This window comes from Streptomyces pratensis (assembly GCF_037137275.1).
Taxonomy (GTDB): domain Bacteria; phylum Actinomycetota; class Actinomycetes; order Streptomycetales; family Streptomycetaceae; genus Streptomyces; species Streptomyces pratensis_B.
In genome coordinates, this window is the sequence record NZ_JBBBEN010000102.1 from 55,628 (window position 1) to 113,298 (window position 57,671).

Below are 57,671 nucleotides of genomic sequence, written 5' to 3' on the forward strand. Positions count from 1 at the left end.
CACCACCGGCGTATCCGCTTACGGTCGTCCCGCTGCGAGTCGCCGGTCCCACGGCGTCCGTCCACCAGGGAGATCGGGGGTACACGTGCGGATCGGAACGTTCACCGAACGTGGCTGTCCGTATGCGTCAGGTGAGTCCGGGCTCCGGTGTGATCGGCTGAAGCACCGGCTGCCGCGAGAGGCGTTCCCCCTCTCCGCGCCCAGCCGTTCCACCCGCCAGGAGGGGCGCGGCGGGCCGGCCCGGCCGGTGACCGGCGAAGCATTGGCCTGCGGGCGACACGATCGCGACCGCACCCCCCGCACGGACTGCCTGACCGGGCGGAGCGCCGCCGCCCCCGATGCACTGGCCAAACGCTTCTTCGGGGCGTTCCCGCTGGTCACAGAAGGCCGCGCGCAGCCGCGCGCGCACCACCCCGCGGCATGCCGCGACGGCCGCCGGGCACCGGTCGCGCACCCTCCGGTGCGCCGGCGGACCGGCGCGGCGGGTCCTCCCGGCCGCCCCCTCCTCTTCGCCGCCCCGCCGGAGGCCACGCCCCACGGCGGCAGTGGCGACAGCCGCCTGCCGCGTCACGATCACGGAGACCGCCCGATGTGCTGTCCGGACGACCCGGCCGCCGCCGCTGCGGCCGCTGCACGACGCCCCGGAGCGATCCCGTCGCGCCGCCTCGCGGCGCGCAGGCCCCCGGCCGCCCCCGTCCGCAGAGGACCCACCGACCCGGCGGGACCCCCGACGCACCGTCACCGCGCCCTGTGCGAGCGGGCGGCGGGCCCGGCGAGGGCGATCACCCCCGCCCCGGGGCGCCGCGGCCTCACCGCCCGCTACCGCCACCGGGGCGTCCTCCCGCCGGTCGAGGAACTGGGCACCCGTATACCGCCCCGCCCCGCCGGGTCCGCGCCGAGCGGTCCCGCGCCCGCAGGACCGGACGCCGGGGGACCGGCCGGGTGGACGCTGCGCGCCCTGCTCCCCGGCGCGGCCTGCCTGGCGACCGCCGGAGCGCTCCGGGCCACCGAGGGCGTGCTCGGCGGCGGGGCGCGGGCGGCGGTCATCGCCGTCGGCGGGCTCCTGGCCTGCCTGGCGCTCCGGCTGTCCCTGGGCCGCGGGCCCCTGCGCGCCCCGGAGGGAACGGGCCGGGCCGGGATGTACGGCTGCTGGCTCCTGGGCTACGCGGTGTACGGGGAGGAGCTCCTCGCGCAGGTCATGAGCGGCGGCCCTGACGGCCCGTGGGGCGGCTCCCCCGCCCCGCTGCTCGGGCTCGCCGCCGCCGTCGCCCCGGCGGCCTGGTGCGTCCACCTCTTCACCGTCCGCGCCCACCGGGAATCGGGCGGCCGACGCGGAAGGGAGGGCTCCGGGACGGGGGCGCGCCCCCTGCTCCTCGCGGTCGTCGCCCTCTTCCTCGTCGCGCTGCTGCCCCTGACGCACCTGGCCCGCCTCGGCCTCGGCGGCGGGGTCCCCGTCGCCGCCGTCGGCCTCGGGCTCCTGCTCTTCGTCGCCCGGCTGCTCGCCGCGCAGGGGCTGCCCGGCCCGGGCACGGTCGCGCTCGCCGCCGCCTGCGCCGTCGAGGCGGCCGCCCCCGCCCTCGTCCTGGCGGCCCGGCTGCCCCACCTCGACCCGCTCGCCCGGCCGGTGAACGCCCTCGTCTCCGCGGGAGGGGCCGGGGCCGTGCCCGCCCTGGCCTGCGGCGCGGCCGCTCTCGGGCTGCTCCTCCACGCCGCCCTCGCCCTGTCCAGGGCCTGAGCCCCCCTCCCACGGGCCCGGGCGGCCCCGCCGCCCCGGGCGCGCCACCGCGTCACTCACGGACCGCACGCCCGCCCCACCGCAGCACCCGAACCCCACGAACCGTACGACCGCATCACCGGCCCGCCCCGCGGAGCCGACGCCGCGGGCCCGCCCAGCACGAACCGATCGCACGACCAAGGAGATACCCGCCATGACCCCCCAGTCCCCCGCACCGGCAGTCCGCCGTCGGCACCGAGGCGGTGCGCGATGAGGGTGCTGCTGCTCGGAGCCAACGGATTCCTCGGCCGCTTCGTGGCCGACCGCCTTCTGGCCGACCCCGCCGTGCATCTCACGGCCCTCGGACGCGGCGACGACGCCGACGTCCGGTTCGACCTGGCCGGCGGCAGCCCCGGAGCGCTCACCCGCTTCCTGGACGCCGTCCACCCCGGAGTCGTCGTCAACTGCGCCGGCGCCACCCGCGGCGGCGCGCGGGACCTCACCCGCCACAACACCGTCGCCGTCGCCACCGTCTGCGAGGCCCTGCGCCGCAGCGGCTGCGGGGCCCGGCTCGTCCAGGTCGGCTGCGCCTCGGAGTACGGGCCCTCGCAGCCCGGCTCGTCCACCGCGGAGGACGCCGTCCCGCGCCCCGGCGGCCCGTACGGCGTCAGCAAGCTCGCCGCCACCGAGCTGGTGCTGGGCTCCGGCCTCGACGCCGTCGTCCTGCGGGTCTTCTCCCCGGTCGGCCCCGGCACCCCGGCGGGCTCCCCGCTGGGCCGGCTGGCCGAGGCGATGCGCCGGACGATGCAGTCGGGGGACGGCGAGCTGAGGCTCAGCGGCCTCGGCGTGCAGCGGGACTTCGTCGACGTACGCGACGTCGCCCGCGCCGTGCACGCCGCTTCGCTCTCCGCCGCTCAGGGCGTCGTCAACATCGGCACCGGACGGGCCGTCCGGCTGCGCGACGCCGCCGCCGTGCTGGCCAGGGTCGCCGGGTACGGGGGCGCGCTCCACGAGCTGGACACGCCCCCCGCACGCCTGCCCATCGGGGCTCCCCGCACCTCGGCCGAGTCGGTGATGGAGCACCTCTCGGCGACCCCGTCCCCGTATCCGGACGGTTGCGGCGCCTGGCAGCAGGCGGACGTCCGCACCGCCCGGGACCGGCTCGGCTGGCGCCCCCGCATCCACCTGGAGGAGTCCCTGGCGGACATCTGGATGGAGGCGGCATGCCGTATCTGACCGCTCCCGACGCCGTCCGGCGGGCCGCGTGCGGCGAACAGCTCGGCTTCGGGGTCCCGGGCTACGGCCACCCGCTGCTCGCCCCCGCGGAGTGGGCCGGGCTGACGCGCCCCGGCACCCCGCTCCACTGGGCGGTCCTGAACATCGCCCAGGGCCCCGGCTCCCGGCCCGACCCGCACTGCCTGGAGGCGGCCGGGAGGCTGCGCAACGCCCGGGAGCGCGCCCTGCACGGTCAGGCCCCGCGGGACACGGTGCGGGCGTCCGGCGGCAGGCTGCTGGGCCACCTCGACCTGGCCTTCGGAGAGCGGCCCCTCGACCAGCTGACCGCTGACGCGCGGGCCTTTCTCGACTGGTACCGGGTCAGCGGCTTCTACCTCGCCCGGTGCCCCGCGGAGCGCGCCGAGCTGCCCGCGGTCCGCCGGCTCACAGGCGCCCTGCGCGCCCTGCTGGCGGAGAGCGACAGCGCCGACGGCGGGGGCCGCCTGGTGCTGGGCCACGGCGTCCAGCCCTATCCGGGATACGCGGAGGCCGCCGACCAACTGGTCCTCTTCCAGGGACCGTGGACCGACTACCGCTGGTCCCAGGTGGCCGAGTGGACGGCCGACTACCCGCCGGAGCGGTTCGCCCACTTCGTCCACGGCGTCCCGCGCACCCATCTCGACGAGGCGATGCGGATCGCCCGCTGGCAGGGCGCCGGGACGATCTTCTTCACGGACCGGGACGACCGAAGCGGACAAAGCGATCCCTTTGCGACGCTGCCCAGCTACTGGGACGAAATCGTCTCGCGGATCGGACCGGGTATCTCGGAATGAGAAGGGGCGTGGCAGTGTTACGGCAAGAACAACCGTACGTAGTCGACCGTACGACGTCGATGTACGTAGAATCCGACCACCTGCATTGTTGAGGTTCCTGTGTCGCTGCCACCCCTGGTCGAGCCAGCTGCTGAGCTCACCGTCGACGAGGTCCGCAGGTACTCCCGCCACCTGATCATCCCGGATGTCGGGATGGACGGACAGAAGCGTCTGAAGAACGCCAAGGTGCTCTGTGTGGGCGCCGGCGGCCTCGGCTCCCCGGCCCTGATGTATCTGGCCGCGGCCGGCGTCGGCACCCTGGGCATCGTGGAGTTCGACGAGGTCGACGAGTCGAACCTGCAGCGCCAGATCATCCACAGCCAGGCCGACATCGGCCGGTCCAAGGCGGAGTCCGCCAAGGACTCGGTGCTGGGGATCAACCCGTACGTCGACGTGGTCCTTCACGAAGAGCGGCTCGAGGCCGAGAACGTGATGGAGATCTTCGCGCAGTACGACCTGATCGTGGACGGCACGGACAACTTCGCCACCCGCTATCTCGTCAACGACGCCGCGGTGCTGCTGAACAAGCCCTACGTGTGGGGTTCGATCTACCGCTTCGACGGCCAGGCCTCGGTCTTCTGGTCCGAGCACGGCCCCTGCTACCGCTGCCTCTACCCGGAGCCCCCGCCGCCGGGCATGGTCCCCTCCTGCGCCGAGGGCGGCGTGCTGGGCGTGCTCTGCGCGTCCATCGGCTCCATCCAGGTCAACGAGGCCATCAAGCTGCTCGCCGGCATCGGCGACCCGCTGGTCGGCCGCCTGATGATCTACGACGCCCTGGAGATGCAGTACCGCCAGGTGAAGGTCCGCAAGGACCCCGACTGCGCGGTCTGCGGCGAGAACCCCACCGTCACCGAACTCATCGACTACGAGGCCTTCTGCGGCGTCGTCTCCGAGGAGGCCCAGGAGGCGGCGGCCGGAGCCACGATCACCCCGCGGCAGCTCAAGGAGTGGATCGACGGCGACGAGAAGATCGAGATCATCGACGTCCGCGAGCCGAACGAGTACGAGATCGTCTCGATCCCCGGCGCCAAGCTGATCCCGAAGAACGAGTTCCTCATGGGCACCGCCCTCCAGGACCTCCCGCAGGACAAGCGCATCGTCCTGCACTGCAAGACGGGCGTCCGCAGCGCAGAGGTCCTCGCGGTCCTCAAGTCCGCGGGCTTCGCCGACGCGGTGCACGTGGGCGGCGGCGTGATCGGCTGGGTCCACCAGATAGAGCCCGAGAAGCCGGTCTACTAGCACGCGCGTTCCGTACGGAGAAGAGGCCGGCCCGCGTCACGCGGACCGGCCCCTTCCGCGTGCCCGGACGCCGCGCCCGTCCCGGCCCGTCACGAGCAGGTCGTACCGTCCGCCGGGACCCTCCCGTCCAGGAAGTAGTCGTCCACCGCCGACGTCACGCAGTCGTTGCCGCCGTAGGCGCCGTGCCCCTCGCCCTCGTTGGTGAGCAGGACGCCGACGCCCTCGCCGAGCTCGTCGGCCATCCGCCGCGCCCCCTCGTACGGCGTGGCCGGGTCGCCGGTCGTCCCGACGACGAGGACGGGCCCGGCCCCCGGAGCGCTCGTCTGCGGGGTGTCGTGCTCGCCGTCGACCGGCCACCGGGCGCACCAGCCCGCCGTGTCCCAGGCGAGGAACGGGCCGAACACCGGCGACAGCCGGCGGAACTCCGGCAGCAGGGCTCGGGCCTCCTCGACGGTGGGGCGGGACGTGGAGTCGGCGCAGGAGATGGCCCGCTGGGAGTGGCTCTGGGTGTCGTAACGGCCCTTGTCGTCACGGCCGTTGTAGTCGTCGGCGAGCTGGAGCAGACCGTTGCCGGTGCCGTCGTTCTCCGCCTCGTCCAGCGCCGACGCCAGGGCGGGCCAGCCGGACTCCGAGTACAGCGGGGTGACGATGCCGGTGATGGCCAGGGATTCGCTCAGCTCGCGGCCGGTGTCGGTCGGCAGCGGGTTCCTGTCGATGCGGGCCAGCAGGCGGGCGATGCGTTCGGTGCCCGCCCCCGGGTCCTGGCCGCGGTCCTTGAGGTAGTTCTCCAGAGCCCGCTGGAAACCCGTCGCCTGGTTCCGGGCGTGCCCTGTGCTGTCGGCCGTCGGGTCGACGGCCGCGTCCAGCACGGCGCGCCCCACGTTCCGGGGGAAGAGGTGCGCGTACGTCCCGCCCAGCTCCGTACCGTAGGACATGCCGAAGTAGGACAGCTTGTCGTCGCCCAGCACGTGCCGGATCAGGTCGAGGTCGCGGGCGGCGTTGGACGTGCCCACATGCGGCAGGATCGCGCCCGAGCGGCGCTGGCAGCCGGCGCCGAAGTCCGCGGCGTCCTCGATGAACGCGGCCTCCTCCGCCGCCGTGTCCGGCGTCAGGTCGACGCTCCGGTGGGCCTGCTCCTGCCTCTCGTCGGTGCGGCAGCTCACCCCGGAGCTGGCCGCGACCCCGCGCGGGTCGAACCCCACCAGGTCGTAACGGGAGTTGAGCTTCTCGTACGCCCCGGCCGCGCGCGGCAGCGTCGCGACGCCGGAACCGCCCGGACCGCCGAAGTTGAACAGCAGCGAGCCGAGTCGCCGCTGTTCGGTGGTCCGGGCCTTCTTGCGGATCAGCGCGATGGACAGCGTCGTCCCGGACGGCCGCGCGTAGTCGAGCGGTACGTCGACGCTCGCGCAGCGCCAGTCGGGGCCGGGGGCGCTGCCGCCGCGCGGGGCCTTGCAGTGCTTCCAGTCGGGGCGCTGGGAGGTGAGGGCGGAGGGCAGCGCGGGCGGTCGAGCCGCGCCCGGCGAGCCCGCGGGCGCGGGGGAGGCGGCGCCGGAGCGGCCTTCCGCGTGCCCGTCCGCCTCCGGTTCGGTCGTCAGCAGGCCGCAGCCGGCGAGCAGGCCCGCCGCCAGCAGTGCCGAACCCCCTCGGACGGCGGCCCGGCGGGCCCATCGGTACGCACGCATGTTCCGGCTCCCCTCCCCGCGGCCCGAAGCCGGCGGTGACACGCCGGGCGGCTGTGATGTGCCGCCATGCTAGGGGGGTGTCCAGCGGATCAGGGCCGGCAACGCCGCGAGGCGCCGTGCCAGGCGTCGCGGGCCCGGCTCCGATCCGCCGCAGACCCCCCAAGGGGCGGTGCGGCGCCGGTCAGCCGCAGACCGTGCCGGACTCGGGTACGTCGCCGTCCAGCAGATAGCCGTCGACCACCCGCTGCACGCAGGCGTCCTTGCTGTTGTACGCCCCGTGCCCCTCTCCGTTGTACGTCAGCTCCACCCCGACGCCCGTGCCCAGCTCCCGCGCCATCGCCCGCGCCCCCGCGTAGGGGGTGGCCGGGTCGCCGGTGTTGCCGATGACCAGGATGGGGGCGGAGCCGGGGGCGCTGACGTCAGGGGTCTCCCAGGCTCCGGCGACCGGCCACCCGGTGCAGCCCATCAGGCCCCAGCCCAGATAGTCGCCGAAGAGCGGTGAGGCCTTCCGGAACGCGGGCAGTGCGGCCTTGGTCTGCTCCAGGGTGAACCGCTGCTTGCTGTCGGCGCAGTTGATGGCGAGGTTGGCGGCGCCGGAGTTGTCGTACTGCCCGTCCTCCGAACGGCCGTTGAGCGAGTCCGCCAGCGCGAGGAGCAGCCCGCCGTTCCCGCCCTCCGCTTCGTCCAGTCCCTGTTCGAGCAGCGGCCAGGTCTCCTGGGAGTAGAGCGCGGAGGCGATGCCGGTGGTGGCCTGCGTCTGGGTCAGCTGCCGGCCGCCGAGCCCCTCGATCGGCTTCTTCTCCAGCGAGGCCAGCAGGTCGGCGATGCCCTGCTCGACCTCCTGCGGGGTGGCGCCGGACAGCGCGCAGTCGTCGCGCTCCGCGCAGTCCTCCGCGAAGTTGTCCAGAGCGAGCTGGAACCCCCGGGCCTGGCCGAGCGAGGACTGCTCGGCGTCCTTGGTGGGGTCGACCACCGCGTCGAAGACCGCCCGGCCGACCTTGTCCGGGAAGAGGTGGGCGTAGACGCCGCCCAGTTCGGTGCCGTAGGAGATGCCGAAGTAGTGGAGCCGGTCGTCGCCCAGCACCGTGCGCATCAGGTCCATGTCGCGGGCGGCGTTCGTCGTGCCCACGAAGGGGAGCTCCGGGCCGGAGTTCTCCTCGCAGCCCGCGATGAGGTCCTTCTGCTCCCGCATGAACTGCTTCTCCTCCGCCGCGTCGTCCGGGGTGGAGTCCTGCTGGTAGTAGGCGTCCAGCTCGGCGTCGTCCGCGCACTCCACGCCCTCGCTGCGGCCGACCCCGCGCGGGTCGAAGCTCACCAGGTCGTAGCGGGTGCGGAGCGAGTCGTACTCGGTGCCGAAGGCGGGCAGCGTCGCGACGCCGGAGGCGCCGGGGCCGCCGAAGTTGAACACCAGCGAGCCGATGCGCCGCTTCTGGTCCTTGGCCTCCGCGCGGACCAGTGCCAGCTCGATCGTCGGGCCGTCGGGCTCCGCGTAGTCGAGTGGCACGTCCATGAAGGAGCACTCCCACACCGTGCCGCCGGGCAGCGGGGACGGCGACGGCCCGCCGCCCTGGGCCGTGTTCGGGGCCGGGCACGGGGACCAGTCGAGCTGCTGCGACGTCAGCTCCGACGCGGTGGAGGTCGGCGAGGCGGTCGAGGCTCCCGTGGGCGTCGAGGGCCCGTCCCCGCTCTCGTCCGAACAGGCGGCCAGCGGCAGCAGCACGGCGACGGCGACGGCGGCGGTACGCGGGGCGGGGGAAGTCCTCATGCCCCCATCGTGCGGCGGGGCGGCGGGGAGCGCGCGGGGCGCGGTCCATGCGGGTGGTGGAAGCCGCCGGGCCCGGCAGGCCCTCCTGGCTACAGCTCGCCCTTGCGGGTCAGCTGGTTGAAGCAGATCCAGCCGGGCAGCACCGGAAGCCACAGCGTCATCACGCGGTACAGGACCACCGCGGGCGCCGCGACCTCCTTCGGCAGTCCGACCGCGATCAGGCCCAGCGTCAGGGCGCCCTCGACCGCGCCGACCCCGCCCGGCGTCGGGGCCGCAGAGCCGAGCGCGTTTCCGGCGAGGAAGACCACCGCGATGCTCGCGTAGCTCAGCTGCGGGACGTCCGGGCCGCTGAAGGCCCGGATCGAGGCGTCGAGGCAGAGCACGAACAGGCCGGTCAGCAGCAGCATGCCGCCGATGCCGGTGAGCAGCTTCTGCGGCCGCTGCACCACGTCCAGCATGCGCGGCACGACCCCGGCGAACAGCGAGCGCACCCGTGTCACCACGAACTTCCGCAGGAAGGGGACCGCCGTCACCACCAGCACCAGCACCGCGACCGTGAGGAGTCCGGCGATGACCGTACGGGAGGGAGTCAGCGAGTCCGGGGTCCGCTCCGTGCCGGTGAGGTAGCCGAACAGCGCCAGCAGCAGAATGTGGCAGCCGAGCCCGAACAGCTGCGACGCCCCGACGCTCGCCACCGCGAGCCCGGGGCGCACCCCGGCGCGCTGGAGGAAGCGGGTGTTCAGCGCCACACCTCCGACGGCGGCGGGCGCGACGATCTTCACGAACGAGCCGGCCACCTGCGCCTTGACGGTCTTGCGGAACGGCACCCGCTCCGGCACGAAGCCCAGCAGGCTCATCGCCGCCGCCACGTAGCTGAGCGCGGAGAACCCCAGGGCGGCCGCCACCCATCCCCACTCCGCCTGCTCCACGACCGTTCCGAAGTCGGCCTGGGTGACCTGGGAGATCAGGTAGTACGCGGCGATGGCCCCGGCGATGAAGCTGAAGAGCGTGCGGGGCTTGATGCGTTCCAGGCGGACCGGCTCGACCGGCGCCTGGGGGCGGATCAGCAGCACCTGGCGGCGGATCTGGGCGAGGAGGTCCGCCTCGCGGACCTCCTCCATCGCGTCGTCGATGGCCCGTTTCTCGGCCTGCTTCTCGATGCGCTGTGACTTCCGCTCGGCCTTGGCGCCCGCCTTGCCGCCCGCCTTGACCTCGGCCTTCGCCTCCTCCTTCGGGCCCTTCGCGCCGGCGGCGGGCGCGCTCGCCCCGGCGGGCTCCGCGGCGTCGAGGGACTTCGACCGCTTGGCGGCCCGTGAGGCCTCCACGGCCGACTCCCGCTCACGCTGCGAGCGCTCGCGGGCGATGCGGCGCAGCGCCGCCCGGGTGGAGCGGCTCAGCGCGATCGGCTGGAGCAGCGGCAGACTGTCCGCCACCGCGTCCGGGCCGAGCACGGCCAGCGCCCCGGCGACCGACCGCTCGGCCCCCACCCGCAGCCCCAGAGTGGTCAGCAACTGCGCCACGTCCATCCGCAGGACCAGGTCCCCGGCCGCGATCTCGCCGCCGCGCAGGTCCGTCACGAAGGCCTGGCCGGTACGGTCCACCAGCAGAGCGTCGCCCGTGAGCCTGCGGTGGGCGATCCGCCGCGACTGGAGGGCCCGCACCTGGCGCCAGGCGCCGCGCACCAGCTCGTCGGTGATCTCCCCGTCCTCCAGCGAGTCCAGCGACCGGCCGCCGATGTGCTCGTAGACGAGCATCACCGCGTCGGGCCCCAGCTCGGAGGTGGCGATCAGCTTGGGCGCGTTCGCCCCGGCGGCGATCGCCGCGTACGCGAGCAGCGCCTCCTGCTCCAGAGCCTGCCGCAGCGACTGGATCGAACGCCGCTGGGTGATCCCGCGCAGCGTGAGCCGCCGCCAGGCCCGGTAGAAGAACCCCTGGGCCTGCTGCTCGCGGTCCACGACGGTCACGTCCAGCGGCGGCCCGTCCTCCAGCGTGACCAGATACCGCCGGCCCCGGTCGCTCTGGTCGGCGTTGTCCGGGACGTCCTCCGTGCGCATCGCCGCGACCGGGCGGAAGCCCACGTGCCGCAGCCCCGCCATCAGGTGCTGCCCGGTGGGGCGGACGTTCGGCGAGCCGACCGCGTACAGCGTTCCGTACGCCACCGTCCAGCCGATCAGCACGGTGAGGACGATCGAGAACGGGGTGGTGTATCCGCCGACGAGCATCGCGAACGCGTCGAGCAGCAGCACCACCCACAGCACGACGCGCCAGCGCGGCCGCCGCGCCATCCCCACCGCCGTCATGTAGGCGATGACCGGTGCGAGGTAGCCGTGCACGGGGTCGGTCAGACCGCCCGCCGTCTGCGGCTGGGTGAGAGCGTCCTGGACGGTGCCGGGAGCGCCCCGGGAGACCCAGAGGTCGGTGGCGAGGGTCACTCCGTGGGCGAGTACGGCGGCGAGCACGCCGTCCGCGATGCGCAGCCCGTCCCGTTTGATCAGGCGCTCGATGGCGAAGGCCACCGGCACCAGCAGCACGGCGATGCTGGACACCAGGCCGGCGAGCTTGATCAGCAGGTCGGGCGCCTGCTCCGTGCCCTTGGAGATGTCGTCCTCGAGCCCGGTGGTGGTGCCCTGCGCGAACGCGGAGACCGTGAGCAGCACGACGATCGCGAGCACCCCGATGAGCAGCCGCAACAGGTCGGACGGGCGGTGCACCCGGGCCGGGAGCAGCGGCTCGTCGCCGGAGACCCGGTCGGTCGGAGCGGCGTCGGCGGAAGCCAGGGTCGAGCCGGTCGGACGACCGTACGCGGAGGCGGTGGGGCCGTCGGCGCGGGGCGCCCCGGACGCCTCCTGCGCACTCGACGGCCGTTCCCCGGCCACGCTCGACGGGTGGTCCTCGGCATCAGAGGCGTCCGCCGCCTTCGGTGGCTGCACGCCCTGCTCCTTCGTCGCCTCTGGTTCGTCTTCGTGTTCTCGTATCACCGGTCACCGCCCGCATGATGGTGGCACGGCCCGTCGACAGAGGGGGGCATCAGGGTGCTCGGCGCGGGCGCGGACAGCGCAACATACGCTCCTTTGCTTCCGCGCGCACCCACGGTGCGCGGACAGGAACGGCCCCGCCCGCCCTGTCGGCGGCATACGGCAGGATGGGGCGGATGAGCGACGACGAGACGGGCGGAGAGGGACCGGGCGGCGCCCCGGCCGCGGTGGAGCTGCCCCAGTACGCGGAGCGAGTCCTGGACGTGACCGATCTCATTCCACCCGGCCGGGTGATGACGTACGGCGACGTCGCGGAGTGGCTGGGCGACGGGGGACCGCGCCAGGTCGGCCGCGTCATGGCGCTCTACGGCTCCGCCGTGCCGTGGTGGCGTGTCGTCCGGGCGGACGGAACGCTGCTCCCGGGCCACGAACGCCGTGCGCTGGAGCACTACCGCGCGGAGGGCACGCCGCTGCGCGAGGCGTCCCACCGGACGGAGGGCCGCATACCGCGGCTCGACATGCGCCTCGCCCGCTGGGACGGCGCCACGGTCCCGGGAAGAGGTACGGGCGGCTCCGGTGGTCCGGGAGGTTTCGGCGGCCCCGCAGGCCCGGGCGAGGAAGCTCACATCTGACGGCTCCCGCGGACCTGCCCCCCTCCGCTCCCTTTCCGCGCCCCGAACGCCCGAGGACCGGTTCAGGGCCGGGCGCGGGGCGCCCGGACGCCGTCCGCCACGTGACGAGAGACGCAGCCCGGCCGCCGCCTCCCGCCCCGCCGCTGGCGTAGCGTCGTCATCGCGCGGCACGCGCCGCCCCTTTCCTCGACCCTGCTCCCCATCACCTGTACACCCACCAGGACCGGCGATCCACGTGAGTTCCTCCTCCACCCGGCACAGTCCGCACCGTGAGTCACGGCCGCGGACCGCGGGCGCGTACCGCCTGGTGCGCACCCCGCCGGGGTCGGTGGACCCCCCTTGTCCGGACGCAGCGCAGCGCGCGGTGGTTGACCACCCGGGCGGCCCGCTGCTGGTCCTCGCCGGCCCCGGCACGGGCAAGACCACCACCCTCGTCGAGTCCGTCGCCGCGCGGGTGGACCGGGGCGCCGACCCGTCCCGCGTCCTGGTCCTCACCTTCAGCCGGAGGGCCGCGGTCGAGCTGCGCGACCGGATGGCCGCCCGCCTCGGCGCGGCCCGCGGCCCGCAGGCCACCACCTTCCACTCCTACTGCTACGCCCTGGTCCGCGCCCACCAGGACGCCGACCTGTTCGCCGATCCGCTGCGCCTGCTGTCCGGGCCCGAGCAGGACGTCACCGTCCGCGAGCTGCTCGCGGGCCAGCTCGACCTGGAGAAGGAGGGCCTGGCCCACGTCCGCTGGCCGGACGAGCTGCGGGCCTGCCTCACCACGCGCGGCTTCGCCGACGAGGTGCGCGCCGTCCTGGCCCGCAGCCGCGAGCTGGGCCTCGGACCGGACGCGCTGGCCGCCTTCGCCCGCCGCACCGGCCGCCCGGACTGGACGGCGGCGGCCCAGTTCCTCGCCGAGTACCTCGACGTGCTCGACGCCCAGGGAGTCCTGGACTACGCCGAGCTGGTGCACCGCGCCGTCCTGCTCGCCGAACGCCCCGAGGTCTCCGCGCAGCTGGCCGGAAGCTACGACGCCGTGTACGTCGACGAGTACCAGGACACCGACCCGGCCCAGGTACGCCTCCTCCACGCGCTCGCCGGCAACCGCGGAGGCCCCGCCGGCCGGGGGCGGGGCCAGCGGGCGGCCGGCGCCGGGGCCGGGAGGCCGGCCGCGGGCGGCGCGGGCCGGACGCTGATCGCGTTCGGCGACCCGGACCAGTCGATCTACACCTTCCGGGGCGCCGACGTGAACGGCATCCTCGACTTCCCGCACACGTTCCTCCGGGCGGACGGAACCCCCGCGCCCGTGACCGCCCTCACCACCTCGCGGCGCTCCGGCTCCGGACTGCTCGCGGCGACCCGGCTGCTCACCCGCCGGATGCCGCTGCCCCGGCTGCCCGCCGACACGGTCCGCGCCCACCGTGAGCTGCACGCCGTCCGGGAGGGCGGACGCGTCGAGACGTACACCTGTCCCACCGCCTCCGTCGAACTGGAGCACATCGCCGACCTGCTGCGCCGCGCCCACCTGGAGGACGGGGTGCCGTGGCAGGAGATGGCCGTGCTGGTACGGGCCGGAGGCCGCTCGCTGCCCGCCGTCCGCCGGGCCCTCACCTCGGCGGGCGTGCCCCTGGAGGTCGACGGCGACGACCTCCCGCTGCGCCACGAACCGGCGGTCGCCCCGCTGCTGACCGCGCTGCGGGCGGTCGCCGTCGCCGCGCTGAACGGAGCTCCGGCTCCGGCACCGGCTCCGGCACCGGCACCGGCATCGGCCCTGGCGTCGGGTCCGGCGCCGTCGCCGGACCCGGAGCACCGGGGCGCGTCGGACGAGACGGGCGGCGGGCCCGGGCCCGCCCCCGAGACGACCCCCTGGCTCGACACCGAGACGGCCCTCACACTCCTCTCCTCGCCCCTCGGCGCCATGGACGCCGCCGACCTGCGCCGCCTCGGCCGGGCCCTGCGCGACGACGAACGGGCCGCCGGGGTCCGGATACCCGCGCCCTCCGGCGAACTCCTGGCGCGCGCGCTGGCCGAGCCCGAGCGCCTCGTCACGCACGACCCGGCGTACGCCCGCGGAGCACAGCGCCTCGGCGGGCTCCTGCGCTCCGCGCGCGAACTCCTCGCCGGCGGCGGCACCGCGGAGGAGGCCCTCTGGATTCTCTGGAACGGCACCCCGTGGCCGGGCAGGCTGGAGCGGGCAGCGCTGCGCGGCGGGGCGGGCGGGCGCAACGCCGACCGCGACCTCGACGCCGTGTGCGCCCTGTTCGACACCGCCGCACGCGCCGAGGAACGCACCGGCGGGCGCGGGGCCCTCAACTTCCTGGAAGAGGTCGACGCCCAGGACATCGCCGCCGACACCCTGTCCCGGCGGACCGCCCGCCCCGACGCCGTACGCCTGATGACCGCCCACCGCTCCAAGGGCCTCCAGTGGCGGCTCGTCGTCGTCGCCGGCGTCCAGGAAGGGCTCTGGCCCGACCTGCGCCGCCGCGGGTCCCTCCTGGAGGCGGACCGGATCGGCCGCGACGGACTCGCCGAGCCCCTCACCCCCGGGGCCCTGCTCGCAGAGGAGCGCCGCCTCTTCTACGTCGCCGCCACCCGCGCCCGTGAGCGCCTGGTCGTCACCGCCGTGAAGGCCCCCGCCGACGACGGCGACCAGCCCTCCCGCTTCCTCACCGAGCTGGGCGTAGAGCCCCGCGACGTCACCGCCCGCCCGCGCCGCCCCCTCGCCGTCGCCGCGCTCGTCGCGGAGCTGCGCGCCACCACCGTCGACCCGGCCGCCTCCGACGCCCTGCGGGACGCGGCCGCCCACCGCCTCGCCCGGCTCGCCGCGCTCACCGACGACGAGGGGCAGCCGCTGGTGCCCGCGGCCCATCCGCACCGCTGGTGGGGTCTGGAGGAGCCGACCCGCTCCACCGTGCCCCTGCGGGACCGCGACCAGCCGGTCACCCTCTCCGGCAGCGCCCTGGACCAGCTCGCCAACACGTGCGCCCTCCAGTGGTTCCTGGGCCGCGAGGTGAAGGCCGACGCCCCGGCCACCGCCGCCCAGGGGTTCGGCAACGTCGTCCACGTACTCGCCGACGAAGTCGCCTCCGGCCGGACCCCCGCCGACCTGGACGTCCTCATGGAGCGCCTCGACTCCGTGTGGAACGGCCTCGCCTTCGACGCCCCCTGGAAGTCCGAACAGGAGAAGGACCACGCCCGCGCCGCCCTGGAACGCTTCCTGCGCTGGCACGTCCTGGACCGCTCGGGCCGCACGCCCACCGCCAGCGAGCACGACTTCGACGTGACGCTGGAGGCGGGCGCGTACACCGTCCGCGTCAAGGGCTCCATGGACCGGGTCGAACAGGACGTTCAGGGCCGGGCGTACGTCGTCGACTTCAAGACCGGCAAGGGCGCGCCGACCAAGGACGAGGTCGCCGCCCACCCCCAGCTCGCTGTCTACCAGCTCGCCGTGCGCGAGGGCGCCCTCGACGGCCTCTTCGACGGCCGAAGGCCCGAGCCCGGCGGCGCGGAACTCGTCCAGCTCCGCCGGCCCGCCCCCAAGAAGGAGGGCGGCGAGGCCCTCCCCAAGGTCCAGGCCCAGGAGCCACTGGCGGGGGAGTGGGTCTCCGATCTCCTCGCCACCGCCGCCGGTAAGGTCCTGGACGAGCGTTTCACCCCCTCCACCGGCGCCCACTGCGCCCACTGCGCCTTCCGTGCCTCGTGCAGCGCCCAGCCCGAGGGGCGCCAGGTGGTGGAGTGACAGCGGCCCCCGTTGGGGGCGTGCCGGGTTGTCAGTGCGTCCGGTTACCGTTGTCCGGGTGTCCTCACGCATCACCGATCCCGAGCAGCTCAAGGAGCTCCTCGGGATTCCGTTCACTCCGGAGCAGACGGCCTGCATCACCGCGCCGCCCGCCCCGCAGGTGATCGTGGCCGGAGCCGGGTCGGGGAAGACCACGGTGATGGCCGCCCGCGTGGTCTGGCTGGTCGGCACCGGCCAGGTCGCGCCCGAGCAGGTCCTCGGTCTCACCTTCACCAACAAGGCGGCGGGCGAACTGGCCGAACGCGTCCGCAGGGCCCTGATCGCCGCCGGGGTCACCGACCCCGACGTCATCGACCCGGACGACCCGCCGGGCGAACCCACCATCTCCACGTATCACGCGTTCGCCGGCCGCCTCCTCACCGAGCACGGCCTTCGCATCGGCCTGGAGCCGACCAGCCGCCTTCTCGCCGACGCCACCCGCTACCAGCTCGCCGCCACAGTGCTGCGCGAGGCCCCGGGACCGTATCCGGCGCTCACCCGGTCCTTCCCCACTCTGGTCAGCGACCTCCTGGCACTCGACGGGGAGCTGTCCGAACACCTCGTGCGCCCCGGGCGGCTGGAGACGTACGACACCGAGCTGCTGCACGCCCTGGAGACCGCCAGGCTCAGCAACGCCGACCTGCGCAAGATCCCCGAGACCGCGGAGGCCCGCCGCGCACTCCTCGGCCTCACCGAGCGCTACCGGGCCGCCAAGCGGCACCGGGACCTCCTGGACTTCGGCGACCAGATCGCCCTCTCCGCCGAGCTGGCCCTCACCCGCCCCGAGGTCGGGGAGATCCTGCGCGACACGTTCCGGGTCGTCCTGCTCGACGAGTACCAGGACACGTCGGTGGCCCAGCGGCTGCTGCTCTCCGCCCTGTTCGGCAGCGGCGGCGGCACGCAGTCGGAGCCCACCGGCCACGCGGTGACCGCCGTCGGCGATCCCTGCCAGGCGATCTACGGCTGGCGCGGCGCGTCCGTCGCCAACCTCGACGACTTCCCCGAGCACTTCCCGCACGCCGACGGCGCCCCCGCCACCCGTTACAGCCTCAGCGAGAACCGCCGCAGCGGAGGCCGCCTGCTCCAGCTCGCCAACTCTCTCGCCGAGCCGCTGCGCGCGATGCACGAAGGCGTCGAGGCGCTGCGCCCCGCTCCGGGCGCGGAACACGACGGCCTGGTCCGCTGCGCGTTGCTGCGGACACACGCGGAGGAGACCGACTGGCTGGCCGACTCCCTCGCCCACCTCGTCCGCACGGGCACTCCGCCCGGCGAGATCGCCGTCCTGTGCCGCACCGCGGGCGACTTCCCGCAGATCCAGGCCGCCCTGGTCGCGCGGGACGTCCCGGTCGAGGTCGTCGGCCTCGCCGGGCTGCTGCACCTGCCAGAGGTGGCCGACCTGGTCGCCGTCTGCGAGGTCCTCCAGGACCCGGGGGCCAACGCCTCCCTGGTCCGGCTGCTCACCGGACCGCGCTGGCGCATCGGCCCCCGCGACCTCGCCCTCCTGGGCCGCCGCGCCCGCCTCCTCGTGCACCGGCCCGCCCACGGGGACGACGCCGACCCGGACCAGCGGCTCGCGGAGGCCGTCGAGGGCACCGACCCGGCCGAGGTGATATCGCTCGCCGACGCCCTGGACACCTTCCTGGTCGCGGGGGACGCGGCGGACGACGGGCTGCCCTTCTCCGCCGAGGCCCGCGTCCGCTTCGCCCGGCTCGCGCGGGAACTGCGCGACCTGCGCCGGTCGCTCGCCGACCCCCTGATGGACGTCCTGCACCGGGTGCTGGCCGCCACCGGTCTGGACGTCGAGCTGTCGGCCTCCCCGCAGGCGCTGGCCGCGCGCCGCCGCGAGACCCTCGCCAACTTCCTGGACACCGCGGCCCGCTTCGCCTCCCTGGACGGCGAGGCCACCCTCCTCGCCTTCCTCGGCTTCCTGCGCACCGCCGCGCAGTACGAGAAGGGCCTGGACAACGCGCTGCCCGGCGGCGAGAACACCGTCAAGGTCCTCACCGCGCACAAGTCCAAGGGGCTGGAGTGGGACGTCGTCGCCGTGCCCGGACTGGTCACCGGCCAGTTCCCCAGCGGCCAGCCCCGGGACGCCTGGACCGCCCAGGCCAAGGTGCTCCCGCACGCGCTGCGCGGAGACGCGGCCACCCTCCCGGCCCTCGACGCGTTCGACGCCCGGGGCCTCAAGGCGTTCAAGGAGGAGATGAAGGAGCATCAGCACACGGAGGAGCTGCGCCTGGGCTATGTCACCTTCACCCGCCCCCGCAGCCTGCTCCTGGGCTCAGGCCACTGGTGGGGCCCGTCGCAGAAGAAGACGCGGGGTCCGTCCGCCTTCCTCGACGCGCTGTACGAGCACTGCGCCGCGGGCCACGGCGAGATCGAGGCCTGGGCGGAGGAGCCCGCAGCCGACGAGGAGAACCCGGCCCTCGCCGAACGGGACACCGACCTGGCCTGGCCGCTCCCGCTCGACGCCGAGGCACTCGCCCGCCGCCGCGCCGCCAGGGACACGGTGCTGGCCCACCTGGAGCGCCTGGCCGCCTCCGGAGGCGAGGAGGGGGACGAGGGGCCCGCGTACGGGCACGAGGGGCCGACGCACGCGCACCCGCACGAGGAACCGCCGTACGAGCCGGGGCCCGAGCCGCAGGAGCCGCCGATCGACCGGGACGGGGACGGCGACTGGGACGCGCTCCCCACCGCACGCCCCCCGGGCGCACCGGCCACGGCGCCACCCCCGTCCCCCCGCATCCCGGCTGCCCGCCACCCCCAGGAGGCCGACCCTCCGGGAGGGCTCACCCCCGAGGAGACCCGCACCCTGGCCTCCTGGGACCGGGACCTGGACGCGCTGGCCGGCGAGCTGCGCCGGGCCCGCGCCACCGTGCGGGACGTCGTCGTGCCCGCCTCGCTCTCCGCCACCCAGCTGCTCCGCCTGGCGGAGGACCCCGACGCGTTCGCCCAGGAGCTGGCCCGGCCCATGCCCCGGCCCCCTCAGCCCGCCGCCCGCCGGGGCACCCGTTTCCACGCCTGGGTGGAGTCCCGGTACGAGGAGCTGCCGCTCCCCATGCTCGGCCCCGACGAACTGCCCGGGGGCGACGAGAGCGACGTGGAGATCGCCGACGAACGCGACCTCGCAGAGCTGAAGGAGGCCTTCGAGCGCACGGCGTACGCCCGGCGCACGCCCTACCGCGTGGAGGCCCCGTTCCAGATCACCCTCGCGGGCCGGGTGATCCGCGGACGGATCGACGCGGTGTACCGCACCGGCGACCGCTACGAGATCGTCGACTGGAAGACCACCCGCCATCGCACCGCCGACCCCCTCCAGCTCGCCGTCTACCGGCTGGCCTGGGCCGAGCTGCACGGCCTGCCCCTCGAAGCGGTCACCGCCGCCTTCCTCTACGTACGCACAGGCGAGACCGTGCACCCGGAGGGGCTGCCCGGACGGGCCGAGCTGGAGCGGATACTGCTGGACGAGCCGGCTCCGCGGGGCGGATAGGCTCAAGAGCATGAGCGACACCCCGGACAGCGCCGTCCGTACGTACACCGAACAGCACCGCGCGGCCTTCCTCGACGACCTCGCCGCATGGCTGCGCATCCCCTCCGTGTCCGCACAACCGGAGCACGACGAGGACGTACGGCGCAGTGCCGCGTGGCTGAGCGCCAAGCTCGCGGAGACCGGCTTCCCGGTCACCGAGATCTGGGAGACCCCCGGGGCTCCGGCGGTCTTCGCCGAGTGGCCCAGTGAGGACCCCGACGCACCGACCGTGCTGGTCTACGGTCACCACGACGTGCAGCCGGCCGCCCGGGAGGACGGGTGGGTCACCGACCCGTTCGAGCCGGTGATCCGGGACGGCCGCATGTACGGACGTGGCGCGGCCGACGACAAGGGCCAGGTGTTCTTCCACACCCTCGGCGTACGCGCCCACCTCGCCGCCACCGGTCGTGCCGCCCCGGCCGTCCACCTCAAACTGCTGATCGAGGGCGAGGAGGAGTCGGGCTCGCCGAACTTCCGCGCCTTGGCCGAGGCGCACGCGGCCCGCCTGGCCGCCGACGCCGTGATCGTCTCCGACACCGGCATGTGGGACGAGGACACCCCGACCGTCTGCACCGGCATGCGCGGCCTCGCCGAGTGCGAGATCGAGCTGTACGGTCCCGCTCAGGACATCCACTCCGGGTCGTTCGGCGGCGCGGTCCCCAACCCGGCCACCGAGATCGCCCGCCTGGTCGCCGCCCTTCACGACGAGGACGGCCGGGTCGCGATCCCCGGTTTCCACGACGGGGTGGCCGAGCTCACCGACGCCGAGCGGGCCCTCTTCGCGGAGCTGCCGTTCGACGAGGAGACCTGGCTGCGGACGGCGAAGTCCCGGGCGGCCTCGGGCGAGGCCGGTTACTCCACGCTGGAGCGCGTCTGGGCCCGCCCCACCGCCGAGGTCAACGGCATCGGCGGCGGCTACCAGGGCGCGGGCAGCAAGACGGTCATCCCCTCCTCCGCCCTGGTGAAGATCAGCTTCCGGCTGGTCGACGGCCAGGACCCCGACCACGTACAGGAGGCGGTCCGCACCTGGGTCGAGGCCCGCGTCCCGGCGGGCGTCCGGCACCGCATCGCCTTCCAGCCCGCGACCCGGCCGTGCCTTACCCCGCTGGACCACCCGGCCCTCCAGGCCGTGGCCCGTGCGATGGGCCGGGCCTTCGGCAAGAAGATCCTCTTCACCCGCGAAGGAGGCTCGGGCCCGGCCGCCGACCTCAGGGACGTTCTCGGCGCACCCGTCCTCTTCCTCGGCATCTCCGTACCCTCCGACGGCTGGCACGCCCCCAACGAGAAGGTCGAACTCGACCTGCTGCTCAAGGGCGTCGAGACGACCGCGTACCTGTGGGGTGAGCTGGCCCAGTCGCTCCGCCGAACCCACTGACCCCCCCGGGCACGGGGCCCACCGGGCTGCCGCCGCTTCGAACGCGCCGGACCCACTGAACCGACCGGACCCACTGAACCGACCGCACCCGCCGAACCGACTGCACCCGCCGAACCGACTGGACCCGCAACCGGCCGCATCCGCTGCACGCCTCCGCGCACCTCCGCACACCCGATCCGCCCAGGGGGAGTAGAAAGCACCTGTGAGCACCTTCGACAACGCCACCGCAGACCGTCCGATCGGTCTCACCGCGCCCAGCGGCATCGACCGTGCGGCGCACCACCGTCTCGACGAGGCCTGGCTGTCCGTCGCGTGGAGCCACCCGACGACCCGCGTCTTCGTCGTGTCCGGCGGCCAGGTGCTGATCGACGACACCCCCGAGGGAGGCACGGAGATCGTGATGACCCCGGCCTTCGAGGCCCCGGTCACCGAGACCCACCGCTACTTCCTGGGCACCGACGAGGACGGCGTCAGCTACTTCGCCCTCCAGAAGGACTCGCTGCCCGGCCGCATGGACCAGTCGGCCCGCCCGGCCGGACTGCGCGAAGCGGGTCTGCTCCTCGGCCCCCGCGACGCGGGCCTGATGGCGCACGCGGTCGCCCTGGAGAACTGGCAGCGGCTGCACCGTTTCTGCTCCCGCTGCGGCGAGCGCACCGTCATCGCGGCGGCCGGACACATCCGCCGCTGCCAGGCCTGCGGGGCCGAGCACTACCCGCGCACCGACCCGGCGGTCATCATGCTGGTCACCGACGACCAGGACCGGGCGCTGCTGGGCCGCCAGGTGCACTGGCCGGAGGGCCGCTTCTCCACCCTCGCCGGGTTCGTCGAGCCGGGGGAGTCCATCGAGCAGTCCGTGGTCCGCGAGGTGTACGAGGAGGCAGGCGTCACCGTCGGCGAGGTCGAGTACATCGCCAGCCAGCCGTGGCCCTTCCCCTCCAGCCTGATGCTCGGCTTCATGGCACGGGCCACCTCTTCGGAGATCGACGTCGACGGCGAGGAGATCGAGGAGGCCCGCTGGTTCTCCCGGGAGGAGCTCACCGCGGCCTTCGCGTCCGGCGAGGTCCTGCCGCCGTTCGGCATCTCGATCGCGGCCCGTCTGATCGAGATCTGGTACGGCGAGCCGCTCCCGAGACCGGGCCGCGTGCACCGGACCGGCTGAGCGACGTCAGCGGCCCGGAACGCACGACTGCCCCCGGCGGCGCCGGGGGCAGTGGGTCGCGTGGAGGCCGATGCGGACAGGAGGCGTCCGCACCCGCCGGGCCGGGCGCGGTCAGGCGTCGAGCGCCTGCTTCACCTGGGCCAGCGACGGGTTCGTCATGACCGACTCGGTTCCGGAGGGGGCCACGACGAGGAGCGTCGGGACCGTCTGGTTTCCGCCATTGGCCTTCTCGACGAACGCCGCCGACTCCGGGTCGTGCTCGATGTTGACCTCGTTGTACGCGATGCCTTCGCGGTCCATCTGGCTCTTCAGCCGACGGCAGTAGCCGCACCAAGTGGTGCTGTACATCGTCACAGTGCCCGCCATGTCGCTGGCGCTCCTTCGTCTCGTCCGTACCCGCTGCGCGGCCGGCAGCGTCGCTTGCGGTCCGAGCATCCGCCGGTGTCCCGCACGGGAGGGAACATACGGGAAGCCGCCTCCATTCCCCCAGCCGCACCGACGCAGCGGTGGCCCGCCGCGACCGGTCCACGCGGATGGGAAGCGGGACACGGAGCCGGACACGCGGCACGGAACCGCGGAGCACGCCGCCCGAACCGCGGAGCACGGACGTACCGAGCGCCAGGGCCGAGCACAGGGCCCGAGCGCCAAGGCTGAGAGGCAGCCTGAGTCGCAGTCGCAGTCGCAGTCGCAGCCGCAGGCGGGCTCGGGGGAGGGGCGTCGCCGCGGGGGAGCGCCGCCTACCAGTACGACGAATACCTCACCCCTGTGGACAACCACCGCACTCGCCCCTCCCGACCTGGCAGCATGGCGGGGTGACAGCAGCAACGCACTCCACCCTCTTCCCGCAGGTCCCCGAGACGCCGGACGCCGTGCTCGACGGGCTCGACCCCGAGCAGCGCGAGGTGGCCCAGGCCCTGCACGGGCCCGTGTGCGTGCTGGCCGGAGCGGGCACGGGCAAGACCCGCGCGATCACCCATCGCATCGCCTACGGGGTGCGTTCCGGAATCCTCCAGCCGGCCACCGTGCTCGCCGTCACCTTCACCAACCGGGCGGCCGGGGAGATGCGCGGGCGGCTCCGGCAGCTCGGGGCGACAGGTGTGCAGGCGCGGACCTTCCACTCAGCCGCGCTCCGCCAGCTTCAGTATTTCTGGCCGAAAGCCGTCGGTGGCGAGCTGCCCCGGCTGCTGGAGCGCAAGGTCCAGCTGGTCGCCGAGGCGGCCGTCCGCTGTCAGCTCCGCCTCGACCGCAACGAGCTGCGGGACGTCACCAGCGAGATCGAGTGGGCCAAGGTCACCCAGACCGTGCCCGCCGACTATCCGGCCGCCGTCGCCAAGACCCAGCGGGACGTACCGCGCGATCCGGCGGAGCTCTCCCAGATCTACTCGATGTACGAACAGCTCAAGCGCGACCGTTCGGTGATCGACTTCGAGGACGTGCTGCTGCTCACCGTCGGCATCCTCCAGGACCGGCACGACATCGCCGACCACGTGCGCACCCAGTACCAGCACTTCGTCGTCGACGAGTACCAGGACGTCAGCCCCCTCCAGCAGCGGCTGCTCGACCTCTGGGTCGGGGACCGCGACAACCTCTGCGTCGTCGGGGACGCCAGCCAGACCATCTACTCCTTCACCGGCGCCACCCCCGACCACCTCCTGAACTTCCGCACCCGCCACCCCGGGGCCACCGTGGTCAAGCTGGTCCGGGACTACCGCTCCACCCCCCAGGTGGTCCGTCTCGCCAACGGACTGCTGAGCCAGGCCCACGGCAAGGCCGCCGATCACCGGCTCGAACTGGTCTCGCAGCGCGAGAGGGGCCCCGAGCCCGTCTACGCGGAGTATCCCGACGAGCCCACAGAGGCCGAGGGCACCGCCCGGCGTGTCCGCGATCTGATCGCCGCGGGTGTGCCGGCCGGCGAGATCGCCGTGCTCTACCGGGTCAACTCCCAGTCCGAGGTCTACGAGCAGGCCCTCGCGGACGCCGGGGTGCCCTACCAGCTGCGCGGGGCGGAGCGGTTCTTCGAGCGCGCCGAGGTCCGTGAGGCGGGCACCGCCCTGCGCGGCGCGGCCCGCGCCGGAGGCAACGACTCCCTGCTCGACGGGGCCGAGGGGCTGCCCTCCCAGGTCCGTGCCGTGCTCTCCACCAAGGGCTGGACCGGTCGGCCGCCCAGCGGGTCGGGGGCTGTGCGCGACCGCTGGGAGTCGCTGGCCGCGCTGGTGCGGCTGGCAGAGGACTTCGAGGCGGCCAAGCCGGGTGCGACCCTGTCCGACCTGGTGCGAGAGCTGGACGAGCGGGCGGCGGCTCAGCACGCCCCGACGGTCCAGGGGGTGACGCTGGCCTCGCTGCACTCGGCGAAGGGCCTGGAGTGGGACGCGGTGTTCCTCGTCGGCCTGAACGAGGGCATGATGCCGATCGCCTACGCCAAGACCGACGAGCAGGTCGAGGAGGAGCGACGTCTGATGTACGTGGGCATCACCCGCGCCCGCGTCCACCTCTCGCTCTCCTGGGCCCTGTCCCGGTCCCCGGGCGGCCGGGCGAGCCGACGTCCGACCCGTTTCCTCAACGGACTGCGACCGGGCTCCGGAGCGGCGGGCCCGCGCAGCGGAGCCGCCGGCAGCGGAGGGATCGATCGGGGCCCCGGCCGCGCCGCGGCCGCCGACCGAACCCCGGCGGTCGAGCGGAAGCACCGGGGGCCGGCGCGGTGCCGGGTCTGCGGCCGGACGCTCACGGACGCCGGTGAGATGAAGCTGATGCGGTGCGAGGAGTGCCCGTCCGACATGGACGAGGCGCTGTACGGACGGCTGCTCGACTGGCGTGCTGCCCAGGCGGCCCTGCTGGGGCAGCCCGACTTCTGTGTGTTCACCGAGAAGACACTCATGGCGATCGCCGAGGCAGCGCCGTCCACCGAGGGCGAACTGGTCGTCATCGCTGGGGTCGGCAAGCGCAAGCTGAACCGATTCGGCACCGATGTCCTGGCCATCTGCGCAGGTGAGACGGTCGATGAGGAGCCTTTGACGGGCAGCGGCGAGGAGTGAGGAAAACTCGTCGGGAAAATAGTTTGCGCCCGCCCCAGTCGTCACCATAGGTTCTTAACCACGGGAACAGCGACTTCTCTGAAGCCGTGAATCCGTGCTGTACTTATCCGAATACGCAGGACCGGTCAAGGCCGGTCCCCCCGAGACGCCGAGAGGAGGCGATTGAAGTGATCAGCATCATCGAGACCCAGAAAATGACCGATCTCTCGGTCGTCTCCGCCTGCTCGCTCGGCCTCGCCCGTTCCTCGGCTGCCTCGCTCTGCGCCACCGGTCTGTCCGGCGTCTCCGCCGCGCGTCCGCTGTCCCCCGCGAGCCTCCCCGTGGTCCGGGAGCGTAACGAGCGACCGATCGAGGCGTCGGCGGCAGCAGTAGTGAAGGCAGCACAGGCCGAGGCCTATGCCTTTACGGCAGTCGGCGCCGGAGTCGAGAAGCAGACGCAGCACCACCACACGATGTGGGCCTTCCGTGGGCCTGAACCCTGGAGCGATCCAGCCTGATCCAGCATCAGGTCGGCTCCTTCAGGGCCGCGGAACCCCACTCGGGTTCCGCGGCCCTTTTGTTTTGTCCGAACGGACGAGACGGAACGAAGGAGCCTCGGGACTAGCAGGACCTGGTACCAACAGCCGCCAACCGGCCAACAGGCCGGCACGACCAGACGAGGACACCACCCACCGTGCACATCGAAACGCACGCCCCGTCAGTACCGCTTTCCGACTCGATCTCGCCGCCCGGTTCCACGGAGGACCCCACCTTGACCCCGCTCACCACGCTCACCGCACTCGACGACGCCATCGAGAACCTCGGCGTGCCCGTCCCCTGCCGCTCCTACGACCCTGAGGTCTTCTTCGCCGAGTCGCCGGCCGATGTCGAGTACGCCAAGTCCCTCTGCCGTACCTGCCCGCTCGTCGAGGCCTGCCTCGCCGGCGCCAAGGACCGGCGTGAGCCGTGGGGCGTCTGGGGCGGTGAGCTCTTCGTCCAGGGCGTCGTCGTGGCCCGCAAGCGTCCGCGGGGCCGTCCGCGCAAGAACCCGGTCGCAGCGTGACCGCCACCTGCGGGACCCCCGCCCCCACACGCAGGAAGCGCCTGGGAACCATCGACCGTCCCCACACCCATGACCCCCGGAATCAGGCACCGATGACCACCCCCACGAAGGAGCCCGTCGGCTCCGCCACCCCCGACGTCACCATCACCGGCGCGAACGACTCGCGTCAGAACAGGACCCGCGAGATGCAACTCATCCCAGAAGCCCTGGCGCGTGCGCATATGCACGACCGCCTGCGGGAGGCCCAGGCCGACCGTCAGTCCGTGCGTCTGATCAGCGCCCGCCGGATGCAGCGCCGAGCGGAGCGCGCCTCCCTGCGCGCCCGACGGGCGCTGGCGATGGCGGTCATGCACTGACGCCAATGGCCGCCGACCGGGAGGAACCTCTCTGGGTCTCCACGGCTGAACACCGGCGCCGACCCCGGCCCAGGCCCCGGCAGTGCTACCGGTGCCGGGGCTGGTACCGGTGCGCGGGGCCCGCTCCGGCCCAGGCTCAAGCCCAGGCTCCGGCCGCGGCCGCGGCTCTGTACCGGCCCAGGCACCGGTACCGGGGCTGGCGCCGGTGCCGGTGCCTGGCGCGGGACAGGGCGGGCCACGGTCCGGCCCCGGTCAGCGCCCGCCCCGTCGCGGGGCCCTTCCGGTCACGGACGGCCCCGCGACGCGTTGTACCGTCGTCCCACCGGCCGTCGTCCCACCGGCCGCCGGGCTATCGTCGAGGGGTGGACGAGGAGACCCGACGCCCCGAACGATTCCCCTGCGGACGTGTGGTGTGCGCTCGCTGCGAGACCGCCGCCGAAGGCGACACGGCCCCTGTGACGTGGCTCTGCTCCGTGGAGGACGGAAGCCGTCTCTACTTCTGCGACACCTGCGCCCGCCTCCACATCCGCGCGATCGAAAGCCGGCTCGACTCTCTCTGGTGGTGACCACCACCTGGCCCCGCGCCTCGCCCCACTGCCCGCGCCCGCCGGGCTTGGGCCCCGCCGGGCTTGGGCCCCGGCCCACGAACGTGCCGGCCCCTCGCGGCCTCGGACTCCACTGCCCGACCTCCTTGTCCAAGACCTCGCGGTGATCGAGACATGGGCTGACGCCCGACGGCTTCACCCCTTCACTCCAGGCGCTCGGCTGCTCCGGCCGCTGCGGCTGTGCCCGCTCCGGCTCTGGCCCCTCGCCTGGCTCGCCGCTCCAGCTGATCGGAGCGCCCTGCCCCGGTCGGGGTCGCGGATTGGCTCGCGGCTCGCTGACGTCCCGACCTCCTTCCCGGCGTAGCCGCAGCCTTCCTGCTCCTCGTCCTTTGTGCCCGCCTCGACTCAGTCGGTGGGCACCGCGTCCTCGGCGTCTTCCGGAAGGAAACCGGGGAGCCAGGCCGCCAGCTCGTCCCGCAGGCGAACCGTCGCACCCAGTTGGCACAGCACCCCGATCGTGCTGAGGGTCACCCGGTGTATCAGGACGTATGACGGAGGCAGGTTCAGCTGTCGACCGAGCTGGTGGGCCGGGGAGCGCGGATCGGCTATCCGTGCCGCCTGTTCACGGAGCCAACTGCGGGTGAAGGTGAACTCCTCCGCCTGGGCCGGGGCGATGATCGGCAGCAGATAGTCGAGAACCTCGTCCGGGTCCAGCTCGATGGACTCCTTCACGAAGCCCTCCTCGCGCAGCAGCCGGTACACCGTCGCGCCATCGCCCTCCAGCGTCAGCCGCAGGGAGTCGCCGATGGTCTGCGGCAGCCCGCCCGGCAGCCGGTCGACCGTGCCGAAGTCCATCACCCCCAGGCGCCACGATCCGGTGGAGCCGTCCTCCGCGCCCTCGGCGTCCTCCGCGCTTCCCGCCTCCGCGCCGCTCGCGTCGGCGGTCGTGCGGGCCGCCGGCGGCAGCAGCCGGAAGTTGCCCGGGTGCGGGTCGGCATGGAGCAGACCGGTGCGGGCCGGCCCGGAGAAGAGGAAGCGCGCCAGCAACTGACCCGCGCGGTCCCGTTGCTCCGTCGTCCCGTCCGCGATGATCTCGGCCAGCGGTATGCCGTCGATCCACTCCGTCACCAGCACCTGCTCGGACTGGTGCACGACGTGAGGGATCACCACGTCAGGATCGTCCGCGAACTCCACAGCGTGGTGCCGCTGTGCCTGGGCCTCCAGTTCGTAGTCCAGCTCCTCCGTCACCCGGTCGCGCAGCTCCTTGATGAGCGGCTTGACGTCCATGCCCGGGACGAGCGGGCCGAGGAGCCGGGCGAAGCGGCTGAGCTGGGCGAGGTCGGAGAGCAGCGCCGCGCCCGCGCCGGGGTACTGAACCTTCACGGCCACCTTGCGGCCGTCGTGCCACACCGCTCGGTGCACCTGCCCGATCGAGGCGGCGGCCGCAGGTGTGTCCTCGAATTCCTGGAAGTAATCCCGCCAGTCCTCTCCGATCCGTTCGGCGAGGACACTGTGCACCGTGCGGGCGGGCAGGGGCGGCGCGGCCTCCTGCAGCTTCGTCAACGCCGCCCGGTAGGGCCCGGCGACTTCCTCGGGCAGTGCCGACTCGAAGACGGAGAGGGCCTGGCCCAGCTTCATGGCCCCGCCCTTCAGCTCGCCCAGGGTCTTGAACAACTGATCCGCCGTGCGCTGCTGCATCTCACGGGCGACCAGCTCGGCGGGCTTCCCGCCGATGCGTTTGCCCAAGCCCCACGTGGCACGGCCTGCGAAGCCGAGCGGGAGCGCGGCCAGTTTGGCCGTACGCGTAACCGCCTTCCGGGGAAGATCAGACATGTGCCCCTCCAGTTCCCAGACTGCCGTGCCGCTCCAGCCTCCGGCATCACACCGTCGACGGCGGTCACCCGACCATTGTGTCCTGCGCCTGAACGGCCGCAGAGGCCCCTTCCCCTTTAACGCCCTCTGCCGCGCCGCAGACGCAGTCCGCGTGCGGGCCGACCCGCTCGGAACGCCAGTCCAGCAGGGGCAGAGCAGTCTCCCACCGGGTGCCGGTACTGGCGGGCAGCTCACCGTCGAGAAAGGCCAGAGCGTGGGCCGCGGCGAGGCCGGCGACCGCTGTGGCGAGCCCCAGGTCGCAGGCGGGCACCGCCCCTCGTCGTCCGGATCGCCACTGCGCCAGCATGCGGGGCCACTGCGGGTCCCGCTCCGCGCGATGAAGCTCCAGGCATCCCGCGCAGCCGGTGCCTCCGGGCAGGACGAGCGGTCCGACCACACCCGTGGCCTCGACCACCCCTGTATAGAGGTGAGGAGTGCCGGAAGCCATCCACGGGCTCGCCGTGTCCGGGACGGGCGCATACCCGCTGAGGCCCTCCCGCGGTGCGACGACGATCAGGGAGAGGCCGGGCTGTGCGGAGCCCTCAGGCGGGCCGGCCGCCCTCGCCCGGGCCGATTCCGCACCACCCGTCGCGGCCCGCCCCACCCCTGCCGGCACCCGTCCCACCCGCCCCGCCGCCGCTGACCGGGGAGCGGGACCGGGGGCCGACCGGCGGACGAGCCGGCGGGCGGCCACGTCGCGTCGTTCTCCCACGGAAGCGGAGGGGAGCCCGGCGGGCGCCACGTCCCAGGGCTCGGCCCGGCCCCCGTCCAGCACGTCGACATGACCCACTCCCGCGCCGGAGAGCACCGAGGCGATCGAAGCGCCGAGCCGCCCCGCGCCCCGCACCTGGACGCGCATCGACTGCCGGGCCGCCATCCGGCGCAGTCCTCCGCCCGGCTCGGGATGGGCGACGGAGAGCGAGGCCACATCGGGGCGCTGGCGGTCCATCACCTCGGCCCGATGGCGCAGCGCCTCGGCGTGCGGCCCGGCCGATCTCGGATCGTCGAGGAGCCCGGCCCCCACCAGCCGCTCCAGCAGCACGTCGACATGGTGATCCGAGAGACCCAGCCCCCGCGCCTCCTCGTACAGGAGCGGCAGACCACGGGTGCCGTCGAGCAGTTCCAGGAAACTTCCGGTGGCGATGTCCACCGGGCCGAGCCTCACCGCGTGCGCGGGCGTGACACCGAATTGCACGGTGTTCCGTCCGCGCCAGGCGCGGTGCAGTGCGGGCTTCAGCATCGGATACATGTCGTCTCCCCCGAGTGGTGTCGCGATCACGGAAGCGGGAGGGCCCCGGCCACCGCGCACGGTCCGCGCAGACGGCTGCGCGGACCGGCGATCCGCGCAACCGTCCCCGCGGACCTCTGCCAGAATGCGGGTCGGCGGGGAAACGTGCGTCGAGTTGTCCACAGGCTGGGCCATCAGTCATCTCATCGTGCGGGGCCTGGGTCCGAGCGCAGCCCAACCGCCCCCGGGCGGGACGTCCGCGCGGTCGGCGGGTAACGTCGTGGCGTGCCCGTCGACCCGTCGTCCGGCTCCGCCGGGGACGCCCCCGCGCACGGAACCGGTGACCCTCAGCGCGGCGCGGCAGCCCACACGGCCCGCGCCGCGGCGTCCAGCGCGGTCGAGGTCCGCAGGAGCACGCGACGCAGAAGGACGGTCTCCGCGTACCGGGAGGGCGACCGCACGATCGTGCTCATCCCCGCCCGGTTGTCCGAAGCGGAGGAGCGCCGGTGGGTGGGCGTGATGCTCGACAAGCTCGCCGTACAGGACAAGAAGCGCGTCCTCGGCGACACGGAGTTGGAGGAGCGCGCGCTGCGACTGTCCGCCCAGTACTTCGAGGGCCGGGCGCGGCCCGTTTCGGTGCGCTGGGTGACCAACCAGAACACCCGCTGGGGCTCGTGTACCTCCGCGGAAGGCAGCATCAGACTCTCGCACCGGTTGCAGGGCATGCCCGAGTACGTCGTCGACTACGTCCTTCTTCACGAGCTCGCGCACCTGCTCGTCTCCGGCCACGGCCCGAAGTTCTGGCGTCTGCTGGAGGCGTATCCCCGCACCGAGCGGGCTCGCGGCTACCTCGAGGGGGTGGCGGCCGCCGAGCGACTGCCACGCCCGTCCGCCGACGGCGAGGAGTGAAACACCAGAGTCCTCGCCTCGGACGTTCGGTGATCCGCGGCGTCGCGTTCGGCGACGGTGTGCCGGACACGGGCCAGCCCGGGTTCTGTACCGGGTGTGTACCGACTTGGCCGGATGTCGTCGATTGCGGCTAGCCTGACGCGACGCATTCACCTTCGGGATGGGGGACGGTCGTTACGCATGGCCAGGGAATTCCAACGCGGCCACAAGGCCAAGATCAGCGATCTCACTGCGGGGACGGATCTGTACGTAGGCGTACAGATCGCCGCCCCGGGGCTGACCTTCGATATCAGTTGCTTCGGCCTCGACGCCGACGAACAGCTCTCGGACGACCGGTATTTCATCTTCTTCAATCAGCCGAAATCGCCCGAGGAGTCCATCCAGCTTCTCGGTGCCCAGGCCGGTGACACCGAGTCCTTCCGCGTCACGCTCGACCGCATTCCGGCCGCCATCCAGAAGCTCTCCTTCACCGCGACCCTCGACGGGGCCGGGCAGATGTCGCAGATCGGGCCGGGATACATCCGGATCGTCGCGGGCGGCGAGGAAGTGGTCCGGTACTCCTTCACCGGGGCGGAGTTCACCACCGAGCGCGCGGTAATGCTCGGCGACTTCTATCTCAAGGACGTCTGGCGTTTCGCCGCCGTCGGGCAGGGCTTCGACGGCGGACTCGACGCGCTGCTGAAGAACTTCGGCGGCGAGGTCGCCGAGGAGGAGGCGCCGCCCGCACCGCCCGCCGCCGCCCCGGGGTTCGCCCCACCGGCCCAAGCCGCGACGCCCCCGGCCTTCGGAGCACCCCCCGCCCCGCAGCCCGCGCCGGCCTTCGGCGCGCCGCCCGCGGCCGCACCCGCCCCCGCGCCCCCGCAACCGACGCACGCGGCACCGACGATCGCGGCCCCTCTGGCCCCGCAGGCCCCTCTGGCACCGCAGACGCCGAGCCCGCCCCCGTACGGTCAGCAGCCGCAGCAGTTCGGCCAGGTGCCCGGTCAGGGGGCGGCCCCCACGGCGCCTTTCGGCCAGCAGGCTCCAGCCCCGTACGGCCAACCCGCTGCCGTGCCGTTCGGGCAGCAGCCCCCCGGCGGCGTGCCCCAAGGTGTGCCGCCCGCCGGTGCGGGACTCCAGGCGGCTCTGCAGCTGTACAAGGAGACCCCGACCGGACAGCGCTGGACCCCGCAGAATCAGCAGCTCATGCGGGTCGACCTGACCATGGGCGGCTCCGGCGTGCTGGCCCGCCAGGGCAGTATGGTGATGTACCAGGGCAAGGTGGACTTCGGCTACAAGAGCGCCGGGTTCGTCGGGCGCGTCGTCGGCAACGCCACCGGCCAGGAGATGCAGCTGATGCGCTGCACCGGCCGCGGCCAGGTCTTTCTCGCCGAAGAGGGCTCGCATCTGCACCCGATCGAGCTGCAGGGCGATGCCGTCTGCGTCTCCGCCGAGAGCGTCCTCGCCTTCGACGAGTCCCTCCACTACGAGGTCCGCCGGATCGAGGGGCACGGCATCCCCGGCGGCGCGCTGTTCACCATGCAGTTCCAGGGCTCCGGCACCGTGATCATCAAGACCCACGGCACTCCGGTCGTCCTGCCGGTCACGCCCACCACGTTCGCCGACTGCAACGCCGTCGTCGCCTGGTCGGCCGCCTCGCAGGTGATCGTCTCCAGCCAGGTCCGGCTGCGCCGCAACGCGTACCCGGGGCACAGCGGAGAGACCGTGAACCTCCAGTTCCGGGGAGCCCCCGGGAACTTCATCGTCGTCCAGCCCTACGAGGTCTGAGGGAGCCCGTCATGAACCAGCAACTCGCGGGCTTCGTCCCGACCCCCGTCTCGGCCCGCATGGAGAACCACGGCAAGACCATGCTCAAGGTCGCCATGGCCTCAGGGCAGGACCTCTACGCGCGCACCGGTTCGATGGTGGCGTACGAGGGCTTCATCCAGTACGAGCCCAACCCGCCGGCCGTCCGGCAGATCGCCTCCCAGTGGATCTCCGGCGAGGGCGCCCCTGTCATGAAGTGCTCCGGGGACGGCCTCCTCTACCTCGCCGACTACGGCGCCGACGTGGTCGTCATCAATCTCGACAACGACTCTCTCTCCGTCAACGGCACCAACCTCCTCGCCTTCGACGCCCACCTCACATGGGGCGTCGAGAAGGTCAAGGGACTCGCCAAGTTCGCCGGACAGGGGTTGTGGAACGTCGTCGTCCAGGGCACCGGCTGGGTCGCCATCACCTCCCGCGGCACCCCCGTCGTCGTGGACTGCGGACGCGGCGAGGACGAGACGTACGTCGACCCGGACGCACTGGTCGCCTGGTCCCCGAACCTCAAGTTGAAGGGCAAGCGCAGCTTCAAGGCCGGCGCACTGATCGGCCGCGGCAGCGGCGAGGCGTACCAGATGGCCTTCTCCGGCCAGGGCATCGTCGTCGTCCAGCCGAGCGAGGACAGTACGGACCGCCTGCGAATCCGGAACTGAGGGGGAGGAAGAACACAGCATGCAGAGTCCGCTTTTCCGTCATACCGAGCAGCAGACCCAAGACCGCTACGCGATGCAGAACCCGCAGCTTCTGCGGGTGGCCCTGACCGGCCAGGACGACCTCCTCGCGCGCAAGGGGGCCATGGTCGCCTACCAGGGACTGATGGACTTCGACGGCGAGTACCAGTCGCGGGGGCAGCGCCGCGCCCGCGCGCAGACCGGCGAAGGCCTCGACCTGATGCGCGTCTCCGGACAGGGCACGGTCTACCTCGCCAACCTCGCCCAGCACATCCACGTCGTGGACGTCGACCGGGAGGGGATGACCGTGGACAGCTCCTACGTCCTGGCACTCGACTCCTCGCTGCACACCGAGGTCATCGCGGTGGACAGCCAGTACGGGATCTCCGGCAGCGGCAAGTACCAGCTCAACGTCTCGGGCTCGGGCAAAGTCGCCCTCATGACCTCGGGCCAGCCCCTGATGATGCACGTCACGCCCGAGAAGTACGTCAACGTCGACTCCGACGCGATCGTCGCCTGGTCCAGCTCCCTGCGTGTCCAGATGCAGGCCCAGACGCACTCCACGGGCGTCCTCAGGCGTCGCGGAAACACCGGTGAGGGCTGGGAGCTCAGCTTCCTCGGCCAGGGTTTCGCCCTCGTCCAGCCGAGCGAGGTCATGCCCCCGCAGCACGCCCAGATCGGCCAGGGCGCCGGCGCCCAGTTCGGTGTGGGCCGGCAGGGGGCCCACGGCCAGAACCAGAACAACGCCTGGAACTGACCCTCCTCCGCCGAGCCCAGCGGTGAGGGGCGGCCTTCACAGAGGCCGCCCCCCCCAACCCACGGCCCCGCCGGCTACCGGCCCGTCCGCCCCAGCCGGGCGCGGGTCGCCTCCAGGAGCCGAGCGACGGACGCGTCGGCCACCGCGGCCACCTCGTCGTAGGCGAACCAGCGCAGCTCAAGGGACTCCTCGCTGATCCGCTCCGCCGCGCCGGTAGGAGCCAGCGCGGCGTACTGCACATCGAGGTGTGTGTTGCAGGGCGGCGGGATGGGATGCCGGTCCAGCCGGACCGGGCCGCCCGGCAGCAAGGTGAGTCCGGTGACGCCGGACTCCTCCGTCGCCTCGCGGAGCGCCGCCGCCTCCAGGGTGGCGTCCCGCGGCTCGCAGTGGCCGCCCATCTGCAACCACATGCGCAGCTTCCTGTGCAGGGTCAGCAGGACGCGGCCGCGCCCGGGATCGACGACCAGGGCGCTGGCCGTCACATGGCCGGCCTCGCAGGCCTTCCAGACGCCCTCTTCGTGGCGCGCCAGATGATCCAGATAGGCCCGACGCAGCTCCGCCTGGCCACCACCGTCCTCGCCCTCGGGGGCATAATCCCTCAGCACGAGGACGGCGTCGTCGCGGAGGCTCACCGGTCGGCGCCGCCCGTGCCGTTCTCCCCGCCCTCGCCGTCGCCCTCGTCCTCGGCGGCGTCGGTCTTCGACGCGTCCTCCGCGGCGGTGTCCCGCGCTGCCGCAGCGGGCCCGCCTCGTCCCTTCGCCGCCTCGCCGAGCATCTTGTCCAGCTCGGAGAAGTCGGCCTGCTCGTGGTGCACGAAGCCGTCCGGGTCGTCCAGGTCATAGGCCGTGGGGAGCATGTCCGGGTGCTCCCACAGCGCGTCGCGGCCCTCAAGGCCGCGGGCGTCGGTGAGGGAGGCCCACAGGCGGGAGGCGTCACGCAGCCGCCGCGGGCGCAACTGCAGACCGATCAGGGTGGCGAAGGTCTGCTCGGCCGGGCCGCCTGAGGCCCGACGCCTGCGCATCGTCTCGCGCAACGCGTCGGCCGAGGTCAGCCGGGACTTCGCGGCCTCGTGGACCACCGCGTCCACCCAGCCCTCCACCAGGGCCAGAGCCGTCTCCAGCCGGGCCAGGGACGCCTTCTGCTCCGGCGTGTCCTCGGGCTGGAACATGCCCTGCTGAAGGGCGTCCTGCAGCTGCTCCGGCTGCGAGGGGTCGAACTGGCCGACGACGTCCTCCAGCTTGCTGGTGTCGACCTTGATGCCGCGCGCATACGCCTCGACGGCGCCGAACAGGTGGGAGCGCAGCCACGGCACATGGGCGAAGAGCCGCTGGTGAGCGGCCTCGCGCAGGGCCAGATACAGCCGGACCTCGTCCTGCGGGACGCCCAGGTCCTTGCCGAGCTGCGCCACGTTCAACGGGAGCAGCGCCGCCTTGCCCGCCGGGCCCAGCGGCAGCCCGATGTCGGTGGAACCCACCACCTCACCGGCCAGGACGCCCACGGCCTGCCCGATCTGCTGGCCGAACATGGCACCGCCCATCGACCGCATCATGCCGATCAGCGGGCCCGCCATGGCCTGCATCTCCTCGGGCAGCACGTCGCCCATGGCCAGGCCCACCCGCTCGGCCACCGGGTCGACCAGCTGCTGCCAGGCCGGCAGCGAGGCCTCGACCCACTCCGCCCGGCTCCACGCCACGGTGGAGACCGAGCCGGAGGGCAGCGACGTCACGCCGTCCAGCCACAGGTCGGCCAGCCGCAGTGCCTCGTCGACCGCCGAGCGCTCGGCGGGGCCGACGCTCGCGTCCTTGGTTCCGTCCGGTGTGCCCTGCGAGACCGTCTGGCGGGCGATCTGCTTGGCCATGTCCCAGTTCACGGGACCGCCCTCGTAGCTCAGCATCTGGCCGAGCTGCTGGAAGGCCGCGCCGAGGTCGTTCGGGTTCATCGAACCGAACATCGCGGCGAACGGGTTGTCACCGCCCGCCCCCGGTCCGAAGCCGAACGGGTTTCCCATCCCGCCCGCGCTCTGCCCACCTTCGGTGGGGTCCTTCTTCTTGCCCTCGTCGCCGTTCTCCGGCTCCTCCGGCGGAAGGCCGAATCCGAATGGGGTGTCACTCACGGGTTTCCTCGGCTCGTAGGGCCGCCGGCTCGAACCGACGGCGACTGCCCGACATCACCATCCAGCGTAGACACCACGCCCGCATCGGGCCTCAGTGCTCCGCCGGCTCCCGGCCTGCGGCAGGATGGACGCCACCTGGTACGTACGCGTCATTCGGGTACGTACTGAAGACAACCGCTGGAGACGCCCGGTGAGTTCCCCAGATCCACAGGTTCGCGCAGCGCGAAACCTGACCGCCACCTCGCCCGAGAACACACCCGAAAAGAAACGCTCCCGTAACCGGGGCCCCGTCGTCGCGGTCACCGGCGCCGCGAGCGGCATCGGTGAGCTGCTGACCGCCCACCTCGCCGCTTCCGACGCGATCAAGCAGGTCATCGCCATCGACGAACGCCGCGGCGAGGTCTCCGAGGCGACCTGGCACATCCTGGACGTCCGGGACCCCGCGATCGCCGAGAAACTGCGTGGCGCGGACGTCGTCGTGCACCTGGCGCTCGATCTCGACCTGGAGACCGACCCGGCCGCCCGCACCGCGTACAACGTGCGGGGCACCCAGACCGTCCTCACCGCGGCCGCGGCCGTCGGCGTCCACCGCGTCGTGCTGTGCACCTCGGCGATGGTCTACGGGGCGCACCCCGACAACGACGTGCCGCTCTCCGAGGACGCCGAACTGCGTGCCACCGCGGAGGCCACCGGAGTCGGCGACCTCCTGGAGATCGAACGGCTGGGACGGCGGGCCCCGCGCGCCCATCCGGGGCTCGACGTCACCGTCGTGCGTCCCACCGTCCTGGTCGGCGGCACCGACACCGCCCTGACCCGCTACTTCGAGTCCCCGCGCCTCCTCGTCGTCGCCGGCTCGCGCCCCACCTGGCAGTTCTGCCACGTCGACGACCTCGTGACGGCCCTGGAGTACGCCGCTCTGGAGAAGATCGACGGCGAGTTCGCGGTCGGCTGCGACGGCTGGCTGGAGCAGGAGGAGGTCGAGGAGCTCAGCGGCGTACGCCGGATGGAGCTGCCGTCCGCCGTGGCGCTCGGGGCCGCCGCCCGGCTGCACCGGATCGGCCTCACCCCCTCCCCGGCCGGCGACCTCGCGTACACGATGCATCCCTGGGTGGTCAGCGTGAGCCGGCTGCACGACGCGGGGTGGCGGCCGAAGTGGACCAACGAGGAAGTCCTCGGCTCCCTCCTGGAAGAGGTCGAGGGCCGCCACACCCTCGCCGGACGCCGCCTCGGCCGCAAGGACGCCACAGCGGCCGGCGCCGCCGGCGCCACGGTCGCCCTGCTCGGCACCGCCGCTCTGGTCCGCCGTGCCCGCAAGGCCCGCCGCCGCATCTGACGGCGCCCTCTGTAGGAGGCTCCAACCCGGTCGCCCGGACGCCGGTCGATCAGGCCATTCCTGGATGTCGGCGCCGTACGGCACGATGGAGGCATGGCACGCACCCAGGACCACCCCGGCGAGCAGGCGGCTTCGGACCCCATCCGGCTGCTGGCGATCCGGGAGACACCGCTGTCCGTCGACGAGATCTTCCGGGCCGTCGGAGACGACGCGGCGGGCGGCATCGCGCTCTTCGTCGGCGCCGTGCGCAATCACGACGGGGGGCAGGACGTCGGCGCGCTGGGCTATTCGTGCCACCCCTCCGCCGAGGAGGAGCTGCGCCGGGTGGCGGAGAAGGTCGCCGCCGACTTCCCGGTCCGGGCCCTGGCGGCCGTCCACCGAGTGGGTGATCTGGAGGTGGGCGATCTGGCCGTGGTCGTCGCCGTCTCCTGCCCGCACCGCGCCGAGGCGTTCGAGGCGTGCCGCAGGCTCATCGACGACCTCAAGCACGAGGTCCCGATCTGGAAGCACCAGCGATTCTCCGACGGTACGGAGGAGTGGGTCGGAGCCTGCTGAGCGCAAACCGGACCGGGGCGCATCAACCCCGATTTGCGTAACCGGGCCCCTGCCGTGAGCGTTGGTCTTCCGGATCGTTAATCTGCTGATCGGTCACTCGGTCGCTCATGGGGTAGGGAGGTCGTGATGGCGGCACTCGCTTGGTTGTTGATTCCACTGTTCGCTGCTGTCGGCGGTGCGATATGGGCGCGTTGGGCTGCTCGCAATCGCACGACCGGCGATGTCACCGAGCTCGCCGGGTACGCCAGGTTCCGTGACGCGATGGAGAAGACGCACTCCGGTTCCGAGGCCGTCTGAGACCGCCGATCGCCGCGTGAGGCCCTTCCGCCGCGTGCCGGTCTCCCCTTCCTCGTACGGCCCGGCCCCGGCGGTGCACTGACAGGCCCTTCCCGTACTGTCGTTCCATGCCACGCCGCACCGCGACGATGCTCGCCTCCACCCTCGTTCTCATCGCGCTGCTCTGCGCAGGCGTGCTGATCAAAGTGCCGTACGCGGAGATGTCTCCGGGACCGACCGTCAACACGCTGGGCGAAGCGCGTGGTGAGCCCGTCCTCCAGGTCTCCGGCCGCAAGACGTACCCCACGTCCGGGCACCTCAACATGACGACGGTCCGGGTCACCGGGGCGGAGTACCGGATGAACCTCGTCGAGGCCGTCTACGGCTGGCTGGCCCACGACAGTGTCGTGGTGCCGCACGACACCCTCTACCCGGACGGCAAGACCGAGGAGCAGTCGACCCAGGAGAACGCCGAGGAGTTCAGCCAGTCACAGGAGAGCGCCAAGGTGGCCGCCCTGCGGGAGCTGGACATTCCGGTGTCCACCCAGGTCATCGTCTCCTCGGTCGTCAAGGGCAGTCCCTCCGAGGGCAAACTCCACGCGGGGGATGTGATCAAGGCCGTCGACGGCACGGCGGTCAGGAAACCCGCGGACGTCGCGGACCTCGTCACGGAGCACCGGCCCGGCGAGGACGTCACGTTCACCGTCGTCCCGGCCGAGGACGCAGCCGCTGCGGAGAAGGCCGGCCGGGCCCCGGAGGGCGGCGAAAAGGTCACCATCACCACCGAGGAGGCATCCGACACCGGGGACGGCGGTGGGGCGGGCGCGAAGAAGGGCCGGGCGATCGTCGGGATCAGGGCCGGGACGGACCACACGTTCCCGTTCGAGATCGACATCAAGCTCGCGGACGTCGGCGGGCCGAGCGCCGGGCTGATGTTCTCCCTGGGCATCATCGACAAGCTGACCCCGGGCGATCTGACCGGTGGGAAGTTCATCGCGGGCACCGGCACCATCGACGACGCCGGCAAGGTCGGTCCGATCGGCGGCATCACCATGAAACTGGTGGGCGCCCGTGACGCCGGCGCCCGGTACTTCCTCACCCCCGACGACAACTGCGCCTCGGCCGCCGAGGACACCCCGGACGGGCTGACCCTGGTGAGGGTCAAGACCATCGAGGACGCGAAGAAGTCACTGGAGCAGATCCGCGCGGGGAAGACCGAGGGCCTGCCGAGCTGCTCGGCCGGCTGACGCACGCTCCACAGGGGGCCACGGGGAGCGCCCGCCCCGCCCCGGGAGCCACGAGCAGGCCGGCCGATCCGCCGTGAAGCGCACGGAGGCCGGCCGTACCGCCCGGAGCCGGTCGGCGGGCCCGGGCGGCTGGCGGGTCAGGCCTCGAATGTCGCGGCGAGAGCCTCGGCGAGACCGGGGACCAGGCCGGCGCCCGTGAGGACCTCGGTCGGGGAGTCCTTCTCCCGCAACCGTACGGCCGACTCACGCGCCCCGTCGCGCAGGACTGCCACGGTCATCCGTACCTCCTGCCGGTCCGGATGGTTCGCCACCCATGTGGTCAGCTGCTTCTCGTCGAGCCCTTCCGGCACGGAGGCCTCGGCGGACGGCGGCAGCATCAGCCGCTCCACCGTCATGGCGCATCCGGCCACGGCGTCGGGCCAGGCGATCGTGCCGAGGAAGTCGTCCAGCGCCGTACCGGCGGGGAGCTCCTCCTGCTCGATCGGGGTGAGGGAAGCGGTCGTGGCGGCGGAGTCGTCCAGACCGAGCTGGGTGGCGAGAGCGGGCTCCTGGGCCCGCAGCCGGGCGGTGTCGACCAGGGCGAACAGCCGTGCGGGCTGGTCCCAGCCGAGCGTGGAGGCGTAGGCGTCGATTTCGAGGACGGCGACGGTGAGCGGGCTCGCTGCCATCGGGGGTCCTGCGGGGGAAACGTTGGGCATGGGCAATATCCTGCCTCCTTCCACCCCGGGAACGGGAACTAGGTAAAGCTTCAGTAAGTTGCATAGGTGGGCTCTAGGATCGCTGAGCCTGTTTCCCACGACCGCGAACTTCGAGGTGCGCACGTTGGCTTTCCAGATGCCGGACCGCGGCGGAGGCCCGACCGGGCCACGGATCAGAGTCGGCCGCCCGTCCCGGCGCGCCCGTACCCTGCTCATGACACTGGGCGTCCTGGCGGTCCTCGCCATGGCCTTCGTCATGTTCGCGGGGTTCTGGACGGACTGGCTCTGGTACAGGTCGGTCGCGTATTCATCCGTCTTCACCACCACCCTGTGGACCAAGATCGGGCTCTTCCTCGTCTTCGGACTGCTGATGGCGCTCGCCATCGGCGTGAACGTCTGGCTCGCGCACCGGCTCCGGCCGCCGCTGAGCGCGATGTCCCTGGAACAGCAGAGCCTGGACCGCTACCGCATGAGCATCGCCCCCTACAAGAAGTGGGTGCTGCTCGCCGTCACGGCGCTCGTCGGGCTGATCGCCGGAGCGTCCGCCTCCGGCCAGTGGCGCACCTGGCTGATGTATGTCAACGGCGTGCCGTTCGGCCAGAAGGACCCCCAGTTCAACCTGGACGTCGCCTTCTTCGCCTTCGACCTGCCGTGGTATCGCTTCCTGCTGGGCTTCGGCTTCGCGGCGACGGTGCTCTCGCTGATCGCCGCGGCCCTGACCCACTACCTGTACGGCGGGCTGCGCATCACCAGCCCCGGCGCCCGCGCCACCGGCGCGGCCACCGGCCACCTGTCCGTGCTGCTCGGCATCTTCGTCTCCCTGAAGGCCGTGGCGTACTGGCTCGACCGGTACGGACTGGCGGTGAAGTCCAGTGACTTCAAGGCCACCGACAACTGGACGGGCCTGCGGTACGTCGACGCCAACGCCTACCTCCCGGCGAAGACCATCCTGTTCTGCATCGCCGCGATCTGCGCCGTGCTTTTCTTCGCGACGCTGTGGCGCCGCACCTGGCAGCTGCCGGTCATCGGCTTCGGTCTGATGGTGCTCTCGGCGATCCTGATCGGCGGGCTCTACCCGCTGATCGTGCAGAAGTTCCAGGTCCAGCCGAACGAGCAGGCCAAGGAGGCGCCGTTCATCCAGAAGAACATCGACGCCACTCGCGACGCCTACGACATCGATGACGCGCAGGTGGACGACTACGAGGGCCAGGCGACGACGAAGGACGACGCCAGGCTGCGGTCCGTGGCCAACACAGCGGCCAGTTACCGCGTGATGGACCCCAACGTCGTCTCCCCGGCCTTCCAGCAGCTCCAGCAGAAGAGGAACTACTACCAGTTCCCCAAGACGCTGGACGTCGACCGCTACAAGGGCGAGGACGGCAAGGAGCAGGACACCGTCATCGGTCTCCGCGAGCTGAACATCCAGGGCCTGCCGAAGCGGAACTGGATCAACGACCACTTCACGTACACCCACGGCTACGGCGCCATCGCGGCCCGGGGCACCACCACCGGCACCAACCCGACGGGGTCCCCGGACTTCATCGAGTCGGGCCTGCCCTCCACCGGTGAGCTGGGCGAGTACGAGCAGCGGATCTACTACGGCGAGAAGACCGAGCAGTACTCCATCGTCGGCGGGCCCCAGAAGGAGCTCGACTACGAGGAGGACGGCGAGAAGACCACCAGCTACAAGGGCGACAGCGGGGTCAGCCTCTCCAACTCGTTCAACCGCGCCGCGTACGCGGTCGCCTTCAGCGAGCCGCAGATCATGTACTCGGGAGCCATCGGCGAGGGCTCGCGGGTTCTGTACAACCGCACGCCCAAGGAGCGTGTGGAGGCGGTCGCCCCCTGGCTGACCATCGACGGCGACGCCTACCCGGCGGTCGTCGGCAACCGGATTCAGTGGATCGTCGACGCCTACACCACGTCGAACGGCTACCCGTACGCGTCCCGGACGACTCTCGGCGACACCACGGCCGACTCGCTGACCACCAACCAGCGCGCGGTCGTCGCCCAGGAGAACCAGGTCAACTACATCCGCAACTCGGTGAAGGCCACCGTCGACGCGTATGACGGCAAGGTCAAGCTCTACGAGTGGGACACCAAGGACCCGGTCCTCAAGACCTGGCGCAAGGCGTTCCCGGGGACGGTGGAGCCCCGGGGCGACATCCCGCAGGAGCTCATGGACCACCTGCGGTATCCGCAGGACCTCTTCAAGGTCCAGCGCGAGCTCCTCACCCGGTACCACGTCGAGGACCCCGCGCAGTTCTACAGCGGCAGTGACGCGTGGCAGGTGCCGGACGACCCGACCAACAAGGAGCCGGGCGCCGTTCCGCCGTACTACCTGAGCATGAAGATGCCGGGCCAGGACGCGCAGCAGTTCTCGCTGACCACCACGTTCACCCCCAAGGGACGCCCCAACCTGGGCGCCTTCATGGCGGTGAACGCCGACGCGGCCAGCAAGGACTACGGGACCATGCGGCTGCTGAGAGTCACTACCACGGTGAAGGGCCCGGGCCAGGTCCAGAGTGAGCTCAACGGCAACGACGACGTGGCCGAGTTCGTGAGGAACCTCAAGGGCACCGACTCGGACATCGAGTACGGCAACCTGCTGACGGTGCCGCTCGAAGGCGGGTTCCTCTATATCGAGCCGGTCTACACGCGCGGTGGTACGCAGAACTACCCGCTGCTGCGCAAGGTGGCCGCTTCGTACGGCTCGGAGATCGTCTTCGAGAACAACCTGGGAGACGCGCTCAACGCGGTCTTCGGGGTCGACGGCGACGCGGAGACGACGCCGCCCGATCCCAGCGAGCCGCCCGGCGACACTCCCGAGGAGCCCCCCGCCACGGGCAGTGCCGCGCTCGAGAAGGCCATCGCGGACGCCCAGAAGGCGTACACCGATGGTGAGAAGGCGCTGCAGGAGCAGGACTGGCCCGCCTACGGCAAGGCCCAGGAGGCTCTGCAGGAAGCTCTGGAGCGGGCCGCCGCCGCGCAGCCGAAGGCCGGAGGCGAGGGCGACAGCGCCGACAAGCCGGAGGGCGAGGCCAAGCCGGAGGGCGGGGCCGAACCGGACGGTGACGCCAAGCCCGCGGGCGCGGCAGAGCCGGTGGGCGCCGAAGAGCCGGCGGGCGAGGGCAGGACGGAGGCGGCCGGGAAGACCGGTGCTGCCGCCTCGGCCGCGCAGGGCGGCGACCAGGGCAGCTGAGCAGGAGCCGCCCCGCGCCGTGGTACGGTTTGAACACAACGGCGCGGGGTGGAGCAGCTCGGTAGCTCGCTGGGCTCATAACCCAGAGGTCGCAGGTTCAAATCCTGTCCCCGCTACTGAAAAGACGAAGGCCCGGATCTCCTAGGAGATCCGGGCCTTCGTCGTGTTGCTGTCCCTGTACGCAGCGGCTTCTCGAACCGTGGGCGTGAAGTGCGGGTCGCGGGGCACGAGTTGGCTCCGGGCGTGTTTGACTTATCTCTCTGTGGGCATGTCGACAAAACGCTGAAGTGACCTCACTGGCCGCGATATACGAGGTGACGCGGGTTACAGGTGGTGCGACGATGGTATTTATGGGGGACAGGGCAACTCTGTTGGAGACAGGGCGGTTTGTGCAGCGGCGCGGCAAAGCGGCGGAAAGTGCCGCGGACGCGGCTTTCGCCGCCGCCATCGCCGGGGCGGCCGCAGCGGACGTCAGCACGTCCGCCGCAGTGGCCGCCACCAGCTCGCAGGAGACGGGGACCGCGGTGGCGACCGCGCTCCTGGGCGGGGGGCGCACCACGGACAGGACGGCCGGATCATCGCGTGCCGGTGCCCCGGAGGGGGCCGCCTCCGACGAGGGCATCACGGACGCGGTCGACGCGGCGGACAGTGCCGAGACCGAGGCGCGCCACCGGCGTGCCGCCGAAGCGGGGGACACCGCCTCCATGAGCGTCCTGGGCGCGCTGCTGTTGCGCCGGGGCGAGCTGGACGGCGCGGAGATGTACCTGCGCGCCGCCACCGCCGACGGAGACCGGGCCGCCGCGAACAACCTGGGCGTCCTGCTCCACCAGCGCGGCTACCCGGACGAGGCGGCCGGCTGGTGGCGCATCGCCGCGGTGGCCGGTTCCGCCGCTGCCGCGCACGCGCTGGGCCGGCACTTCCGCGAGCGCGGCGACGAGCCCGGCGCCGAGTACTGGCTGCGGCAGTCCGCCGAACAGGGGCATGCGCTCGGCGCCTACGCGCTGGCCGACCTCCTGGAGCACCGCGGTGACGTCGGGGCCGAGCGCTGGCTGCGGGCAGCCGCAGAGCAGGGGCACCGTGAGGCCGCCTACCGGTTGGCCCGCACCCTGGAGCGGAACGCCGTCGAGGACCCGCACGAGGCGTTCGGCCTGGGCCGGGGGACCGGCTCAGGGCGGACGGCTCCGGGGTTCGGGCTCCGTGGCGATCCGACCGAGTCCGGCATCCGTGCGACGCGCGCCGCGCACGCGGACACGGACGCGAAGAGGGCCGAGGGTGGAGACAGTCCCGTCGCGGGGCCCGCCGCCGGGCGGGTCGGAGAGGCCGAGCAGTGGTACCGGCAGGCAGCTGCCCGGGGCCACCGGCGCGCGGCGCTGCACCTCGGCGCGATCCTGGAGCAGCGGGGCGAGCTCAAGGAGGCCGGCCGCTGGTATCTCACCGCCGCCAAGGAGGGCGAGCCGCGCGCGGCCTGCGCCCTGGGCTTCCTGCTGCGCGACGCCGGCGACGAGGAGAGCGCCGCCGTGTGGTGGCTGCGCGCGGCCCAGGACGGCGACGGCAACGCCGCCAACGCACTGGGCGCCCTGCACGCCGCCCGCGGTGAGCAGCAGACCGCCGAGCGCTGGTACCGGGCGGCCATGGACGCCGGGGACGTCAACGGCGCGTACAACCTCGGGCTGCTCTGCGCCGCCCAGGACCGGACCCCGCAGGCCGAGCAGTGGTACCGCCGGGCGGCGTACGCCGGGCACCGCGAGGCCGCCAACGCGCTCGCGGTGCTGCTGCTCCAGGCCGGGGACCACACCGGCGCCGAGCCCTGGTTCTCCAAGGCGGCGGAGGCGGGCAGCGTGGACGCGGCCTTCAACCTCGGCATCCTGCACGCCGGACGGAACGAGGACCGCACGGCGCTTGTCTGGTACCAGCAGGCCGCGGCGGCCGGGCACACCGATGCCGCGCTCCAGGTCGCCATGGCGCTGTTGCGCGACGGTGATGACCGCGAGGCCGAGCGGCATCTGCGCTGCGCGGCGGGCGGAGGCAGCGCGGAGGCGGCGTTCCGGCTGGCCGGGGTGCTGGACGCGCGCCAGCCGCCGCCGGGCCCGCCCGCGCTGGGTGAGCCGATGCCGGAGAAGACCGAGTGCGAGGAGTGGTACGAGCGGGCGGCCCAGCAGGGCCACCGCCGCGCCCAGGTCCGTGTCGGCATGCTCGCTGCCGCCCGCGGGGACATGGAGAGCGCCGCTCACTGGTATCGCGAGGCGGCAGAGGCGGGCAGCCGCAACGGGGCCTTCAACCTCGGGCTGCTGCTCGCCCGCGAGGGCAGCGAGCGCGAGGCAGCTCTGTGGTGGAGCCGCGCGGCGAACGCGGGCCACGGCCGCGCCGCCCTGCGTCTGGCGCTGCTGGCCGCGCGCCGGGGCGAGCTCACCGAGGGGCAGCGCTGGTGCGCGCGGGCCGTGGAGCTGGGGCCGGCGGAAGTGGCCGAGCGGGCTGCGCGGCTGCGCGAGGCTCTGCACCAGGAGCTGACCGCGTAGCGCCGCGCGGTCGGCAGGAGGGGCGTCGGTCTGCCGTCGGCCGTGCCCAGGGGCCGGCCGTCACAGGCCCGCTCCTCGGTGACGGTTCTCCCGCCTGTGCCGTCCAGGCGGGGCACCCGGCTGGCGCCCGGTGGGACCGTGGGAACGAATTTGCGCCGCTCGACCTGTTGACGTAACGTTGCATTCATCGCCGCGGGGTGGAGCAGCTCGGTAGCTCGCTGGGCTCATAACCCAGAGGTCGCAGGTTCAAATCCTGTCCCCGCTACTGTAAGACGAAGGCCCGAATCCACTGGATTCGGGCCTTCGTCATGCGCGGCGGGCCTTCGTCTTGCGCGAGGAACCGCCGAAGGCGGAGCGGGCCGCCCCAGGGGCGCGGTCGGGCTCCCCGGCGCGACCCGGGAGGGTTCCGCGCTCGGGCGAAACCCTCCGCTCAGGCGGCGGAGCAGTTCGGGCAGATACCGCGGTACGTCACCTCGACGTCGGAGACCGTGAAGCCGTAACGCTCGTCCGCCGACAGGTCCGCCAGCGGGTTGCCCGACGGGTGCACGTCCCGGATCGCGCCGCACTGGGCGCAGACCAGGTGGTGGTGGGGGCGGTGCGCGTTCGGGTCGTAGCGTTTGGCGCGGCGGTCGGTGGAGACCTCCAGCACCTCGCCGAGGGACACCATCTCCCCAAGGGTGTTGTAGACGGTGGCGCGAGAGATCTCGGGCAGTCTCGACACGGCCCTCGCGTGGACCTCGTCCGCCGTCAGGTGCACATGGTCCCCGTCGAGGACCTCTGCCACGACACGCCGCTGCGCCGTCATGCGCCAGCCGCGTCCGCGAAGTCGTTCCAACAGGTCGCTCATGCGTCTCAGCCTAACAGTGGGGGGACCGAGTCCCGATCGGGTGTGACTTTGGATGTTCACTTGACTTAGACAATGTCCATTGTAGGATCGGGACCGGCATACGCCAAGGGACAGGCTGTGCGGAACATCGACCGACGACCGAGATCGGCCGATCACCGAAGTGCAGGACATGACGCAGGAGGCGCACGTGACGCAGGGACCCCTCACAACGGAGGCCGGCGCGCCGGTGGCCGACAACCAGAACAGTGAGACCGCCGGCGCCGGCGGTCCGGTCCTCGTCCAGGACCAGGCGCTGCTGGAGAAGCTCGCCCACTTCAACCGCGAGCGCATCCCGGAGCGGGTCGTGCACGCCCGTGGCGCCGGTGCGTACGGCACGTTCACGCTGACCCGTGACGTCTCGCAGTGGACGCGGGCCGCGTTCCTCTCCGAGGTCGGCAAGCAGACCGAGACGTTTCTGCGCTTCTCGACCGTCGCGGGCAACCTCGGCTCCGCCGACGCGGTGCGCGACCCGCGCGGCTTCGCGCTGAAGTTCTACACCGAAGAGGGCAACTACGACCTCGTCGGCAACAACACCCCGGTGTTCTTCATCAAGGACGCCATCAAGTTCCCCGACTTCATCCACACCCAGAAGCGCGACCCGTACACCGGCTCGCAGGAGGCGGACAACGTCTGGGACTTCTGGGGTCTTTCGCCCGAGTCGACCCACCAGGTGACCTGGCTCTTCGGTGACCGCGGCATCCCGGCCACGCTGCGCCACATGAACGGGTACGGCTCTCACACGTACCAGTGGAACAACGAGGCCGGTGAGGTCTTCTGGGTGAAGTACCACTTCAAGACCGACCAGGGCATCAAGAACCTCACCCAGGCCGAGGCCGACAAGCTCGCAGGTGAGGACCCCGACAGCCACCAGCGCGATCTCCGTGAGGCGATCGAGCGCGGGGACTTCCCCTCCTGGACCGTGCAGGTGCAGGTCATGCCGGCGGCCGAGGCGGCGACCTACCGCTTCAACCCGTTCGACCTCACCAAGGTGTGGCCGCACGAGGACTACCCGCCGATCGAGATCGGGAAGCTCGAGCTCAACCGCAACCCGGAGAACATCTTCGCCGAGGTCGAGCAGTCGATCTTCAGCCCCGCGCACTTCGTGCCGGGCATCGGCCCCTCCCCGGACAAGATGCTCCAGGGCCGGCTCTTCGCGTACGGTGACGCCCACCGCTACCGCGTCGGCATCAACGCCGACCACCTGCCGGTGAACCGCCCGCACGCCACAGAGGCGCGGACCAACAGCCGGGACGGCTTCCTTTACGACGGCCGTCACAAGGGTGCGAAGAACTACGAGCCGAACAGCTTCGGCGGCCCGTTCCAGACGGACCGGCCGCTGTGGCAGTCGATCCCCGTCACCGGCGGCACCGGCAACCACGAGGCCTTCACCCACGCCGAGGACAACGACTTCGTGCAGGCGGGCAACCTCTACCGGCTGATGTCGGAGGACGAGAGGGGCCGGCTCGTGGACAACCTCGCCGGGTTCATCGCCAAGGTCTCGCGCGACGACATCGCCGAGCGCGCGATCAACAACTTCCGCCAGGCGGACGGCGACTTCGGCAAGCGGCTGGAAGCCGCGGTCCAGGCCCTTCGCGGCTGACCAGGCGCCTGTCGTCTCGGTGGGCCGGACCNNNGGGGGTCCGGCCCACCGGTCGTTCCGCGGGCGCGGGCAGGGTTCAGCCGGCCGTGACCGCCGTGCGGCGGCGTGCCGGCGTCCAGCAGCGAATGATGTCGCGCACCGACACGACGCCCACCGGGCCGTCGCCGTCCAGCACGATCAGGTGTCTGAATCCTCCGTGTGTCATGGCGTCCGCGGCCTCCTCCAGGGTCCAGGCCGGATGCGCGAAGACCACGTCGGTGGTGGTGTGGGCGGAGGCGGTCTCCCGGTCGGGGTCCTGGCCGGAGCCGATGGAGTTGAGGATGTCGCGCTCGGTGAGGATGCCGAGGCCGCAGCCGTCCGGATCATGGACGACCGCGGCCCCGACGCGCCGGGCCGACATCAGCCGGGCGGCCTGGCGAAGGGTGTGGGTGGGGCCGATGGTGAGGACCACCGTGCTCATGGCGTCACGGACGAGCATGGAATGAGCCACCTCCTCGGAGATCCGACCCTGTGAGTCGGTTCACAAGTTCACAAGTGGGGGGCTCTCAGAGTCGCACCCCCGAGGCAGGCCGACAAGGGGCGGGCGAAGCACGCCACAGGGGCGCGCGAAAGACCATCCTCAGCAAGCCGCCCCGGCGCACCCTCCAGCGCATGGGCCCCGCGCGACGCGCGCCCACCTCGCGCCCCTCGTGCCGCTCCCCGGCCCCTTGCGCCTCACGCGGTGGGTCACACGCGGTGTGCCTCACGCGCGCCGGGAGCCCAAAGGCGCGTGCGGTCAGTAGCGCTGGTTGAGATAGCCCAGCAGCTCCTCGTGGAGCAGCCCGTTGGAGGCCGCCGCGTCGGCGCCGCCCGGACCGTCGACCCCGTCCAGGCCGGTGAACCGGCCGCCCGCCTCCTGCACGATGATCGCGTTCGCCGCCATGTCCCAGAGCGAGAGCTCCGGCTCCGCGCAGATGTCCACGGAGCCCTCGGCGACCATCATGTACGGCCAGAAGTCCCCGTACCCCCGCGTCCGCCAGCAGGCCCGGCTCAGGTCCAGGAGGCCGTCGAGGCGGCTCCGCTCCTCCCAGCCGGTCAGCGAGGAGTACGCGAACGACGCGTCGGCGATCCGGTCCACCTTCGACACGCGCAGCCGGGTCGCCGAGGTGAGGCTGCGACCGGAGAACGCGCCGGCGCCCTTCGCGGCCCACCAGCGCCGGTTCAGCGCGGGCGCGGAGACCACGCCGACCACCGGCTGGTAGACGCCGTCGCTCCCGGCCTCCATCAGCGAGATCAGCGTCGCCCACACCGGCACGCCCCGCACGTAGTTCTTGGTGCCGTCGATCGGGTCGACCACCCAGCGCCGCGGTCCGGAGCCCTGGACCCCGTACTCCTCGCCCAGGATCGCGTCGCGCGGGCGGCCACGGTGCAGATGGCCGCGGATCAGTTCTTCGGCGGCCTTGTCGGCCTCGCTCACCGGCGTCATGTCCGGTTTGGTCTCCACCTTCAGGTCGAGAGCCTTGAACCGGTCCATCGTCACCGCGTCGGCGGCGTCGGCCAGGACGTGGGCGAAGCGCAGATCATCGTGGTAGTCGGGCATGCCGTCACAGTATCCAGCGCCGCGCGGCCCTGGACACAGCGCCCCCGGCGCCCGCCCCGCCCGTGACGCGCCCCCTTGACAGCCCCGGGGAGCCCCTCAAGGCTGGAGCGCAGGTCTTCCGGGGGAGGCGGCGATGCCGACAGCGCGCCAGTCCCTGCTGGACGCCGCCCTCGGGGCGCTCGCCGAGAGGGCCTGGCACACCGTGCGCATGGTTGACGTCGCCGCGTCGGCCGGAGTGTCCCGGCAGACCCTCTACAACGAGTTCGGCGCCAAGGACGGACTGGCCGAGGCCCTGCTGCGCCGGGCCGTCGACGGCTATCTGGCCGGGGTCGACCGGGCCCTGACCGCCCCCGCGCCCGACCGCCCGGCGGCCGTCGCCCTGTGGACGGTCCGGGCCGCCCGCACGGACGCGCTCGTCAAGGCGCTGCTCACGGGGTGCTGGGCAAAGGACCTGCCCCGCCCGGGCCGTCGGCCGGGCTCCGGAGGACCAGGGAGCCCAGGGCTGCCGACGCCCGGCGAGCTGCTCGTCCTGGTACGGGAGCGGATGGCGGCCGCTTCGCCCCCGGAGTCCGGCGACGCCGCCGAGCGCTGCGAGATCGCGCTGCGTCTGGCCCTCTCCTGCGTCGTCGTCCCGGTGCCGGGGGGCGACGACCTGGACAGCCGGGTGCTCGCCCTCGTACGGGAGGCGTCGCGGGGCCCGTGGCGGCGGACCGAAGGGGACCTCAGTGCGCCGAGCCGGACAGCTGGAGGCCGATGACCCCGATGATCACCAGCGAGATGGACACCAGCTTCAGCGTCGAGACGACGTCTCCGAGGAAGACCATCCCGTAGACCGCCGTCCCGGCCGCGCCGATCCCGGTCCACACCGCATACGCCGGGCCGACGTCGAGCTTCTTCAGCGCCAGGGTGAGGAGGCCGAAACTGCCCAGGGCGAAGGCGGCGAACGCGATCGTCGGCCACAGGCGGGTGAAGCCGTGGGAGAGCTTCAGGCACACGGCGAAGCCGGTCTCCAGCAGTCCGGCGACCACGATCAGCAGCCACGCCATCGTCAGTTGCCTCCCGGATAGGTGACGGCCTCGTCCCGCACGGTCCGAGTATGCCTTTACCAATCGTTGAAGCGCGCAAACGCCCCGGGGGCGCCGGACGGGATTCCGTCAGTCGCCCTCGCGCCGCTCCCGTGTCGCGAGCAGCCGGCGCAGCGAGTCGAGCCGGGCCGGGTCCGCGTGCCCCTCGGCCACCCAGGCGTCGAGCGCGCACTCGGGCTGGTTCTGGTCGTGGGTGCAGCCACGCGGGCAGTCCTCCGTGCCGGGCACCAGGTCGGGGAAGGCGTTGATGACGCGCGACGGGTCGACGTGGTGCAGGCCGAAGGAGCGGACGCCCGGAGTGTCGACCACCCACCCGCGGTCGCCCGGCAGCGGCAGCGCGAGGGCCGAGGTGGTGGTGTGCCGGCCCCGGCCCGTGACCGCGTTGACGATGCCCGTGGTCCGCCGCCGGTCCTTGGGCACCAACGCGTTGACCAGGGTGGTCTTACCGACCCCGGAGTGCCCGACGAAGGCGGTGACGCGGTCGTTCAGCTGCTCGCGCACCCGGTCCGCCGCGCCCCCGCTCTCCAGCTCCTCGCGACTGGTGACGATGTACGGGACGCCGAGCGGGGTGTACGCCTCCAGCAGCTTGTCCGGCGGGGCGAGGTCGGACTTGGTCAGCACCAGCAGCGGCGTGAGCCCGCCGTCGTACGCCGCCACCAGACAGCGGTCGATCATGCGCGGGCGGGGCTCCGGGTCGGCCAGAGCGGTGACGATGGCCAACTGGTCCGCGTTGGCGACGACCACCCGCTCGTACGGATCGTCGTCGTCCGCCGTGCGGCGCAGCACCGTACGGCGCTCGCCGATGCGCACGATCCGGGCCAGGGTGTCCTTCTCGCCCGAGAGGTCGCCGACGATGGAGACGACGTCGCCCACCACCGCCGCCTTGCGGCCCAGCTCGCGGGCCTTCATCGCGACCACCGTGCGGCCGTCGACGAGGCAGGTCAGCCGGCCCCGGTCGACGGTGAGGACCATGCCCTCCACGGCGTCCTCGTGCTTGGGCCTGGTGTGGGTACGCGGCCGGTTGCCCTTGCGGTTGGGGCGGACGCGGATGTCGTCCTCGTCGGGGTTCTTCCCGTAGCGGCGCATGTCCCTAGGCCCCGAGCATTCCGGTCCACATGTCCGGGAAGTCCGGCAGGGTCTTGGCGGTCGTGCCCACGTTCTCGATCTCCACGTCCTTCACCGCGAGGCCGATGACCGCCCCCGCTGTGGCCATGCGGTGGTCGTCGTAGGTGTGGAAGACACCGCCGTGCAGCGGGCGCGGGCGGATGTGCAGCCCGTCGGCCGTCTCGGTGACGTCGCCGCCCAGCGCGTTGATCTCCTCGGTCAGCGCCGCCAGCCGGTCCGTCTCGTGCAGCCGCAGATGGGCCACTCCGCGCAGGGTGGAGGGGGAGTCCGCCAGGGCCGCTGCCGCGGCGATGCCCGGGGTCAGCTCGCCGACCTCGCCGAGGTCCACGTCGATGCCGCGGACGCGGCCGGTGCCGGTGAACGTCAGGCCGTGCTCGGTCAGCTCGCAGCTGCCGCCCATCGCGGTGAAGATATCGCGCAGCGCGTCACCGGGCTGGGTGGTGCGCTCCGGCCAGTCGGGGACGGTGACCCGGCCCCCGGTCACCAGCGCGGCGGCCAGGAACGGCTGAGCGTTGGACAGGTCCGGCTCGATCGTCAGGTCCCGGCCCAGGAGCGCGGAGGGCGAGACGCGCCACACGTTCGGCTCGCCGCCCGTCTCCGGCTCGTCCACCTGCGCGCCGACGGCCCGCAGCATGTCGACGGTCATCCGGATGTGCGGCAGGGAGGGGAGTGTGGAGCCGGTGTGCCGGACCTCGACGCCCTGGTTGAAGCGCGGCCCCGACAGCAGCAGCGCGGAGACGAACTGCGAGGAGGACGACGCGTCGATCGACACCGGGCCGCCGTCCAGCGCCCCGACGCCGTGCACGGTCAGCGGCAGCGCGCCGCGCCCGTCGTCGTCGACCCGGGCGCCCAGCGCCCGCAGCGCCTCGATCACCCCGGTCAGCGGGCGCTCGTAGGCACGGGCGTCGCCGTCGAAGCGGACCGGGCCGTCGGCGAGCGTGGCGACGGGCGGCAGGAAGCGCATGACCGTGCCGGCGTTGCCGACGTCCACGGTGGCCGGGCCGTGCAGCCCGGCCGGGATGATCCGCCAGGCCTCGCCGGAGCCTTCCGGCTCGCCCGCGACGGTGGAATTGGAGGAGATCGTCTCCTCGATGCCGACGCCCATCGCGCGCAGCGCCTGAGCCATCAGCAGAGTGTCGCGGGAGCGCAGCGGCCGGCGCAGCCAGCCCGGCTCGGCGGCCAGCGAGGCCAGCACGAGGGCGCGGTTGGTGACCGACTTCGATCCGGGCACGGTGACGGTCGCATCGACGGCTCCGCTCGCGTGGGGGGCGGGCCAGAGGGCGGGCTGCACGGAACTCTCGGTCATGGCCATCACTTTAATGGCTCCGCGCCGACCCCGATCGTGACCAGAAGGGCGGAAACCGGCCCATAAGGAGAGAGTGGCGCGCGGCGGAGCCGCGGTGCGTCCTCACCACCCCAGCAGCCACCGCCCGCCGCCGGACAGGGAGCACAGCGACACCGCGTGGAAGAGGAACAGCCACAGCACCGCCGGGGCGTGGGTCAGGCGGGCGAGCTGGTCCGCGTCGGAGTCCGGAGCCCCTCCGTGGCGCCGCTTGGACTGGAGCTCGAACGGCGGCCGCACCCCGCCCAGCAGCAGGAACCACACCACCGTGTACGCGAACGCGGACTGGACGTTTGAGGAGGCCAGCCACGACACCAGCAGGAAGACCGTGCCGGTCAGGATGACGGTGAGCGCCCCGTACACGTTGCGGATCATCACCAGCATCACCGCGAGCAACGCCGTCGAGACCCACAGGAGCAGAGTGATCCGGCCTCCCGCGAGAAGCCACGCACCGCCCAGGCCCAGCAGCGACGGGGCCGTGTATCCGGCCGCCGCGGTGAGGATCATGCCGATCCCCGTCGGCTTGCCGCGGCTCACCGTCAGCCCGCTGGTGTCCGAGTGCAGCCGGATGCCGGAGAGTTGCCGCCCGGTGAGCAGCGCCACCAGCCCGTGGCCGCCCTCGTGCGCGATGGTGATCGTGTTGCGCGCGAGCCGCCACAGGGGATTCGGCACGACGGCGACGAGCGCCAGCGCGAAGGTCGCCACCACCAGCCACTGGTCGGGCGCGGACTGGGTGCCGGTGACGCGATCCCACAGATCGCCCAATTCGGTGCTGTTCATCGGCCGGGCGACTCCTTGCGGTCGTGGCGGGCGGTCGTGGCAGTGTGGCACTTATGTGTGGACGGTTTGCAGCGAGCCGGCGGCCCGAGGACCTGGCCGGGCTCTTCGGCGTCGAGAAGTGGGAACCCGCAGAGGCCCCGGGGCCGGACTGGAACGTGGCGCCGACGAAAGAGGTCTACGCGGTTCTGGAGCGTCCTGTTAAGGACGCGGACGACCAGCGTCCGGTTCGCCAGTTGCGGGCCTTGAAATGGGGGCTCGTCCCGTCCTGGGCGAAGTCGCCCGAAGGCGCCGCCCGGATGATCAACGCCCGCGCGGAGACCGTGCACGAGAAGCCCTCCTTCCGGCGCGCCTTCGCCCAGCGCCGCTGCATCCTGCCCGCCGACGGCTACTACGAGTGGGTCACCGGCCCGGAGGAGCGACGGCTGGAGGAGGCGAAGGGCAAGAAGCGGGCCCGCAAGCAGCCGTACTTCGTAACCCCCGCCGACGGTTCGGTCCTCGCGATGGCCGGACTGTACGAGTTCTGGCGCGACGCGACGCTGCCCGGCGACCACGAGAACGCCTGGTGGGTGACGTGCTCGGTGATCACCACGGAGGCGGAGACCACGCCGCTGGCCGTCGCCCCCGCCGAGGGCCCCGGGGCACTCGCCGACATCCACCCCCGGATGCCGCTGATGCTGACCCCCGAGCGCTGGGACGCCTGGCTGGACCCCGCGCACACCGGCCCCGAGGAGCTGCGTGCGCTGTTGGAGCCGCCGCCCGGCGGGCTGATGCGCGCCTACCCGGTCGCCACCGCCGTCAGCAACGTCCGCAACAACGGGCCGGAACTGCTGGAGGAGCTGGCCGCGCCGGAGGAGTCCACCCTGTTCTGAGCACGGCCCGGGGGAGGGAGGATGGTCCGGTGAGTCTTCGACGGAGTACGCAGAACGTCGTCACCGACGCCGGTGACGCCCGGATCACCTGGTTCGCCGCTGCCGAACCCCGCCTCGTGCTCGCCGCGGGCCACGGGGCGGGCGGCGGCATCGAAGCACGTGATCTGCGGGCCCTGGCCGCCGCCCTGCCCGGAGCGGGCGTCACCGTCGCCCTGGTGGAGCAGCCCTGGCGGGTGGCCGGGAAGAAGGTGGCCCCCGCCCCGAAGACCCTGGACACCGGCTGGCGAGGCCTGTGGCCCGCCCTGGCCGCGCGGGGCGTGCCGGTCGTCGCCGGGGGCCGCAGCGCCGGGGCCCGGGTCGCCTGCCGGACCGCCGCCGAGCTGGGCGCTCTGGCTGTCCTCGCCCTCAGTTTCCCGCTGCACCCTCCGGGCAGGCCCGAGAAGTCCCGCGCGGGCGAACTCCTCGGCGCCGGCGTGCCCACCCTGGTGGTGCAGGGCGGCAACGACCCGTTCGGCCGACCGGAGGAGTTCCCTCCCGGCCCGTACGAGCTGGCCGAAGTGCCCCACGGGGACCACGGGTTCGCGGTGCCGAAGAAGTCCGGGACGACCGAGGGGCAGGCGATGGACGTCCTCACAGCGGCGGTCACCGGATGGATCGCGTCACTCGGGTGACCCCGGCCCCGCCCACGCCCTGAGCCCCGCCCGCGCCCCGCACGGGTGGCGCGGGCCCGCCCCGGGGGCGCGGGCCCCGTGGCGGGCGTGGGCGGGCTCACGGGAATGCCGCGCGCGGGGGCGCTGTTGTCCGGGACGTCGGTACAACAACGTCGTACGTCGAGAGGGAGTCCGTCGCATGGGTTCGACCATCTGCCCGAGCCGCTCGAACGCCGCAGACCTGGAGTGGACCGTACTGCGTGCGGCGAGGACCACACCCGGGCGGCCCACGGGCGGAGCCGATCGGCAGCCCGTGTCCCCGGAAGGTCGACTATTCTCCGATGCGAGCGGGTCCGGTTTCGGCTCCGCCACATCGTTGGAGGAGGTGGGTCCGGTCACAGGGACCGACACAGGGACCGACGACGGCCGCGCCCCGGAGACGCCCGCAGAGCGCAACGCGCGCTTCGAGCGGGACGCCCTGGGCTTTCTCGACCAGATGTACTCCGCCGCGCTGCGCATGACGCGCAACCCCGCCGACGCGGAGGACCTGGTCCAGGAGACCTATGCCAAGGCGTACGGCTCTTTCCACCAGTTCCGTGAGGGCACCAACCTCAAGGCGTGGATGTACCGCATCCTGACCAACACCTTCATCAACTCGTACCGGAAGAAGCAGCGGGAGCCCCAGCGCAGCGCCGCGGAGGAGATCGAGGACTGGCAGCTGGCGCGCGCCGAGTCGCACATGTCGACCGGTCTGCGCTCGGCGGAGTCCCAGGCGCTCGACCATCTCCCGGACTCCGACGTGAAGTCGGCGCTCCAGGCGATCCCCGAGGAGTTCCGCATCGCCGTGTATCTCGCCGACGTCGAGGGCTTTGCGTACAAGGAGATCGCGGACATCATGGGGACCCCCATCGGTACGGTGATGTCCCGGCTGCACCGCGGGCGCCGTCAGCTGCGCGGCATGCTGGAGGACTACGCCCGTGAGCGCGGGCTCGTCGCAGCCGGCGCCGGTGACTCGGACGATCGGAAAGGCCCGGCCTCATGAGCTGCGGAGAGCCGCACGAGACGGATTGCTCGGAGGTCCTCGATCATCTCTACGAGTTCCTCGACCGGGAGATGCCCGAGGGCGACTGCACCAAGTTCGAGGTGCACTTCGAGGAGTGCTCCCCGTGCCTGGAGAAGTACGGCCTGGAACAGGCCGTGAAGAAGCTGGTGAAGCGCTGCTGCGGACAGGACGACGTCCCGGCCGACCTGCGCTCCAAGGTGATGGGCCGGATCGACCTGATCCGGGCCGGTGAGGCCGTGCCCGAACAGGACGTGACCGTGCACGACACGGACCGGTCGGCCACCGCGGCCGAGTAGTCCCGCAGGAGCTCACCGGACCCGTGGCCCCGGTGAGCGGCGCGCCAGGGCCGCGCACCGGGCGGGAGACCCCCCGGTCGTGCTCCGGCGCCCCGGCCCTCCCGCCGCGCCGCCCGCAGCCTCCGCGGCTGCCTCCCGGAGTCCCGCGCCCCGGCGCCGCCCGGCCCGCACGCCGCCGCCTCCGGCGTGACGCTGTCACCGCGGTGTCCGCCACCGTCGCCGCCCCACCGTGGCGGAATTCCGGTGACGCACTCGATCCGCCGACGGGACCGCAGGCCGCCCGACGCCCACAGCCACGCCCCCGGGGCACGCGTGAGC

Annotated in this window: 45 protein-coding genes and 2 tRNA genes; 31 read left to right on the forward strand and 16 right to left on the reverse strand. The window is 72.7% G+C overall.

Features of this window, described 5'->3' with window-relative positions:
- The first annotated feature begins 589 nt into the window (after positions 1-589).
- The 4 genes from V9U70_RS27430 to moeZ all read left to right on the forward strand — a co-directional run bounded on the left by V9U70_RS27430 (position 590) and on the right by moeZ (position 5,040).
- Positions 590-1,735 (forward strand): hypothetical protein, encoded by a 1,146-nt coding sequence (locus tag V9U70_RS27430; protein ID WP_336679566.1) that lies wholly within the window; start codon positions 590-592, stop codon positions 1,733-1,735.
- Between the two features lie 249 nt (positions 1,736-1,984).
- On the forward strand, positions 1,985-2,950 hold the full coding sequence (locus V9U70_RS27435) for an NAD-dependent epimerase/dehydratase family protein (RefSeq protein ID WP_336679568.1): 966 nt from the start codon (positions 1,985-1,987) through the stop codon (positions 2,948-2,950).
- Positions 2,938-3,762: a spherulation-specific family 4 protein gene (locus tag V9U70_RS27440; protein WP_336679570.1), complete on the forward strand. Its 825-nt coding sequence runs from the start codon at positions 2,938-2,940 to the stop codon at positions 3,760-3,762. Before V9U70_RS27435 ends, V9U70_RS27440 begins: the two co-directional genes overlap by 13 nt.
- A gap of 99 nt (positions 3,763-3,861) precedes the next feature.
- Positions 3,862-5,040, forward strand: a complete 1,179-nt coding sequence (gene moeZ / locus V9U70_RS27445; RefSeq protein WP_336679572.1) for an adenylyltransferase/sulfurtransferase MoeZ — start codon at positions 3,862-3,864, stop codon at positions 5,038-5,040.
- Positions 5,041-5,129: 89 nt separating this feature from the next.
- On the opposite strand, the gene V9U70_RS27450 is transcribed toward moeZ, so the two are convergent.
- From V9U70_RS27450 to V9U70_RS27460, 3 genes are all read right to left on the reverse strand, one after another.
- On the reverse strand, positions 5,130-6,722 hold the full coding sequence (locus tag V9U70_RS27450) for an alpha/beta hydrolase (RefSeq protein ID WP_336679573.1): 1,593 nt from the start codon (positions 6,720-6,722) through the stop codon (positions 5,130-5,132).
- 181 nt (positions 6,723-6,903) lie between these two features.
- Positions 6,904-8,487, reverse strand: coding sequence for an alpha/beta hydrolase (locus tag V9U70_RS27455; protein ID WP_336679574.1), 1,584 nt, complete (start codon positions 8,485-8,487; stop codon positions 6,904-6,906).
- 89 nt (positions 8,488-8,576) lie between these two features.
- On the reverse strand, positions 8,577-11,417 hold the full coding sequence (locus tag V9U70_RS27460; RefSeq protein ID WP_336679576.1) for a lysylphosphatidylglycerol synthase transmembrane domain-containing protein: 2,841 nt from the start codon (positions 11,415-11,417) through the stop codon (positions 8,577-8,579).
- Between the two features lie 221 nt (positions 11,418-11,638).
- Between V9U70_RS27460 and V9U70_RS27465 the strand changes: the two genes are divergently transcribed.
- From V9U70_RS27465 to nudC, 5 genes are all read left to right on the forward strand, one after another.
- Positions 11,639-12,094 (forward strand): MGMT family protein, encoded by a 456-nt coding sequence (locus V9U70_RS27465; RefSeq protein WP_336679578.1) that lies wholly within the window; start codon positions 11,639-11,641, stop codon positions 12,092-12,094.
- Between the two features lie 235 nt (positions 12,095-12,329).
- Positions 12,330-15,818, forward strand: a complete 3,489-nt coding sequence (locus tag V9U70_RS27470) for an ATP-dependent helicase (RefSeq protein WP_336679581.1) — start codon at positions 12,330-12,332, stop codon at positions 15,816-15,818.
- Positions 15,819-15,876: 58 nt separating this feature from the next.
- Positions 15,877-19,347: an ATP-dependent DNA helicase gene (locus V9U70_RS27475; protein WP_336679583.1), complete on the forward strand. Its 3,471-nt coding sequence runs from the start codon at positions 15,877-15,879 to the stop codon at positions 19,345-19,347.
- 10 nt (positions 19,348-19,357) lie between these two features.
- On the forward strand, positions 19,358-20,761 hold the full coding sequence (locus tag V9U70_RS27480; protein WP_336679585.1) for a dipeptidase: 1,404 nt from the start codon (positions 19,358-19,360) through the stop codon (positions 20,759-20,761).
- A 202-nt stretch (positions 20,762-20,963) separates the two neighbouring features.
- Positions 20,964-21,920, forward strand: a complete 957-nt coding sequence (gene nudC / locus V9U70_RS27485; RefSeq protein ID WP_336679587.1) for an NAD(+) diphosphatase — start codon at positions 20,964-20,966, stop codon at positions 21,918-21,920.
- Between the two features lie 111 nt (positions 21,921-22,031).
- Here the strand turns inward: nudC and V9U70_RS27490 are convergent, their stop codons facing one another.
- Positions 22,032-22,286 (reverse strand): mycoredoxin, encoded by a 255-nt coding sequence (locus V9U70_RS27490; protein WP_336679589.1) that lies wholly within the window; start codon positions 22,284-22,286, stop codon positions 22,032-22,034.
- Positions 22,287-22,732: 446 nt separating this feature from the next.
- Here V9U70_RS27490 and V9U70_RS27495 point away from each other — a divergent pair, with 446 nt between their 5' ends.
- The 5 genes from V9U70_RS27495 (at position 22,733) to V9U70_RS27515 (ending at position 26,916) form a co-directional block, all read left to right on the forward strand.
- Positions 22,733-24,952, forward strand: coding sequence for an ATP-dependent DNA helicase UvrD2 (locus V9U70_RS27495; RefSeq protein WP_336679591.1), 2,220 nt, complete (start codon positions 22,733-22,735; stop codon positions 24,950-24,952).
- 167 nt (positions 24,953-25,119) lie between these two features.
- Positions 25,120-25,449, forward strand: a complete 330-nt coding sequence (locus V9U70_RS27500) for a hypothetical protein (protein WP_336679593.1) — start codon at positions 25,120-25,122, stop codon at positions 25,447-25,449.
- A gap of 176 nt (positions 25,450-25,625) precedes the next feature.
- On the forward strand, positions 25,626-25,994 hold the full coding sequence (locus V9U70_RS27505; RefSeq protein WP_336679595.1) for a WhiB family transcriptional regulator: 369 nt from the start codon (positions 25,626-25,628) through the stop codon (positions 25,992-25,994).
- Positions 25,991-26,350 (forward strand): hypothetical protein, encoded by a 360-nt coding sequence (locus V9U70_RS27510; RefSeq protein WP_336679596.1) that lies wholly within the window; start codon positions 25,991-25,993, stop codon positions 26,348-26,350. The genes V9U70_RS27505 and V9U70_RS27510 overlap by 4 nt, the downstream gene beginning before the upstream one ends.
- A 362-nt stretch (positions 26,351-26,712) precedes the next feature.
- On the forward strand, positions 26,713-26,916 hold the full coding sequence (locus tag V9U70_RS27515) for a hypothetical protein (protein ID WP_336679598.1): 204 nt from the start codon (positions 26,713-26,715) through the stop codon (positions 26,914-26,916).
- A gap of 384 nt (positions 26,917-27,300) precedes the next feature.
- On the opposite strand, the gene V9U70_RS27520 is transcribed toward V9U70_RS27515, so the two are convergent.
- Together V9U70_RS27520 and V9U70_RS27525 are read right to left on the reverse strand one after the other, a co-directional pair.
- A complete protein-coding gene (locus tag V9U70_RS27520) occupies positions 27,301-28,728 on the reverse strand; it encodes an ABC1 kinase family protein (protein ID WP_336679599.1) in 1,428 nt (475 codons plus the stop codon).
- A 64-nt stretch (positions 28,729-28,792) separates the two neighbouring features.
- Positions 28,793-30,016: a ThiF family adenylyltransferase gene (locus V9U70_RS27525; protein WP_336679601.1), complete on the reverse strand. Its 1,224-nt coding sequence runs from the start codon at positions 30,014-30,016 to the stop codon at positions 28,793-28,795.
- Positions 30,017-30,280: 264 nt separating this feature from the next.
- On the opposite strand from V9U70_RS27525, the gene V9U70_RS27530 reads away from it, so the two are divergent.
- The 4 genes from V9U70_RS27530 (at position 30,281) to V9U70_RS27545 (ending at position 34,138) form a co-directional block, all read left to right on the forward strand.
- Positions 30,281-30,904, forward strand: a complete 624-nt coding sequence (locus tag V9U70_RS27530) for a M48 metallopeptidase family protein (RefSeq protein ID WP_336679603.1) — start codon at positions 30,281-30,283, stop codon at positions 30,902-30,904.
- A gap of 180 nt (positions 30,905-31,084) precedes the next feature.
- Positions 31,085-32,671 (forward strand): TerD family protein, encoded by a 1,587-nt coding sequence (locus tag V9U70_RS27535; protein ID WP_336679606.1) that lies wholly within the window; start codon positions 31,085-31,087, stop codon positions 32,669-32,671.
- A gap of 11 nt (positions 32,672-32,682) precedes the next feature.
- Positions 32,683-33,363, forward strand: coding sequence for an AIM24 family protein (locus V9U70_RS27540; RefSeq protein WP_336679608.1), 681 nt, complete (start codon positions 32,683-32,685; stop codon positions 33,361-33,363).
- Between the two features lie 19 nt (positions 33,364-33,382).
- Positions 33,383-34,138 carry an AIM24 family protein gene (locus V9U70_RS27545; RefSeq protein ID WP_336679610.1) on the forward strand — a complete coding sequence of 252 codons (756 nt, stop codon included), beginning with the start codon at positions 33,383-33,385 and terminating at the stop codon, positions 34,136-34,138.
- A gap of 74 nt (positions 34,139-34,212) precedes the next feature.
- Here the strand turns inward: V9U70_RS27545 and V9U70_RS27550 are convergent, their stop codons facing one another.
- Both V9U70_RS27550 and V9U70_RS27555 read right to left on the reverse strand, forming a co-directional pair.
- A complete protein-coding gene (locus V9U70_RS27550) occupies positions 34,213-34,770 on the reverse strand; it encodes an NUDIX hydrolase (RefSeq protein WP_336679612.1) in 558 nt (185 codons plus the stop codon).
- A complete protein-coding gene (locus V9U70_RS27555) occupies positions 34,767-36,251 on the reverse strand; it encodes a zinc-dependent metalloprotease (protein WP_336679614.1) in 1,485 nt (494 codons plus the stop codon). The genes V9U70_RS27550 and V9U70_RS27555 overlap by 4 nt, the downstream gene beginning before the upstream one ends.
- 190 nt (positions 36,252-36,441) lie before the next feature.
- Between V9U70_RS27555 and V9U70_RS27560 the strand changes: the two genes are divergently transcribed.
- The 3 genes from V9U70_RS27560 (at position 36,442) to V9U70_RS27570 (ending at position 39,662) form a co-directional block, all read left to right on the forward strand.
- Positions 36,442-37,584 (forward strand): SDR family oxidoreductase, encoded by a 1,143-nt coding sequence (locus tag V9U70_RS27560; protein WP_336679617.1) that lies wholly within the window; start codon positions 36,442-36,444, stop codon positions 37,582-37,584.
- A gap of 93 nt (positions 37,585-37,677) precedes the next feature.
- The gene (locus V9U70_RS27565) at positions 37,678-38,139 is read left to right on the forward strand and encodes a molybdenum cofactor biosynthesis protein MoaE (RefSeq protein ID WP_336679619.1); all 462 of its coding nucleotides are present in this window, start codon (positions 37,678-37,680) and stop codon (positions 38,137-38,139) included.
- A gap of 404 nt (positions 38,140-38,543) precedes the next feature.
- Entirely contained in the window at positions 38,544-39,662 is a 1,119-nt protein-coding gene (locus V9U70_RS27570; protein ID WP_336679621.1) for a YlbL family protein, read from the forward strand.
- Between the two features lie 137 nt (positions 39,663-39,799).
- Here V9U70_RS27570 and V9U70_RS27575 read toward each other — a convergent pair whose 3' ends face one another.
- On the reverse strand, positions 39,800-40,360 hold the full coding sequence (locus V9U70_RS27575; RefSeq protein WP_336679623.1) for a PPA1309 family protein: 561 nt from the start codon (positions 40,358-40,360) through the stop codon (positions 39,800-39,802).
- Positions 40,361-40,496: 136 nt separating this feature from the next.
- Here V9U70_RS27575 and V9U70_RS27580 point away from each other — a divergent pair, with 136 nt between their 5' ends.
- The 4 genes from V9U70_RS27580 to V9U70_RS27595 all read left to right on the forward strand — a co-directional run bounded on the left by V9U70_RS27580 (position 40,497) and on the right by V9U70_RS27595 (position 46,343).
- Positions 40,497-43,562 carry a UPF0182 family protein gene (locus V9U70_RS27580; RefSeq protein WP_336680113.1) on the forward strand — a complete coding sequence of 1,022 codons (3,066 nt, stop codon included), beginning with the start codon at positions 40,497-40,499 and terminating at the stop codon, positions 43,560-43,562.
- A gap of 42 nt (positions 43,563-43,604) precedes the next feature.
- Positions 43,605-43,678, forward strand: a tRNA-Met gene (locus tag V9U70_RS27585).
- A gap of 225 nt (positions 43,679-43,903) precedes the next feature.
- Entirely contained in the window at positions 43,904-46,078 is a 2,175-nt protein-coding gene (locus V9U70_RS27590; protein WP_336679624.1) for a tetratricopeptide repeat protein, read from the forward strand.
- A gap of 191 nt (positions 46,079-46,269) precedes the next feature.
- Positions 46,270-46,343: transfer RNA gene (locus V9U70_RS27595), tRNA-Met, on the forward strand.
- Between the two features lie 165 nt (positions 46,344-46,508).
- Here the strand turns inward: V9U70_RS27595 and V9U70_RS27600 are convergent.
- Positions 46,509-46,925, reverse strand: coding sequence for a Fur family transcriptional regulator (locus tag V9U70_RS27600; RefSeq protein ID WP_336679625.1), 417 nt, complete (start codon positions 46,923-46,925; stop codon positions 46,509-46,511).
- A 169-nt stretch (positions 46,926-47,094) separates the two neighbouring features.
- Between V9U70_RS27600 and V9U70_RS27605 the strand changes: the two genes are divergently transcribed.
- Positions 47,095-48,564: a catalase gene (locus tag V9U70_RS27605; protein WP_336679626.1), complete on the forward strand. Its 1,470-nt coding sequence runs from the start codon at positions 47,095-47,097 to the stop codon at positions 48,562-48,564.
- A gap of 76 nt (positions 48,565-48,640) precedes the next feature.
- Here the strand turns inward: V9U70_RS27605 and V9U70_RS27610 are convergent, their stop codons facing one another.
- On the reverse strand, positions 48,641-49,042 hold the full coding sequence (locus V9U70_RS27610; protein ID WP_336679627.1) for a CBS domain-containing protein: 402 nt from the start codon (positions 49,040-49,042) through the stop codon (positions 48,641-48,643).
- A 297-nt stretch (positions 49,043-49,339) separates the two neighbouring features.
- Positions 49,340-50,143: a histidinol-phosphatase gene (gene hisN / locus V9U70_RS27615; protein WP_336679629.1), complete on the reverse strand. Its 804-nt coding sequence runs from the start codon at positions 50,141-50,143 to the stop codon at positions 49,340-49,342.
- A gap of 133 nt (positions 50,144-50,276) precedes the next feature.
- Here hisN and V9U70_RS27620 point away from each other — a divergent pair, with 133 nt between their 5' ends.
- Complete coding sequence (locus V9U70_RS27620) at positions 50,277-50,900, forward strand: TetR/AcrR family transcriptional regulator (RefSeq protein ID WP_336679630.1); 624 nt, start codon at positions 50,277-50,279, stop codon at positions 50,898-50,900.
- Here the strand turns inward: V9U70_RS27620 and V9U70_RS27625 are convergent.
- The 4 genes from V9U70_RS27625 to V9U70_RS27640 form a co-directional block, all read right to left on the reverse strand.
- Positions 50,866-51,189, reverse strand: coding sequence for a DMT family transporter (locus V9U70_RS27625; protein ID WP_336679632.1), 324 nt, complete (start codon positions 51,187-51,189; stop codon positions 50,866-50,868). The two genes, V9U70_RS27620 and V9U70_RS27625, sit on opposite strands and share 35 nt — an antisense overlap.
- A 108-nt stretch (positions 51,190-51,297) precedes the next feature.
- The gene (gene rsgA / locus V9U70_RS27630) at positions 51,298-52,314 is read right to left on the reverse strand and encodes a ribosome small subunit-dependent GTPase A (protein ID WP_336679633.1); all 1,017 of its coding nucleotides are present in this window, start codon (positions 52,312-52,314) and stop codon (positions 51,298-51,300) included.
- A gap of 4 nt (positions 52,315-52,318) precedes the next feature.
- On the reverse strand, positions 52,319-53,659 hold the full coding sequence (gene aroA, locus V9U70_RS27635; protein ID WP_336679634.1) for a 3-phosphoshikimate 1-carboxyvinyltransferase: 1,341 nt from the start codon (positions 53,657-53,659) through the stop codon (positions 52,319-52,321).
- A 102-nt stretch (positions 53,660-53,761) separates the two neighbouring features.
- The gene (locus V9U70_RS27640) at positions 53,762-54,475 is read right to left on the reverse strand and encodes a M50 family metallopeptidase (RefSeq protein WP_336679635.1); all 714 of its coding nucleotides are present in this window, start codon (positions 54,473-54,475) and stop codon (positions 53,762-53,764) included.
- A gap of 53 nt (positions 54,476-54,528) precedes the next feature.
- On the opposite strand from V9U70_RS27640, the gene V9U70_RS27645 reads away from it, so the two are divergent.
- The 4 genes from V9U70_RS27645 (at position 54,529) to rsrA (ending at position 57,353) form a co-directional block, all read left to right on the forward strand.
- Positions 54,529-55,344, forward strand: coding sequence for an SOS response-associated peptidase (locus tag V9U70_RS27645; RefSeq protein WP_336679636.1), 816 nt, complete (start codon positions 54,529-54,531; stop codon positions 55,342-55,344).
- Positions 55,345-55,373: 29 nt separating this feature from the next.
- Positions 55,374-56,015, forward strand: a complete 642-nt coding sequence (locus tag V9U70_RS27650; RefSeq protein WP_336679638.1) for an alpha/beta hydrolase family protein — start codon at positions 55,374-55,376, stop codon at positions 56,013-56,015.
- Positions 56,016-56,379: 364 nt separating this feature from the next.
- On the forward strand, positions 56,380-57,036 hold the full coding sequence (locus V9U70_RS27655; RefSeq protein WP_336679640.1) for a sigma-70 family RNA polymerase sigma factor: 657 nt from the start codon (positions 56,380-56,382) through the stop codon (positions 57,034-57,036).
- Positions 57,033-57,353 (forward strand): mycothiol system anti-sigma-R factor, encoded by a 321-nt coding sequence (gene rsrA / locus V9U70_RS27660; protein WP_336679642.1) that lies wholly within the window; start codon positions 57,033-57,035, stop codon positions 57,351-57,353. Before V9U70_RS27655 ends, rsrA begins: the two co-directional genes overlap by 4 nt.
- Positions 57,354-57,671: the final 318 nt, after the last annotated feature.

Excerpts from the sequence above, each read along its gene's own strand:
- V9U70_RS27490 (WP_336679589.1), bottom strand. The coding sequence starts at position 22,286 with ATGGCGGGCACTGTGACGATGTACAGCACCACTTGGTGCGGCTACTGC.
- V9U70_RS27600 (WP_336679625.1), bottom strand. The coding sequence starts at position 46,925 with ATGAGCGACCTGTTGGAACGACTTCGCGGACGCGGCTGGCGCATGACG.
- V9U70_RS27430 (WP_336679566.1), top strand. The coding sequence starts at position 590 with ATGTGCTGTCCGGACGACCCGGCCGCCGCCGCTGCGGCCGCTGCACGA.
- V9U70_RS27545 (WP_336679610.1), top strand. The coding sequence starts at position 33,383 with ATGCAGAGTCCGCTTTTCCGTCATACCGAGCAGCAGACCCAAGACCGC.
- V9U70_RS27590 (WP_336679624.1), top strand. The coding sequence starts at position 43,904 with ATGGTATTTATGGGGGACAGGGCAACTCTGTTGGAGACAGGGCGGTTT.
- rsgA (WP_336679633.1), bottom strand. The coding sequence starts at position 52,314 with ATGCGCCGCTACGGGAAGAACCCCGACGAGGACGACATCCGCGTCCGC.
- V9U70_RS27465 (WP_336679578.1), top strand. The coding sequence starts at position 11,639 with ATGAGCGACGACGAGACGGGCGGAGAGGGACCGGGCGGCGCCCCGGCC.
- V9U70_RS27645 (WP_336679636.1), top strand. The coding sequence starts at position 54,529 with ATGTGTGGACGGTTTGCAGCGAGCCGGCGGCCCGAGGACCTGGCCGGG.
- V9U70_RS27435 (WP_336679568.1), top strand. The coding sequence starts at position 1,985 with ATGAGGGTGCTGCTGCTCGGAGCCAACGGATTCCTCGGCCGCTTCGTG.
- V9U70_RS27535 (WP_336679606.1), top strand. The coding sequence starts at position 31,085 with ATGGCCAGGGAATTCCAACGCGGCCACAAGGCCAAGATCAGCGATCTC.
- V9U70_RS27450 (WP_336679573.1), bottom strand. The coding sequence starts at position 6,722 with ATGCGTGCGTACCGATGGGCCCGCCGGGCCGCCGTCCGAGGGGGTTCG.
- aroA (WP_336679634.1), bottom strand. The coding sequence starts at position 53,659 with ATGACCGAGAGTTCCGTGCAGCCCGCCCTCTGGCCCGCCCCCCACGCG.
- V9U70_RS27610 (WP_336679627.1), bottom strand. The coding sequence starts at position 49,042 with ATGCTCGTCCGTGACGCCATGAGCACGGTGGTCCTCACCATCGGCCCC.
- V9U70_RS27625 (WP_336679632.1), bottom strand. The coding sequence starts at position 51,189 with ATGGCGTGGCTGCTGATCGTGGTCGCCGGACTGCTGGAGACCGGCTTC.
- V9U70_RS27480 (WP_336679585.1), top strand. The coding sequence starts at position 19,358 with ATGAGCGACACCCCGGACAGCGCCGTCCGTACGTACACCGAACAGCAC.
- V9U70_RS27640 (WP_336679635.1), bottom strand. The coding sequence starts at position 54,475 with ATGAACAGCACCGAATTGGGCGATCTGTGGGATCGCGTCACCGGCACC.
- V9U70_RS27580 (WP_336680113.1), top strand. The coding sequence starts at position 40,497 with ATGCCGGACCGCGGCGGAGGCCCGACCGGGCCACGGATCAGAGTCGGC.
- V9U70_RS27605 (WP_336679626.1), top strand. The coding sequence starts at position 47,095 with ATGACGCAGGAGGCGCACGTGACGCAGGGACCCCTCACAACGGAGGCC.
- hisN (WP_336679629.1), bottom strand. The coding sequence starts at position 50,143 with ATGCCCGACTACCACGATGATCTGCGCTTCGCCCACGTCCTGGCCGAC.
- V9U70_RS27525 (WP_336679601.1), bottom strand. The coding sequence starts at position 30,016 with ATGTATCCGATGCTGAAGCCCGCACTGCACCGCGCCTGGCGCGGACGG.
- V9U70_RS27540 (WP_336679608.1), top strand. The coding sequence starts at position 32,683 with ATGAACCAGCAACTCGCGGGCTTCGTCCCGACCCCCGTCTCGGCCCGC.
- V9U70_RS27575 (WP_336679623.1), bottom strand. The coding sequence starts at position 40,360 with ATGCCCAACGTTTCCCCCGCAGGACCCCCGATGGCAGCGAGCCCGCTC.
- V9U70_RS27565 (WP_336679619.1), top strand. The coding sequence starts at position 37,678 with ATGGCACGCACCCAGGACCACCCCGGCGAGCAGGCGGCTTCGGACCCC.
- V9U70_RS27455 (WP_336679574.1), bottom strand. The coding sequence starts at position 8,487 with ATGAGGACTTCCCCCGCCCCGCGTACCGCCGCCGTCGCCGTCGCCGTG.
- V9U70_RS27570 (WP_336679621.1), top strand. The coding sequence starts at position 38,544 with ATGCCACGCCGCACCGCGACGATGCTCGCCTCCACCCTCGTTCTCATC.
- V9U70_RS27440 (WP_336679570.1), top strand. The coding sequence starts at position 2,938 with ATGCCGTATCTGACCGCTCCCGACGCCGTCCGGCGGGCCGCGTGCGGC.
- rsrA (WP_336679642.1), top strand. The coding sequence starts at position 57,033 with ATGAGCTGCGGAGAGCCGCACGAGACGGATTGCTCGGAGGTCCTCGAT.
- V9U70_RS27620 (WP_336679630.1), top strand. The coding sequence starts at position 50,277 with ATGCCGACAGCGCGCCAGTCCCTGCTGGACGCCGCCCTCGGGGCGCTC.
- V9U70_RS27520 (WP_336679599.1), bottom strand. The coding sequence starts at position 28,728 with ATGTCTGATCTTCCCCGGAAGGCGGTTACGCGTACGGCCAAACTGGCC.